Source organism: Streptomyces sp. LaPpAH-108 (genome assembly GCF_000373625.1).
Lineage (GTDB): Bacteria > Actinomycetota > Actinomycetes > Streptomycetales > Streptomycetaceae > Streptomyces.
Genome location: NZ_KB891999.1, coordinates 170,464 through 225,377 on the forward strand (window position 1 = coordinate 170,464; position 54,914 = coordinate 225,377).

Here is a 54,914-nt window from a genome sequence, read left to right on the forward strand (position 1 = left end):
CTTGCCCTCCATCGCGCCGCCTGCCGCCTGGAGCGCCGGGCCGTGGTGGGCGAACTCGGTCCACATCATCAAAGCGGTGAAGCCGAGCCAGATGGCGCCCATGGTGGCGAGGATCGCGTACCCCTGCCGCACCGAGCCGACCAGCACGCCGAAGGTACGGGTCAGCGAGAACGGGATCACCAGGATCAGGAAGATCTCGAAGAGATTGGTGAAGGGCGTCGGATTCTCGAAGGGGTGGGCGGAGTTGGCGTTGAAGTAGCCGCCGCCGTTGGTGCCCAGCTCCTTGATGGCCTCCTGCGAGGCGACCGCGCCGCCGTTCCACTGCTGGGTGGTGCCGCCCATGAACTGGCCGACCTCATGGATGCCGGAGAAGTTCTGGAGGGCGCCGCAGGCGACCAGGACCACCGCGGCCACGACGGCGACCGGCACCAGGATCCGCACCGTCCCGCGGACCAGGTCGGCCCAGAAGTTGCCGAGTTCACCGGTACGGGAGCGGGCGAAGCCGCGTACGAGGGCGATGGCGACGGCCATGCCCACGGCGGCGGAGACGAAGTTCTGCACGGCCAGACCGGCGGTCTGCACGACGTGCCCCATGGTCTGCTCGCCGTAGTACGACTGCCAGTTCGTGTTCGTCACGAAGGAGACGGCCGTGTTGAACGACTGCGCCGGGCCGACCGAGGAGAAGCCGAGCGAGCCGGGCAGGATGCCCTGGAGCCGCTGCAGCAGGTAGAGGAAGAGGACACCGGCGACCGAGAAGGCGAGGACCGCGCGCAGATAGGCGGGCCAGCGCATCTCGGTGCCGGGGTCGGCGCCGATGCCCTTGTAGATCCACTTCTCGACGCGCCAGTGCTTGTCGGCGGCGTAGACCTTGGCCATGTAGGTGCCGAAGGGGACGTATGCGAGCGCCAGCGCGCCTATGAGGGCGACGAGCTGGAGCACGGCGGCGGTTACGGAACCCATGGGTGTCTCAGAACCTCTCCGGGAAGATCAGGGCGAGGACGAGATAACCCAGCAGGGCGACGGCCACGACGAGGCCGACGATGTTCTCGGCGGTCACAGCTTGGTCACCCCCTTGGCGACAAGGGCCACCAGTGCGAAACCCGCGAGCACGGTGACGACGAAGGCCAGATCGGCCATCGCGAACTCCTGGAGTGAGGTTCGAGTGAAACGGACGCTTCGAGGAAAGCGTCTTTCTGACCGGTTTCAGCCCCCGTTGACGCCTCTCTTACGGCGGCCCGCGCGCCCTTGACGGGACTCTTACGGATCTGCCCCGCACCGGTGAGCAGGCCACGGTCACCGGCGGTGGTCCGGTTCACAACCGGAAACGCAGTCGGCAGATCACCGCGTCCGACTCACGCCGCACGGCATGCGCGACCACGGCTCCCCGCTGGTTCCGCAGCAGCCGCTGCCACAGCCGCTCCGGCTCGGCCTCCGGGATCAGCACGGTCACCCGGGTGGCCGGCTCAGCCGCGGCCACCTCGCGGACGTACGCGGCGATGGGACGCCCGAGCGTGCGCCGCTCGCACACCAGCCGGACCAGGGGCACCCCGGGATCCCACTCGGCCCAGGCGCGCTCCAGCGCGTGCAGGGCGGCGCGGTCCTCCCCGTCCGGGTGGCACACGGTCACCGCGCGGACGCCGTCGCCGAGGGAAGCGGCCACTGTGAGCGCCTCCGCCGTCAGCCGGGACAGGGACGAGACGGGGACGATCACCAGGGAGCGCTCGCGGTGCGGTCTCGCGGGTATGCGGCCCAGACCGAGCCGCTCGCCGATACGGCCGTAGGCGCGGTGCACGGCCTCGAAGGCGATCACCAGCAGCGGCAAGGCGATCACGATCAGCCAGGCGCCCTCCTCGAACCTGCTCACCGTGACGACGACGGCCGCCACACCGGTGAGCAGTGCGCCGAAACCGTTGAGCAGGGCCTTGCCGCGCCGACCGGGGCCCCGCTCCTGCCGCCAGTGCCGGACCATGCCGACCTGCGCGACGGTGAAGCCGACGAAGACGCCGATCGCGAACATCGGCACGAGGGTGTTGGTGTCGCCGCCGGAGAAGACCAGCAGCGCGGCCGAGACGACCGCCAGCGCCAGCACACCGTGCCGGTGCACCTGGCGGTCCGCCTTCAGGGCGAAGACGTGCGGGACGTAGTGGTCCCGGGCGAGCAGCTTCAGCAGCACCGGCAGCCCGCCGAAGGACGTGTTCGCGGACAGGGCGAGCAGGATCATCGTCGCGAACTGGATCGCGTAGAAGGCCCAGTTGTGGCCGAGCGAGGCGTCCGCGAGCTGGGCGAGGACGGTGACGCCTTCGACCGGCTGGAGGTGAAAGCGGCCGATCAGCACCGACAGGCCGATCAGCATGACACCGAGGACGGCACCCAGGGCGACCTCCGCGCGCTGGGCCCGCTCGACGCGCGGCACCCGGAAGGAGGGCACGGCGTTCGCGATGGCCTCGACACCGGTCAGCGCGGCGCATCCGGAGGCGAATGCCTTCAGCAGGAGCAGGGCGCCCACGGAGGTGGCGTTGTCGGCGAGCACGGAGGCGTGACCGGCCGCGGCTGCCGTGCTCACCGGGTGGGAGCGGAACAGGCCGACGGCGATGAGCACGAGGACCGAGCCGACGAACACGGCCGTCGGCACGATGAACGCCTTCGCCGACTCCACGATCCCCCGCAGATTGACGCCGGTGACCAGGGCGAGCACCGCCAGGCACAGCCACAGCCGGTCGTCGTGGAGGGCGGGGAAGGCGGAGGTCAGGGCCGCCACACCGGCCGTGACGGCGACGGCGACGTTGAGCACGTAGTCCAGCACCAGGGAGGCCGCCGCCACCAGGCTGGTGCGCGCGCCGAGGTGGGTCCGCGCGACGGCGTAGGAGCCGCCGCCGTCCGGGAAGGCCGCGATGACCTGCCGGTACGAGGCGACGAGCACCGCCAGCAGCGCGGCGATCGCGAGGGTGACGGGCAGGGTGAAGCCGAGTCCGTGGGCTCCGGCGGCGGCCAGGACGAGGACGATCGCCTCGGGCCCGTAGGCCACCGACGCCATCGCGTCCAGGGACAGCGCGGCAAGGCCCGTGACGGCGGTCAGCCGGTGGCGCTCGCCGGTATCGGGCGGTTCCTCACCGGCGGGTACGGCATCCGGTTCTCTGGTCAGGACGGACATGGGCGCGTGCTCCTTCTTCCCTCGGCCGCGCACGAGGGCTGAAGTGCGCGCGGCTGCACCCAGGTTCTGTCCCTTTCTGAGCGTGTTCGACGGCTCCTTGCGGCATCTTCGCGCTGAAGTGACCGACCTTGACGGGGCCTTGACGGGCGGTGATCCGGTCGGAGCAGAGATCCGTCTGAGATCCGTCAGGACCGCATCAGGGGAGGTCGAACGGGGTCTTGCGGTCATTACCGTCGAGTCATGGACGGATCCGGTGAGGCGGCGGGTGAGGCGGCGAACGATGTCGAATGGCGGCGGGAGCTGCGTGTCTCCGTCCGCTGTGCCGCCGTACTGCTCGTTCTCCTGCTGCTGGTCGACTGGGGCTCCGGGCAGCTCGCTCCGTGGCGCTGCGCGCTGTGGCTCTTTCTGGCCGGGCTGCTCTTCGCCCTGCTGTATCCCGCCCGGGTGTCCGCGGGCGGGAACTGGCTGGCGTCGCGCGGACCGGTGCGCGAGCGCCGGGTGCGCACGGACCTGCTGGTGTCGGTCCGCTGTCTGGACGGCGTCTCCCAGCGGCTTCTGCTGCGGGACGCGCTGGGCGGTCGCGTCGAGATCGACCCCGATGTCCTGGTGCGCAACCCCTGCTTGTGGTCGTGCCTCGAGGAGGGCGCGCGGAAGGCCGAGGCCGACGGCTCGCTGCTGTGCGGTGCGACCGCTCTGCGGCGCATCGCGGTGCGGGTGGAGCGGGAGACCGCGCACGCCGTGTTCAGGGTCTCCGGCCTGGAGTGAGCGTCAGCCGTTCCTGACCGGTCCGGCGGTGTCCAGTGCCGACCCGGTCTGGTCGGCGAGCGTCACCGCCACGAGCCGGGCCTGGAGCGGGGGCACCGGGCCCGGGCCGGGGGTGAGCATGAAGCGGCCGAGGTAGTGGCCGTTGCCGTAGGCGCGCAGTTCGATCTCGCCCGCGGGCCAGCCCGCGGTGTCCAGGTTCCAGGAGCGTCTGCCCACCGTCACGCTGCCGTCGTCGTGCAGGCGGGGCGGCTGCCCCAGCAGGGTGCCGTACTCGAAGCGGCAGGCGCGCAGGCCGAGGAGACCGGTGAGTTCGCGCCGTACGTGGTCGACGACGTGTCCGCGGACCGGGCCGACTGCGCGGGGGCGGCCGTGGTGTGGATCCGCGCCAGGTGGGCCGCGTCCGTGACCGTGATGACCTTCAGCGTCCTTGCCCGGGCGGCCAGTTGGGACACGATGAGACCGACCGCGAGGAGCAGGAGCGCCACCTACGCCTCGCGGGGCACCCGGGTGCGGCCCGGCGACATCATCGGCAGCGGGACCGTCGGGACCGGGTGCATCCTCGAGCTGGGTCTGACCCATGGTGAGGCGGCCTTTCCCTGGCTCCGGCCCGGCGACGAGGTGACGCTCGAGATCGAACAGCTCGGCGCCATCCGCAGTCTGATCAAGAGTTCGACCGCGCCAGTTTCGCTGAGGTGAACTGACGTGCAATGGGAGCGAATTGAGCCGTTACTCCCGAACCGGGGCGCCACAGCGGGGCGGACGGTGGCGGGAGCACCGGCAGGTGATCGACGCCCTCGCGTTCAAGTACCGCACCGGCTGTCCGTGGACGGACCTGCCCGCCGGGTTCGGCTCACGGAAGGGCGGCCACAATCGGCTTCGCAGGTGGGCCCGGAAGAAGCGCCCTAGTCGAGCAGCGTGACCGAGTAGTCCAGCGTGGTCCCGGTGACGGAGTACGTCGCCGTCTGGCCGTTGTCGCAGTACGAGACGTACCGGTTGCCGTAGTTCTTGGTCCCGGCGACGGCGTCGACGTACGGGCGCAGGTCGGTGCCTTCCGGGAACGACGTGGTCGTCAGGTCGATGGTCCGGGTCTGATTCACGGGGTACGCGTCCGTCGACGGCGACTGCTCCCCGGTACGAGTGGTCGCGGCCCAGGAGAGCACGAACCCCGAGTTGTTCACCACCGCGACCTTCTGGACACAGGGCTCCGCCTGCGCGGGCGCGGCCTGCGCGGTCACCGCCGGAACGGCGGCGAGGGCGACGGCGCCCATCAGCGGCAGCGCGGTCCTGAAGAGCTTGCGGTTCATCGTTCGACTCCTTCTCGTATGACGTCAAGCCCCTTGCCGTGTACGGGACTTGGGATGCGGCGCGCGTACCCGGAGATGTCCCGCAACCACTCCCGCCCTTCGGTCGGCGCAGGGAATCGGCCATTCGTTCGGATCGGAGGAACGCGACTGGGCGCACCGGCCCGTGAGACACGCGTCAAGGCTGCTGACCGCCCGTGCGGTCACGCCCGCCGCCGGGGCCCACAAGGCGTCACCGGCTGGCTGTGTGATGCCGTCGCACGAGGCGCCGACGGATGCGGAATGGCCGAATCCGAAGGCGGTCAGGCCGGCCGACGAAGATCACGAACTTCGTGGCACAAACGAGGACAAGGCCGATGAAGAGCACCCCGACCGGCCAGGAGCACACCGCGAAGAACTGCCGAGCGCCCGGCCCACGGCCTCACCACGGGGCGTCCACCCGAACGTGTCCTGGAGGCCCCCGTTCAGATGGTCGCCGCGATGTCGGACGCCTCCGCGTAACGGCCCACCGCCGTGAGGCCGGTGATCGCCTCGACGTTCGGCCCGTCGGTGGGCCTGCGGACCGTAGGCACCGGAAGCGTCCGCAGGACAAGCGAGCGTCTACTCCCTCACTGCGGCCGACCTGTATACATGGTGCAGCTTTCGATTACTGTGAGTAGGTGCTGAGTGTCGGTGAGATCCGACAGGACGTGGTGCGCTCCGGCGGCTGCGAGCTCTTGGGGACTGGTGGTTCCGGAGGCCACCGCGATGACGCCGGCGCCTCCTTCCCGTCCTGTGCGGATGTCTTCGAGCGAGTCACCGATGATCACGGTCGTGTCGCGGGTGAAGTCGCAGTTGTAGCGGGTACCGGCCCGCTGCTGTGCCACGCGCACGAGAGCGGGGCGGTGGGCGTCGTCGGACGCGTATCCGCCGCTGGCGAGATCGAGATGCTTGTCCAGGCCCAGCGCCTTGAGCTTGATCTCGGCGCTGCCTTGCAAATTGCCGGTGACCACGGTCGGGACGGTCTCCGGGTTGCGGGCGACGGCAGCGAGCGCGGCGGGAGCACCGGGCATGACCTGGCCCGTGCGGACGATGTCGTCGCGGTGGCGGTCAAGCTGGGCCGGCATCCGCGCGACGATGCGCTGGGCGAACTCCTCGACTTGCCCGGGCTCCACCGCGTTGACACGCAGGAGCTCGCGCACCGCCAACGGCCTCGGTCGCCGCACAGCAACTGGCCTACATCTGAGCACGGGCACCACAAACACCAGGCAGCCGGGGAGGCCCCTAAACCGCCGTTACGCAATACCGGTCCAGCGCCATGGTCGCGGCCCGCCGCGACCGCGGAGGCAGTCAACGCGGTGCTGTGCTTCAGCTTTCCACTCCGGGTTACTCGCCGCGTGCTGGGCGGCATAAGTGGCCATGCGCAGCTCTCGGGCCTTGGCCAGAGTTTCGTAGCCCGCCCAGGTGGTCACGTCCAGGCCGTAGAGGTCGCAGAAGGCGTCGTACTCGGCTGCGGTGACGGCTCCAGTCGTCTTGGCGCGCACCGCGGTCGAGACGAGGTCCCATTCGGGCGGCCCTGCCGAGAACCGTGCGAGATCCATCAGCAGCCAGCCACCGTGGTCGAGTTGCACGACATTGCCGGGCCACGCGTCTCCGTGAACGGGCGCCGTAGCAAGGCCCGGGGGCAAGCCAGCGGTCCAGCGCTCCAGAAGCTCGTCGTACAAGCTCATGAGCCACTGCCGGTCGCCGACCGTCAGGGTCTGGGCGGCGCGCAGCCACTCAGGAAGGCACACAAAGGGGTCCAACCGTCCGATGTCGAAGTCGGGGAGTGGTAGCGCGTGCAGCTCCTTGAGAGCCAGCGCAACGTCCCGCGTCGATCCGTGACGGTGCGGCGGGAGTTCTTCCCAGAAGGTGAACACCAGGCCGCCGCGTTCTAGCGGTTGCTCGACGCGCAAGACCCACACGACCGGGACATCGCGTTCAGCAAGCCACCGGACCACGTTGATCTCACGGGTCGCGGACTGGAACCGGTCGGGAGGTGCTATGCGGGCGATGCCCCCTCGCCGCAGTCGCCAGGTCTGGTTCTCCGCGATGCGGATCGACTCCGCGTCCCGGGCGTCAAGGCCGATCTCCGCACAGGCGTCTCGCAGTGCGTCGAGAGCAGAGCTCGCCATGTCCGTCATGCTCGCGAAGTAGCGGCGATGGCTTCCCTGAGATCAGCTGCTGCCTGGAATCGTTGCCCGGCCTGTGCCGGGTCGTACTCCTCGACCCCGATGGCGAGATCCCAAAGCGCATGAGCGGTATCACCGTTGTGCTGAGCCTCGTCGTAGTAGGCCATCCACGGCGGCTCGTTTTCGGGGCGTCGCTGCGCGAAAGCGTCATCGGCGATGCCGACGGCGGCGATCGTCTCCTGGACATTGCACAGCTTCCCAAAGGCGCGGGCTCTGGCTGTGTGCAACATAGAGCGCTCGGAAGGCGTGAGCCGGTCCTGTCGGACCAGCTCCTTCTCCGCGTTGGTCAGACCGTCGTCCGCGTCGCCGCGCCAGATGGCCTGCCGAGCCAGGAAGGAGTGACCCTTCGCGCGAAGGTGCCAGTGCTGCCCCTCCTCCGCGCACTCTACGGCGCCCCTGAAGGCAACACGAGCGTCGTCGTGGCGATAGACGTCGAACTGGCAAGCGCCTGCCACGAGGCCCAGTTGGGCCACGGCTCCGAGGAATTCCGTACGCAGCGACGGAGGGCGGTCGGCCGACAAACCGATGGCGCGGCCGTCGGGCTGAGCAAGGCGGAGAGGTCTGGCTGTTGCGGGACATGACGTGGGTGGCACCGGTCGACGTCAGTGAAACCGGGGTGCCTCGGCAGGCGTCGGTCGGGTAGCGTGCGGGCCATGTCGAGTCCTGAGTCAGACAGGGTGGGGGCTTCCGGTCACGCCGTCAGCCCCCTGAACCACTGAGCTCCCAGCCTGTTGTCGTACCGCGTTCTGCGGTCGGACGAGTGCACCCTTGGGGGCCGGCCGCCGACCAGGACCGTGGCCGGGGCGCGGTCAGGGTTTGACGAGCACCCTCTCGGCGCCGGGAATTCCCTTGTCCCACCAGTGTCCATAGCGTCGGTAGACAGCCGGATCGCGGTCGGTGAGCAGCGCGGACAGCTTTTCCGCCTCATCGGTCAGCCCTTGCCACGCGGCCTTGTCGAGCCTGCGGAAGGCGGTCAGTTCAAGGCCGCCGTCGGCCGCGCGCCATACTCCGGCGACCTGCCCGTCGACCAGCAGACAGGGCAGCACATCGCCGTTGCGCCGGACGACCAGGGGCCGGTACTCCGGGGGCATGAGCCGCCCGGGAACGGCGTGAGCCAGCAGCGTGCTGTCCCACATCGGCAGCAGCCTCGGTGGCGCCGGGGTGTCATCGGCGGGGACGGCGGCGTCGGCCAGGTCGAACAGGGCCGCGCGGCCGGGGCCCGGTACCCGTACGACCTGGTCGCCGAGCTCATGCAGCGCTCTGGTCGTCACGGCGCGTGTCAGCAGGGTGAACCGGGCGAAATCCTGGGCCGACGCGGGCCCGAACGCCCGCAGGTAGTCGAGGAACAGGCGCTGGACCCCGGCGTCGGCCTCCTGCGGCGCGGGCGCGGGGGCCGCCGACGAGGCGCGGTAGGAGTTCGGCTGGGTGAACGACCACGGGCCGCCGTTCGGCGCGTGATGCAGTGGCGCGAACGTACGCAGCGCCCACCACACGCGGTGCGCGTGCGCGCCGTGCGGCCCCGTGACCTCGTCCTCCACCTGGACGCCGGTGCGGGGGTGCTTCAGGAACCCCGCCAGCTCCGGGAGCAGCGCGTCGGCGTCGTCGGGGGTCAGCCCGGTCGCGGTGAACCGGCGGTCGTAAAGGCGCGACGCCCGCAGCGTGCTCAGCATGGCGGCGCGGTAGGGCTCGTAGTCCTCGGCGTGGACGGCGTGCAGCGTGAGCCGCATGAGGGTCGCCTTCACGATCCGGCCGTCCGCGAACGCCGCGTCGAGGTCTGCGGGCGCGAAGTCCCGCACGCGATTCCACAGCGCGAGATACGGAGACGCCGGCGCCTGGGCCTGCAGAGCACAGACCTGGCGCACCGCCTCCGCCACGTCGAGGCTTTGGCGTTCGAGCAGGAGCTGACGGTCCAGCATGGCCAGTACGAGCTGTCGCACGGTGAGGCTCATGACCCGATCATGTCACTTACGCCTCTGGCGCGGCCTCGACACCGTTGACGAAGGCCACGAAGGCGGGGGCGGAGATGGTGAGGACGGGCCCCAAGTCGACGCCCTCCAGAACGACGCCGGCAGCTGTCCGAGCGCCGTTGTCCGGTACACCCCTGTCTCCTGGAGCCCGGGGCAGAGCCGCGCCGGCTCTCCGGCCGCCGTCAGGGCATGGGGCGCCGGGCATTCGCGCCTCCCAACCCCTTGGAAGGGAGGGGAGGTCAACGGGGGATCGCCGGTTGGCCGAACCGGCGATCACGCGGAGCATTGATGACCCACCGCCACCATCTGCCCGTACGACGGAAGGCGCGCCGCCGAGTCCAACACGACAACCACACACCGTCCACCCCGGCACACGTGGTCGACCTGCTTCGGGTCGACCTTCAGGTGGACCAGGAGCTTGCTGCGCTGCGGGCAGACGCACGCGAAGTTCCGCAACCTCTGAAAGGCCGTGTACTGCTTGCGCTCGACGCGGGCCACCCCGTCCCCGAGGTCGAGCAACGCATCGCGGACGCCAGCCGCCGACCGCGGTGCTGTCTGACGGCGCGCCCCACGGGCGGTCTGGGGGGCGCCGTTCACGGACGCCACAGTCCCAAGCCCGAACAAGTCACCGGCGATACAGATCAGGCGCGGCGCATTCCACCGCGCCTCGGAGGCGTCCGTGGCCCCGAGGCGATCACGGACCAGGTGCTCGAACTCGGCACGGATTTCTCCGAAACCGGCCCTCACCTGCGACTGTCTCCAGTCGGGACGACAGGATTTGAACCTGCGACCCCTTGACCCCCAGTGAACGAAACACAGTCCAGGGGGTCCGTGAGATCCAGGGAGAGCGGAAACGTCCACGTCAGCGCCACAAATTCCAGGTCAGTCCGTGCAGTTCGTGAGACCTGTGTGAGACGACCGTGAGACGACGAAGCCCCGGCTCGGTGGAGTTTACCGGCCGGGGCTTCACCGCACCCTGGGGCCGTCACGTCTTCTAGTCGTCCTCCAGCTCTCTGTCGACAGGGGCGGGTTCGGGGTCAGTGGGGGTGTGGTTGACCCGAAGGACCCCGTCGTGGCCGAACATCTCCATCAACTGGGACAAGTGGGCTCGGGCCACGCTGGGGCCGGGGCCCGGGGTTTCGTCGTCGCTAGGCTGCCGATAGGAGGCGCTGATCTCTGCCACCGTGGCGCTAGCGGCCGATTCGGGTTCAGCGGGGGAAGTGTTGACCCGCAAGACCCCGTCGTGGCCGAACCTCTTGATCAACTCGGACAGGTGGGCTCGTTCCGGGCTGGGACCGGGGCTGGGGGTCTCGTCGCTCACCGTCGTCCCTCCAGCTCCGCCCACACGGCCTTGCCCTGGCCCCGCTTCTTCGAGCCCCAATCAGCCGCCAGCTCCGCCACGAGGATCAGGCCACGCCCGCCCTCCTCGTCGTCCTTCGGCGTGCACAGCTCGGGCCGTGCGGGGGATAAGTCCGCCACGGTCACGCGGACCTTGTCCGGCTCGGGGCGCTCCACCCGCACGCGGATACGCCCCCGCTCGGCATGTTGCAGGGCGTTGGCCACCAGCTCGGAGACGATCAGGGCGCCGTTCTCAGCTGCGCTCTCCAGCCCCCACGCCGTGCAGGCGGCGCGCACCAGACGGCGGGCGGTCGCGGCGCTCTCGGGCTCACGGGGCAGGGTCTCGCTGTAGCCGGGATGCCCGGTCGGTCTGGGAGTGGTGGTCACGGTCATCAGGACCCCTCGTCGGTGAGCGGGTGGTGCGGCCCGCCCCCGACGGGGGACGCGGGGGCGGACCGCTCCAACCGGCCGCCGCTGTCCGTCCAGTGGCGGCCTGTCACTCAGTGAACGACGGACTGTGACGCTCCGTGAGGAAAAGTCCGGCCACCGTGCAACGCGGGCAACCGGAAATTTCGCGCTCACTCCGGCCCCCCGATCCTGCTACCTCGCTACCTTGAAACCGTGGAGGCGAACAGGCACCTGGCGGATGCGCTCACGGAAGCAGGGCTGACCCAGGCCGAGTTGGCGGAGGCAGTTAACGACTACCTCCGGTCCCTCGGCGGGGACGGAACGGTCAGTGACCGGACGGTGCGGCACTGGCTGACCGGAAAGACCCGCTGGCCCCACCCCCGGCAGCGCGAGGCCCTGGAGGCAGTATTCGGCCGTAGTGCCGGGGAACTCGGGTTCCGACCCCCAGCAGGCCGAAGAAGCACAACCAGGAAGGAGGACCCTGTGGACCGCAGGAACTTCCTCACCGCCGCCACCGGCGCGACCGCCGCCGCCGTGCCGCTGGTCGCTGCCCGGCCGCACGCAGTGGGCACCACGGACGTGATCCGGCTCCGCAGCGGCCTGGACGCCCTGACGGCCCTGGACGCCTCCAGGGGTGGTCACGAGGCCCTGGAGCGGGCCGCCCTGGCGGGCGCCACCGAAGCCCTGGACCTCCAGAAGCGTGCGGCCTCCCAGCGCATCCGGCAGCGCCTCTTCAGCGTGGCCGCGAATTACACCGCGTCGGCCGCCTGGTCGGCCGTGGACGCCCGCCAGAGCGACCGCGCGCTGACCCACCTGAACCGCGCGCTGTACCTGGCGGGCATGGCGAAGGACCCGGTGGCCGAGCTGCGCGTGTGGAACTCGCACGCCATGCTCGCGCTGCATCGCGGGGAGTTCTCGCAAGCCGTGGACGCGGGCCAGGCCGCGCAGGCGACCGCCATCACGCGCCGAGATCCGCTGTTCGCCTCCCTGGCGCACGCGCGCACGGCGGTGGGGCACTCCAACGTCGGGGACCGCCGGGGCGCCCTGCGGTCGCTGGGGCACGCGGAAGACGCTCTGGCGAAGGCGGGCGCGGACGAGCCCCGGCCGTCCTGGGTGGCCTTCTACGGGTCTGCGGAACTGCTGGCCATCACCGCCATCGTGCGGGACGAGATCGGGGACGCGGCGGGCGCGGAGGCGGCCTCTCACCGCGCCCTGGCCGCCACCCCGCAGCAGTTCCGCCGGAACAGGGCCCTGGCCACCCTCCAGCTCGCCACAGCCCAGCTCCACCAGCGCGACGTGGACCAGGCGTGCGGCACGGCGGACCAGGTGTTCGCGCTCATGGCCGGTGACCCCCTGCCGGGCCGGATGCGGTCCTACCTCGGGGACTTCTTCCGCGACTTGATCACCCTGGCGCCGGACTCCACGACTGCGCGAGAGTGGGAAGACCGTTACCGATCAGAATGGAGCCAGGCCCAATGACCCCAGCCCTGGAGCTGCGCCACTACGGCCACGACGACCTGTCGGAGATCCGGCAGACGTTGATCGACGTACACGCGGACGTGCACGCCGACCGCATGGCCGACGACGAGTTCCGGCAGAAGTTCCCCTGGTTCGTGGATCACTGGGGCGGGAACCCCGGCTTCTCGTGCATGATCGCCCGCGAGGGGGACGAGGTGGTGGGCTTCGCCTACGGTGCCCCCGGCGCGGAGGGCCGGGAGTGGTGGCGGGAGCACCTGGACCCGGCGCCGGAGAAGGCCCGCACGTTCCACTTCTCAGAGCTGATGGTGCGCGAGCAGTGGCGGAAGACCGGAGCGGCGGAGCGGCTGCACCGGGCCCTGATGGACGCTCGGGACGACGACCTGGCGGCGCTGCTCGTGGACGTGACGCACCCGAAGGTGGAGGCCCTGTACCAGTCGTGGGGGTACCGGAAGGTCGGAGAGGACCAGCCGTTCCCCGACTCCCCGGTGTACGCGGTGATGATCGTGGACTTGCCGCTTCGGTGATGTCGAAGTGTGGCAACAACCGCAGGATGACAGTCGCATAGCACTGACGTGTAGGGGGAGACATGAGCCTCAGCGAAATCGACTGGGGAGATGCGCCCGCGTGGGCTGCCACAGTATTCGCTGGTGCTGCGGCCTGGTTCGCATATCAGACGATCAAGAGCCAGAGACAGCAGATCCGCGAACAACAAGCTTTCATCGCGGAGCAGTCCACGAACCTCCGACTGGAACGCACTGCTTTGGAGGCAGCGCAACAGGAGCGACGGTCCGCTCAAGCAAGCCTGCTCGATCTACCTGTGGAGACGGTTGGGAGTGACCTTCTACCGCGCGACAGATACGGAAACCGAGTTGGCAGGGATACGTTCTGGGCCACCGTCCATAACCGCAGTCGAGAGCCAGTTCATCAGGTGACGATCAGATTCGGTACCACGCAGCGGGCGGTCAAATATTGCGTGCGGGAGGTGGAGGGTTGGCTGACAACTAATTGGGAGGAGGCTGCCACACTGCCCGTGCTGGGCGGCGGACGGAAAGTGACCTTTGCTTCACCTCCCTTGAGCGAAGGCGCACTGAACACGGAACGGCCAGTGGCGTTCTTCACTGACCAGGGTGGCGTTCGCTGGCGCCTGAATGAGCACGGTGATCTTCGCGAAGCTACACCCGAGGATGAATCCGGATCGCAGTAGCGCTGCTCCCGCCGACCCGACCACCTACCACTGACTCACATGAACACGGCAGGAGGCCGCAGCTCGTATGAGCTGCGGCTCCCTTGCGTTCAGGCAGCGGGCAGTTCCGGCCGCCCCTCCACAGCCATGCCCCGCAGGAGACCGGCCATCACCTCCGGGACGCGGGCGCGCTGCGCGGCCGTCAGCTCCAGGGCGCCCAGCGCCCGGTTCATCGCCTCGAACATGATCTTCGTCTGGACCTCGGCCAGCACCACCAGACGCTCTTCCACACCCATGCGGGCCGCGAGATCGCACATCTTCAGCAGCCGGTCCCGTTCTTCCCCGTACAGCCGCACCCATCCGTTCACGGCCGCGCTGTACGTGGTGTCCACGCCGGGGAACTCCCCACCCTGGCGCTCTACTTCCGAAGTCATGCCCCACACCAGGGCTTCGGCCTCGGTCTCCTGCACCCGTTCCAACAGCCACGCCACGTGGCCGGACGCCTGCCGGATGAGCCGCGAGACGACGACCGCCGGGTCTTCCTGCGGGCCGTCCACGTCCCCGTAGGTGCGCAGGAACTCGGCAGTGGCCTCACGGCGCTGTGCGGCGGCCCGCACCTGTGGTGCTGCGCCACCGTGCATCCGGCACACGGTTGCCCCGGTGACCGCCATGCCACGGCACCGGCCGCCGGACCGCGTACGGGCCGTACAGCGGCCGTCCTCGGGCGTCTCCGGGCCGTTTCCGCCGCCGGTGGCCGACTGGACGCGCGCACGGGGTCCGCGCCCTCCGGGCGCGCGCATGGGGTCGTTCGCGCTCATGCTGCCTCGGCTCCCTTCCGGGCGCCCTGCACGCCCGCCTGACGGCCGTTCACGCCCCGGACCGGGCGGGTGCCCGCCGGGCGCTCCAGCGGCACCACGGTGGCGTCCTGGCCGTCCTCCGGCTGCGCCTCGGGGCGCCCCGCCCGGTGGGTGCCGTGCCACCACACGCTGAACATCAGCACGCCGGTCGTGGCCGCGCTCCCGGCGCAGGCGCTCAGCATCATGGACAGGTTCATGATCTTGCTCCTCAACTGTTGTTGATCTTGCTGTGCGTTCCGCCCCCCTTTCAGGGGGGCGGAAACGTGCACCTCAGCCGCGTGCACCGCGTGCACCTGAGCGTGTAGCTGTGACCTGCGGCTTTGCCGGGACCGTGCACCCGGCGTGCCCCGCGTGCACCTGCACGCCGAAAACGCCGCGTGCACCTGTTCGTGCACCCCTGCACGGCCCCGTGCGGGAGTCAGAACAGGGCGCCGGAGGGTGCCCGGTAGACCGTGCCCGCGCCCGCCGGACCGGTCTTCGCCTCCAACTGCCCAGCCTCCACGAGCTTGGCCAGACGGCGCCGCGCCTTCTCCTTCTGTGCCGCGCTCGGCTTCTCCGTCTCGAAGATCGCCTTCGCTGCGTCCAAGGCGGAGATCCCGCCCCGGCTCGCACCGGCCAGCGCCACGAGATCCGCCGTGTGGTGCACGGTCGCGGTGCCGGTGGTGTGGTCGTGCAGCAGACGGAACGGGCCCACCTCCGCGAACGGCTGCTTCAGGTGACGCAGGCTCACGATCGGGTCGCCCGCCTCACCCCACAGCGAGATCACCGAGCCCGCGCCCGACGTGATCCACGTAGAGCCGTAGATGTCCGCGAGGGTGTTCGGCTCGGCGCCGTTCGCGCCGCGCAGGCGGCGGAGAAGCTGGCCGCCGGGGAAGCGTACGAGGACAGCGGGTACGTCCTCGTGGACGACCTCGGGCGGCCGTGGAAGACGGACAAGCTCCGGCGTGAGGCGCACAAGCTGATGGCCACCACGGGCGTACGGAAGGTAAGGCCGTACGACGCGCGGCACGCCTGCCTGTCGTGGATGGCGAACAACGGGGTGCCGGACACGATGGTCTCCGCGTGGGCCGGTCACTCGGACCTCGGGTTCACGAAGCGGACCTATGTGCACCCCGACCCGCAGTCGCTCAGGGCGGGTTCGGAGAAGCTGGCCGAACTGCTCGGCTGACCTTGATCAACAGCGTTTGTGAGAAATTGTGAGACGGCACCCCTGGAAACGATCAAGAGGGGCCCCGAAGGACCCCTCTGACCTTGTATTTCACCGTCGGGACGACAGGATTTGAACCTGCGACCCCTTGACCCCCAGTCAAGTGCGCTACCAAGCTGCGCCACGTCCCGTTGCGGTCCCAGGCGGAGTGGGTCCGCGTGATCTCGCAGGTCAAACCCTACCGTACCGGCGGGGATGCCTGGGGACGCGCTAATGGATGAGGGCGTTCGCGATGACCACGATGACGCCGAGGAGGGCGTCGCCCAGGCCGAGGAGGAGGGCGGCGGGCCAGGGGCGGCGGGAGCGGCGGGCGGTGATCAGTCCGAGGGTGAACAGGATCGCGATGTTGATGAGGAAGGCCGGGTATTCGACCGCGGTGGCCGGCCACCAGCCCCAGCCCGCGCCCGCCAGGACGAACACGGTCGGGAGGACGGCGGCGACCAGGGGCCATTCGTCGGCGAGGGCGCGCAGGGAGGTCCAGTGGCGGCGGGGGCCGCGTTCGGCGATGTAGTGGGCGTAGCCATGGGCGAGGGCGGAGGCGAAGGCGGTGACGAGGACCCAGAGGGCGTCGTAGCGGCGGCTGGCGGCGGAGCTGTGGCCGTGCTGGGTGAGGGCGGCGACCAGGGAGCTGGCGAGGACCGCGCCGTAGACCCCGCCGAACAGGACGGCCTCGTGCGTGTCGTGCCGCCGGTGCGGTACGCCGGGTGCCGCCTCCATGGTGCTGTCAGCCATGTCTCTCACGATCACCCGGGGGTACGGCGCCCGCCACCCTGGTGGGCTGTCGGGCGGCACGACGCACCCCGGCGGCCACCCCGGCCACTCCGGCAACAAGATCGGGAAAGGGCCGTACCGGACGGTTGACGCGTCAGCCATGTCCGTACAAAGGTGGCCGCGACAGGAGTGAGCCGGTCCGACGAGGGGCTGTCATGGTGGATGCGCTGGGGATCGCCGTCATCGGGTTCGGCTGGATGGGGCGGGTGCACACCCAGGCGTACAGCAGGGTCCGGCACCATTTTCCCCGACTCCCCCTGCGCCCCGAGCTGGTGACGGTGGCCGAGGAGGTGCCGGGGCGGGCCGAGGAGGCCGCCGAGCGGTACGGGTTCACCACCGCCACCCGCGACTGGCGGGAGATCGCCGCCGACCCGCGCGTACGCGCCGTCAGCATCACCGCGCCCAATTTCCTGCACCGCGAGATCGGCGTGGCCATGGCCGAGGCGGGCAAGCACGTCTGGGTCGAGAAGCCGGTCGGGCTGAGCGGCGAGGACGCCCGCGCGGTGGCCGACGCGGTCGCCAAGGCGGGCGTCCGGAGCGCGGTCGGCTTCAACTACCGCTGCGCCCCCGCCGTCGAGTCCGCCCGCGATCTGATCGCCGCCGGGGAACTGGGCGCGGTCACCCATGTGCGCGTCCGCCTGTTCAGCGACTACGCGGCGCACCCGGACGGCGCGCTGACCTGGCGCTACGAGCGGGCCCGGGGCGGCAGCGGGGTGCTCGGGGACCTCGCCTCGCACGGCACCGACCTGGCCCGCTTCCTGGTCGGCGACATCGCCTCCCTCGCCGCCGACACCGCCGTCTTCGTGCCCGAGCGGGCCCGCCCGGCCGGAGCCACCGCCGGTCACGCGCTGGCCTCCGGCGGCGCGCCGGGCCCGGTCGAGAACGAGGACTACGTGAACTGTCTGCTGCGTTTCGCCTCCGGCGCGCGCGGCGTCCTGGAGGCGTGCCGGGTCTCGGTCGGCGAGCAGAACAACTACGGCTTCGAGGTGCACGGCACCCGGGGCGCGGTGTTCTGGAACTTCCGCCGGATGAACGAGCTGCGCGTCAGCCGGGGCACCACCTACCAGGACCAGCCGGTCAGCACGGTGTACGTCGGTCCGGGCGACGGCGAGTTCGCCGCGTTCCAGCCCGGCGCGGCCAACGCCATGGGGTACGACGACTTGAAGGTCATCGAGGCGTACCGGTTCCTGCGCTCGATCGCGGAGGGCGAGCCGTACGGGGCGACGCTCACGGACGCGGTACGCGCCGCCGCCGCGCTGGACGCCATGGCGGAGTCGGCCGAGCGCCGGGGATGGGTCGACCTGCCGGCCACATAGGCGCGCCACACATCCCGCCGCCCACGCACCCGTCGCGCTCGCACATGTTCTACGCCCATACAGAGAAGGCCCACACAGAGAACAACCACACAGAGAACGACCGCACACAGCACCACCGCACACAGAAAAGGAGCAGCCCCGCACATGCGCATCGGAATTCTCGGCCTCGGCCGCATCGGCGCCTTCCACGCCGAGACCCTTTCCGCACTGGACGCCGTCGAGTCGCTGGTCGTCGCGGACCCGGTCGCGGACGCGGCCAAGGCCGCCGCCGAGCGGTACGGCGCGCAGGTGGCGGACTCGCCGGAGGCGCTGCTCGCCGCCGGGGTGGACGGGCTGGTGATCGCGGCGGCCACGGACGCGCACCCCGAGCTGATCCGCGCCGGAACAGCCGCGCGAGTGCCGGTCTTCTGCGAGAAGCCGGTCGCCCGCACCATGGCGGAGGGTGTCGGGGTGCTGCGGGACGTGCGGGAGAGCGGGGTACCGGTGCAGATCGGCTACCAGCGCCGGTTCGACGCGGGGTACGCCGCCGCACGGGACGCCGTACGCGCGGGCGAGCTGGGCGCGTTGCACACGGTCCGGTGCGTGGGCCTGGACCCGGCGCCGCCGCCCGCCGCGTACATCGCCGGTTCCGGGGGCATCTTCCGGGACTGCTCCGTGCACGACTTCGACATCCTGCGGTGGGTGACCGGCCGTGAGGTCGCCGAGGTCTACGCGGTCGGCGGCAACCGGGGCGCCGACTACATCCGGGAGGCGGGCGACGCCGACACCACGGGCGCGGTCCTCACGCTGGACGACGGCACGCTCGTGACGGTCTCCAACTCCCGCCACAACGCCCGCGGTTACGACGTGCGCATGGAGCTGCACGGCTTCGCGGACTCCCTCGCGGTCGGCCTGGACGACAAGCTGCCGATCCGCTCGGCCGAGCCGGGCGTCACCTTCCCCGAAGGCACCCCGCACGACTTCTTCATGGACCGCTTCGCCGCCGCCTACCGCGCCGAACTCACCGCTTTCACCGAGGTGGTGGCGGGCACCCGCCCCTCCCCCTGCACGGTCGAGGACGCGCTTGAGGCGGGCTGGATCGCCGAGGCGTGCACGCTCTCGCTGCGCGAGCACCGACCGGTGACGCTCGCGGAGGTCCGTACGACGACCTGACCATGACAGCACCGGCCCACCCGGCGCCGCACCGGCCCACCCGGCGCCGCACCGGCCCATCCGGCGCCGCCCCGGCCGAACGCCCGCCCTCAGGCCCGCAACCCGTCCACGATCAGCCCGAGAATCCGCTCCGCCCGCGCCTCCCCGTCCCGCGCCGGGTCGATCCGCCACAGCACGCTGAGCTGGAGCAGTACGTCCTCGGGATCGACCCCGGCCTTGAGGGTGCCGTCCGCCGCGCCCGCGTCCAGGAGTACGCCGATCGCCCCCAGGAAGGGGTCGTAGAACTCGTCCTCGCGGCCCGCGCCCGTCGCCGCGTGGATGACCTCGGCCACGCCGAACTTGAGGCGGCCGTACCGCGCGACCTCGTCGAACCACAGGCGCAGGGCGGTCAACGGGGCATGGGCGTCGCGGAGTTGGGGCGCGAGGTCGATGAGGTGCTGGAGGTCGTTGCGGTACAGCTCCATGATCAGCGCTTCCCGGGTCGGGAAGTGCCGGTAGAGCGTGCCGATGCCCACCCCCGCCTTCTTGGCGATGGCCGTCAGCGAGGCGGTGCTCGACGCGGCGATCTCCTCGCGGGCGACGGCGAGGATCCGCGCGCGGTTGTCGCGGGCGTCTTTCCGGGTGGGCTTGGCGGGCTGCGCGTTCACGGATGCGGTTTCCGTCCGGTCTCGGATTGCTAAGCGGAGGGGTCTCCGGTACGTTGGGAAACAGAGCCGGAGGGCCCTCCGTTTTCTGTCATTCTGGCACACCCCTCTCCCCCACACCCCCTTCCCGGACACCCCCTTCCTCCGTGAGGACAGTCATGCCCGAACTCGTCCTGGTCACCGGCGGCACCGGCTACATCGCCGGCTGGTGCGTCACCGAACTGCTCCGGCGCGGCCACTCCGTACGCGCCACGATCCGTACCCCCGGCCGCGAACAGGCCGTCGTCGACGCGGTCGCCCCCGAGGTCGGCCCCGGCGACACCGACCGGCTGAGCTTCGCCGTCGCCGATCTCACCGCCGACGCGGGCTGGGACGAGGCGATGGTCGGCGTCGACCGTGTCCTGCACGTTGCCTCGCCGCTCGGCGCCACGGAGTCGGGCGACCTCGTCACCCCGGCCCGCGACGGCACGCTGCGGGTGCTGCGCGCCGCGACCCGGGCCGGAGTCGCCCGCGTGGTGATGACGTCCGCCGCGAACGCCGCGAGCCCGTCCTCGTACGCCACCGACGGCGTCACCGACGAGACGCTGTGGACCGACCCCGACGATCCGTCGCTCATCCCCTACCGGCGGGCCAAGACCCTGGCCGAGCGGGCGGCCTGGGACTTCATGGCCGCGCACGACGGTCCGACCGAGCTGACCACCGTGCTGCCCGGCGCCGTATTCGGCCCCGTCCTCACCGCCGATACCCAGGGTTCCGTCGGCATCGTCGCCCGGATGCTCTCCGGCAAGATGCCCGGCGTCCCCCGGATCGGGCTGGAGATCGTGGACGTGCGCGACCTGGTGGACGTCCATCTGCGGGCCATGACGTCACCGGCCGCCGCAGGCCAACGCTTCCTCGCCACCGGTGAGTTCCTGTGGATGGCGGACATGGCGCGCGTGCTGCGGAACGGCCTCGGCAGCCCCTGGGCGGGGCGCGTGCCGACCCGTAGGCTGCCCGACTTCGCCGTACGGCTCGCGGCGCGGTTCGGCGACCCCACGCTGCGCGAGATCACGCCCGCACTCGGGCGCCGCAACCGGCACTCCACCGAGAAGGCCCACCGGCTGCTCGGCTGGCAGCCCCGGCCCGCCGCGCAGGCCGTGCTGGACTGCGCGGAGAGCCTGATCGCCCACGGTGCCGTACGGATCGAGGCGGCTCAGCCGCAGTAGCGCACCAGCCACTCGTCCGCGTGGTAGCGGTCGCGCGCCGGGTCCGGAGCGGTCGCGGGCCTGGTCTCGACCATGTCCTCGGGGCGTATCCGCTCGGGCAGCGCGCCGAAGCGGTCGTGGCGCTCCCTGTCCGTCGTCCCCTCGGTGTCACGGGGCGTGGGCCGGAGTCGCGTGGTGCGGTGCGTCATGCCGTCCTCCCGTCTTCCGCCCTCGCGGGCGGCCCCTGCCATCGGCCACAACGCTGTCAACGGTCATAACGCCCATCCACGCCCGGCGGTTCCCGGCCACGGCAGGCTGATTCCGACCGCGTCGGGCGATTCCGACCGCACCCCGCAACTCCCGGCCACGGCTGACTTCCTCCGGCCGCTCCCGAACACTTCCGGAAAACGTGATGCCGCTCGGGCGCACCCCCACGCGGGGCCACCCGAGCGGCATCACGATCAGACGCCCGCCCCCGAGGACCCTGCCGAGCCCGACGGCCCGGACGAGCTGGGCGACCCCGACGAGCTGACCGAGCCGGACACCCCCGACGCCCCGGCCGCCGCCGATCCCCCGTCCCCCGTGCCGTCCCCCGTGGGCAGCCCCTCCACATCAACCCCCCGCACCTGCGCCAGCTCATGCCGCAGCGCCGCGAGTTCCGCCCCGCCCGCCATGTGGTTCGTCAGCTGCTCCAGCGTGATGTCACCCCGCGCCGCGCTCAGTTCGAGCGTGCCGAGGCGCAGCACGCTGAAGTGGTCGCCGACCATATAGGCGTGGTGCGGATTGTGGGTGATGAAGATGACGCCGAGCCCCCGTTCGCGGGCGGCGGCGATGTACTTCAGCACCACACCGGACTGCTTGACACCGAGCGCGGCGGTCGGCTCGTCCAGGATGAGCACCCGCGCGCCGAAGTACACCGCGCGGGCGATGGCCACGCACTGGCGCTGGCCGCCGGAGAGCGTGCCGATGGGCTGTTCCAGGTCGTCCAGGGCGATGCCCATGGCGCGCAGTTCGCGGTCGGCGGTCTCCTTCATGCGGGCGATGTCCAGGCGACGGAACGGCCAGGGCCCCTTGGTGAGTTCGGAGCCGAGGAAGAAGTTCCGCCACACCGGCATGAGGGGGACGGTGGCGAGGTCCTGGTAGACGGCGGCGATGCCTTTGGCAAGGGCGTCGCGCGGGCTGTCGAAGCTCACCGGCTCGCCGTCCACGAGGAATTGGCCCTCGCTGTGCCGGTGCAGCCCCGAAATGATTTTGATGAGGGTGGACTTGCCCGCGCCGTTGTCGCCGAGCACGCAGGCGACCCGGCCCGCCTCGACCGTCAGGTCCACCCCGTGCAGGGCGCGTACATTGCCGTACGACTTGCCCGCGTCGCGCAACTCCACGAGGGGAGCGGTGTCTTGGTCGGTCATCGTCTTCACCTCCGCGTCGCCGTGCGCTGGACCCACAGATTGATCAGGACGGCGCCGAGCAGCATCACGCCGAGGAAAGCCTTGAACCAGTCGGGGTTCCAGCCCGCGAAGACGATGCCCTGGTTGACCATGCCGAACATGAACGCACCGAAGACGGGCCCGATCGCGGAGCCGGAGCCGCCGGTGAGCAGACAGCCGCCGATCACCGCCGCGGCGATGTAGATCAGCTCCTGGCCGACGCCCTCGCCGGACTGCACGGTGTTGAAGGAGAACAGGTTGTGCATCCCGGTGAACCAGGCGCCGAAGCCCACCAGCATGAACAGCGTGATCTTGGTGAAGTCGACCCGTACGCCCACCGCGCGGGCGCTCTCCTGGCTGCCGCCGACCGCGAAGATCCAGTTGCCGTACTTGGTGCGCAGCAGCACCCAGGTGGCCAGCGCGGCGAAGGCCAGCCAGTAGAAGACGGTGATCTTCACCTGGACCCCGCCGATGTCCACGGAGGACGCGAAGACCGCCTTGGCCTGCTCGAAGCCGTCCATGTCACTGACGTCGTCGGTCGCGACGTTCCCGGTGACCAGCTTCGTCACCGCCAGGTTGACGCCCTGGAGGATCAGGAACGTGCCGAGGGTGACGAGGAAGCTGGGCAGCTTGGTCCTGACCACCATCCAGCCGTTGAAGGCGCCGATGGCGAGGGAGAGGACGAGGGAGACGAGCACTCCGGTCCACACGTTCACGGTCAGCTGGTAGCTGATCATGCTCGCGGTGAGCGCGGAGGTGATCACCGCGACGCCCGAGGACAGGTCGAACTCCCCGCCGATCATGAGGAGGGCGACCGGGAGGGCCATGATGCCGATGGTCGAGCACTGGTAGAGCACCGTGGCCATCGAGTCGCCCTGGCGCAGCGAGGGCGCGGCGATCAGGAAGAAGACGAAGACGGCGGCGGCGCCGAGGAAGACACCCGTCTCGGGCCGGGCGAGCAGCCTGAGCGCCAGGGGGCGCCGGGCCGTACGGCCGTCCGCCCGGGCGGGACCAGGTGCCGGTGGCGCGGTCGCCGGACCGGCCTGCGACGCGGTGCTCATCACCGCGTCCCCTTCGCCGCGAACGCCGCGACCCGGTCCACGTTGGACTTGTCCACGAAGGCGGGCCCGGTCAGCACGGGCTGCTCGCCGCCGCCGCTGTAGTTGCCGTTGTTCTTGTACAGCCACAGGGAGTCGACGGCCAGATAGCCCTGGAGGTACGGCTGCTGGTCGACCGCGAACTGGATGGTGCCCTTCTTGATGGCGCCGGTCAGGTCCTTGTTGAGGTCGAAGGTGGCGACCTTGGCCTTGCTGCCCGCGTCGGCGACGGACTGCACGGCGGTCATCGCGAAGGGGGCGCCGAGGGTGACGACGTAGTCGAGGGACTTGTTCTGCTTGAGCTTGGCGGTGATGGTCGACTTCACGGACGGCATGTCGGTGCCGGTCACGTACAGCGTCTGGAGCTTGCCGGAGAAGGTCTTCTTCACGCCGTCGCAGCGCTGGGTGAGGCCGACGTTGCCCTGCTCGTGGATCACGCAGACGGCGTTCTTGGCGCCGACCTCGTCGAGCTTCTTGCCGAGGGCTTCGCCCGCTACCGACTCGTCCTGGCCGAAGAACTGGAGGAGGCCGAGCTTCTTCCAGTCGGCGAGGCCGGAGTTGAGGCCGACCACGGGGATCTTGGCCGCGTCGGCCTTGGCTATGACGTCCTTCATGGCGCCGGGCTTGGCCAGGGTGACCGCGATGCCGTCCACCTTGCGGTCGATCGCGTTCTGCACGAAGTTGGCCTGGTTGCCCGCGCTCGGGTCGGCGGAGTAGCTCAGCTCGATGTTGTCCTTGGCGGCGGCGGCCTCGGCGCCCTTGCGGACGATGTCCCAGAAGGTGTCGCCCGGCCCCTGGTGGGTGACGAGCGCGACCTTCATCCGGGGGGTGTCGGCCTTGCCCGCCGAGGTGCCCGTCCCTCCCCCTTCGGCCTTCTTCCCGCCCGAGCTGCTGGAGCAGCCGGCGAGGGTGAGGGCGGTCGCGGCGGCCACCGCGACGACCTGGGCCAGTCCGCGCGAACGCGAGCGAGAAGAGCGGTCCATCTTTCCTGCACCTCACTGTGCTACGGAGGGGAACTGCTGTTGCGTCGGCCGCGATACAAGTCCCTGCGCGGGCCACTGTCAATACTTTGTAAGGACATTTACGCGTTCGACACCGTCGACCCGGCGATCTCCGCGAGCAGCCGGGCCGCCGGTTCCGGACGGACCATCCACAGCAGATGGCTGCTGTCGAGGGTGCGTACGTCGAAGGGGTGGTCCGGGGTCAGCGCGTCGCCCTCGCGGATCAGCCGGTCCTGGAGGGCGAGCGGCAGACTCGCGTCCCCGGCGAGGCGGACGTACGTCCTCGGGATGCGGCCCCAGGTCGCGGCGCGCGCCCGGTCGTCCGGGCCGCCCCCGTCCAGGCTCTCGTCGGGCTGGAGCGTGGCGAGGAACGCCAGCAGTTCGTCGTCGGTGCCGTCCGCGAGGAAGGCGGCCCTGAGCCCGGCGAGCGCACGGTCGTCGGCGGTGCGGAAGTTGCCGCGGATCAGGCCCAGCTCGGCCGGGTTCCCGGCCAGGACGAGGCCGAGCATGTCGGGATCGACCGTGGCCATCTCGGGCTCGGCGTAGTAGGCGGCGACCTCCAGGTCGACCGGGCACCAGGCGGCGACGTAGACGAGCCGGTCGATCAGGTCGGGCCGGGTGTTGGCCACGGCGGTGGCGACGACGCCGCCCCGGCTGTGCGCCACGAGCACGACGGGACCGTTCGCCTTGGCCCGCTCCAGGACTGCGGTCAGATGGGCGACGTTGTCCGCGTGGGTCACGCCCTTGAGCGCGCCGGGCGTGGTGGCGAGCCCTTCGGGGTCCTGCGGGGCCTGGTAGGCATGCGGATACGTCGCGCCGAAGCCGTGTCCCGGCAGGTCGACGGCGACCGAGCGGTGCCCGAACAGGCCCAGCTCGGCCTGGAGCGGCGCGAAGGAGAAGGAGTTGGCGAAGGCCCCGTGGACCAGTACGACCGTCGGCTGCATCTGTCCGCCCGCTTTCCGCCCTCGTGGGGCCCCGTTGTCCGGAGTGCCACGCTACGCAGCGCATGATCACCGGCACTAGTGGTGGGAAGCGCTCCGCTTGTGCAGTTCGGCGGTACGACGGAGCCCGGCGGCCCCTTTCGGGGACCGCCGGGCTCTGCGCGTGTCCAGGTGCCGGTCCGGTGGTGTCAGGCTTCGGCCCGGCGCCGCCGCCCGGCCATCACGGCGTAGACGAGGATGCCGACGAAGAGGAACAGCACGCCCTGGTAGACCGCCGCGTAGCCCGCGCCCGCGACCAGCCAGATCGAGAATCCGGCGGCGACCGAGGCGATCACGGCGTCGCGGATCAGGCGGCGCTTGTCGACGGCCTCGCGGCGGCCGGAGGCGAGGTGGTAGAGCTGCGCGGCCGTGGCCAGCAGGTACGGCACGGTCGCCGTGAAGGTGGTGACCAGGACCAGGACCTCGAAGACGTGCGCCGAGCCCGCCATGAAGTTGTAGACGGTGAGCAGCGAGGACAGGACGACGGTCACGCCGACGCCGACGGTCGGCACGCCCCGGCGGCGCCGGGTGAAGGCGGCCGGGAAGAGCCCGTCGCGCGCGGCGGCGTACGGGGTCTGCGCGCTGAGCAGGGTCCAGCCGTTGAGGCAGCCGGTCATCGAGACCAGGGCCGCGAGGGCGACGGCCCAGCCGCCCCAGGTGCCGCCGAACATCGCGTTCACGGCGTCGGAGAACGGCGCGGTCGACTTCACCAGGTGGCTGTGGGAGACGGTGCCGAAGACCGACACGGTGCCGAGCAGGTAGACGAGCGCGGCGCCGACGGTGCCGATGACGGTGGCGCGGCCCACGTTGCGGCGGGCGTCGCGGACCTCGCCCGCGCTGACGGCGGCGGACTCCACGCCCAGGTAGGAGTAGAGCAGCAGGGCGGCGGAGGCGGAGACGGCGCCGATCGCGCTGCCGCCGCCCGCGTTGAACGAGCCGAGCTTGGCGGGGTCGAAGAAGAACAGTCCGCCGACCGCGACGAGCAGCAGCGGGAGGAACTTCAGCACGGTGGAGACCAGCTGCACGGCGCCCACCCAGCGGGTGCCCGCGAAGTTGGCGAGGGCCGGGAGCCACTGGATGACCAGGGCGGCCAGGCACGCGGTCCAGCGGTGGTGGCTGACCGGGATCAGTACGTCGAGGTAGCCGACGGCGGCGACGGCGAGCGCGGCGTTGGACACCCAGGTGGTGATCCAGTACGCCCAGGCCGCGAGGAAGCCCGCGAAGTCGCCGAACGCCTCGCGGGCGTAGACGTACGGGCCGCCGGTGCGCGGGTCGCGCTCGGCGAGGCGCCCGAAGACCAGGGCGAGTGCGATGGCGCCGACGGTCAGGACGCCGAGGGCGACGAGGCTGACCGTGCCGTAGGGGGCGACGGAGGCGGGGAGCAGGAAGATGCCTCCGCCGATGATGTTGCCCATGACCAGGGCGGTGGCGACGGGCAGCCCGAAGCGGCGGGCGTGCTTGCTCGCGCTGCCGCCCGGTTCCCCGGCCGGGGTGTCGGCAGAGGCTCCGGCAGGGTCGGCCGCCGGAGCCGGCGGCGGGACGGTCCCGGTGACGTGCATGGGTGGGTATTACCTCTCGGGGAACCGGCCGTGACCGGAGCGGGGACGGGTGGCGACCGGGCTCACGGAGCGGACCGGCGGACGGACGTCCTCGGAGCACGGGACCGAGCCCAATGGTCGGTGATGCCCCGAGTCGTCGCCAAATCGCCGCTTCTTGTCCCGCTCCGTCAGCGTGATCACGCAAAAACCACGCTTACGGGGCGTTGACACCGACAGATGTTCACCCACGCCGTCGGCCGCCCGTCCGGCGCCGGGTCGCTCCCTGGGCCGTGTACGACCCCTCCGACCTCGGCCGATCCACCTTTCCGGTGCCTTTTTCAGGTCGCCGTCGCCGCAGCCGCCGCGCGTCCCGCCTGGCGGCCGGAGAAGAGGCAGCCGCCGAGGAAGGTGCCCTCCAGGGAGCGGTAGCCGTGGACCCCGCCGCCGCCGAAGCCCGCGACCTCGCCCGCCGCGTACAGCCCGGGGACCGGCTCGCCGGAGGCGTTCAGCACCCGCCCGGACAGGTCGGTCTGGAGGCCGCCGAGGGTCTTGCGGGTGAGGATGTTGAGCCGTACGGCGATCAGCGGACCGGCGGAGGGATCGAGGATCTTGTGCGCGGAGGCGGTCCGGCTGAGCGAGTCGCCGATGTAGGTGAGGGCGTTGCGGATGCCCATGACCTGGGTGTCCTTGGTGTACGGATTGTCGATCTCGCGGTCGCGGGCCTCGATCTGCCGCTTCAGGTCCGCCAGGTCGATCAGGTTGTCGCCGGTGAGCTTGTTCATGCCCGCGACCAGCTCGGACAGGCTGGTGGCGACCACGAAGTCCGCGCCGTTCTTCTTGAACTTCTCGATCGGCTCCGGGGTCTGCCAGATCCGGGAGAGCAGCTGCCAGACGTTCTTGTTGGTGAGGTCCGGGTTCTGCTCGGAGCCGGAGAGCGCGAACTCCTTGGCGATGATCTTCTGTGTGGTGACGAACCACGAGTAGTCGTACCCGCTCGCGGTGATCGACCCGAGGGTGTGCAGGGTGTCGTAGCCGGGGATGTCGGGGGCGCCGAAGCGGCGGCCTGTGGCGTCGAACCACATGGAGGACGGCCCCGGCAGGATGCGGATGCCATGGCCGGGCCAGATGGGGGCGTAGTTGCGCAGCCCCTCGGTGTAGTGCCACATGCGGTCCGGGTTGACGATACGGCCGCCCGCGCGCTCGGTGATGGCGAGCATCCGCCCGTCCACATGTGCGGGCACACCAGTGACCATGGATTTCGGTGGGGTGCCGAGCCGTGTGGGCCAGTTCTGGCGCACGAGGTCGTGGTTGGCGCCGATGCCGCCGGAGGTGACGATCACCACTGGGGCGCGTAGCTCGAAGTCGCCGACGACGGTACGGGAGCTGGGCGTGCCCCGGGCCGCGCTGCTGGGCTCCAGCAAGGCGCCGCGCACTCCGGTGACCGCGCCGCCGGTCGTGACGATGCCGTCGACTCTGTGCCGGAACTTGAAGGTGACCTTCCCGGCCGCGACCGCCGCCCGGACCTTCTTCTCGAACGGCTCGACCACGGCCGGGCCGGTGCCCCAGGTGACATGGAAGCGGGGCACCGAGTTGCCGTGGCCGTCCGCGAGTCCGCCGCCGCGCTCGGCCCAGCCGACGATCGGGAACCACTGCACGCCGAGCCCGGACAGCCACGACCGCTTCTCGCCGGACGCGAAGTCCACATACGCCTGGGCCCACTTGTAGGCCCAGTGGTCCTGGCCCTTCGGGTCGTCCACGTCCCGGTCGAAGCCCGCGGTGCCGAGCCAGTCCTGCCAGGCCAGGTCATGGGTGTCCTTGACGCCCATGAGCCTTTGTTCGTCGGAGTTCACGAAGAAGAGCCCGCCGAACGACCAGAACGCCTGGCCGCCGATGCTGGCCTCCGGTTCCTGGTCGAGCAGCAGCACCTTGCGTCCTGCGGCGGCGAGTTCGGCCGTCGCGACGAGTCCGGCGAGCCCGTGGCCGACGACGATCGCGTCGGCGTCCTGCGACTCGGCGGCGAAGGCGGGGAACGCGTGCGCGGCCAGCGCGGCGCCCGCGAGCACGCCACCGGTGACGGTGAGGGCGCGGCGACGGGTGATGCCCGTGGGGATATCTGCGGGGATGCCCGTGGGAGGGGTGGGAGCGGTGGGGTGGTCCATGGCTGCCTTTCGTCAGGGGGGTGCTGACGGTGCGGGAGGGCATGGGGGTGCGACAGAGCAGGGTGGGGCGCTGTGGGCGCGGCCTGGGGAGTCCGGCGAGCGCCGCCGACAGGTGTTACCGACGGTAGCTCACGGGGTTTCCGTCGAACAGGGTGTTGCACGGGGGTTCCGGTACGGCGCGCGCGGAGTTCCGTCCGGGGGCCCGCCGGAAATTGCGGTGCCGCGCGGCGCACGGGCGGCTAGGGTCACGGACATGCATCTTCCGATCTACGGCTGAGCACCCCGGGGCGATGCCCCGGCCCTCCTCCGGCAGCCCCGTGCGCCCCCTCGCAGAGGCCCGCGCACCGGCTCGCCGTGTCCTCATCCCCGTAGAAATGAGTGAGCTTCCGTGCATCCCACGCCTTCCGCGTCCCGTCGCCGTGCCCACATCGCGATGGTCGGCATCCCCGCCGTCAGCCACATCCTGCCGAGCCTGGAGATCGTCCGCGAGCTGGTCGAGCGCGGCCACCGGGTGACCTACGCCAACGACCCCGCCGTGACCGACCTGGTCACCTCCACCGGTGCCGAACTGGTGCCCTGCCCCTCGGTGCTGCCGGTCGCCGACCACCAGTGGCCCGAGGACGCCATCGGCGCGATGAGCCTCTTCCTGGACGACGCGATCCAGGCACTCCCCCGCCTCCGCGCCGTCTACGACGCGGACCCGGCCGACCTCTATCTGTACGACATCGGCGCCTACGCGGCGCGCGCCCTCGCGGAGTCGCAGGGCAGGCCGCTGGTCCAGCTCTCCCCCACCTATGTCGCCTGGGACGGCTACGAGGAGGAAGTCGGCTCGCAGATCCGGCAGTTGCCGGGCGCCGACGCCTACCAGGCGCGGTTCGCGCGGTGGCTCGCCGACTGCGGGGCGTCCACGACCGATGTGGACAGCTTCTCCGGCCGCCCCGAGCGCGCCCTCGCGCTGATCTCCCGGGCGATGCAGCCGCACGCCGAGCGGGTCGACACCGGTGCCGTGACGTTCGTCGGTCCCTGCTTCGACCTGAGCGCGGACGCGGACCGCTGGACCCGCCCCGCCGACGCCGAGAACGTGCTGCTGGTCTCGCTCGGCTCGGCCTTCACCCGGCAGCCCGAGTTCTACCGTCAATGCCTCGCCGCCTACGGCGAGTTGCCCGGCTGGCACGTCGTCCTCCAGATCGGCAAGTACACCGACCCGGCCGAGCTCGGCACCATCCCCTCCCACGTCGAGGTGCACTCCTGGGTGCCGCAGCGGGCGATCCTGGAGCAGGCGGACGCCTTCGTCACCCACGCGGGCATGGGCGGCTGCGGCGAGGGGCTGATGGCGGGCGTCCCGATGATCGCCGTCCCGCAGGGCGCCGAGCAGTTCATGAACGCCGACCGGCTCGTGGAGCTGGGCGTCGCGCGCCGTATCGACACCGCCGAGGCCACCGGCGAGCGGCTGCGGGCGGCCCTGCTCGAACTGGTCACCGATCCGGAAGTCGCCCGTCGTTCAGCGAAGTTGCGGGCCGAGGCGCGGGCGGAGGGCGGCACCCGGCGGGCGGCCGACCTCATCGAGGCCATGCTGCCCTGAGTCCGTGTTCCTCGCCTCCCGGCCCGTATCCGGCGCTATGCTTCTACAAGCTTGTAGAAAAAACGGTGGTCACCGCCGTTTCGCGGGTGACTCGCACGTAAAGGAGTGAACGCCGGATGGTGTTCAAGAAGCTGCTCGGTTCGCTCGGTGTGGGAGGGCCCACCGTCGACACGGTGCTCGACCCCGGCCCCGCGCTGCCCGGCGGCACGCTCTCGGGGCAGGTCCATCTCCGGGGCGGGAAGGCCGACTTCGACATCGACCACATCACCCTCGAACTCGTGGCCCGCGTCGAGGCCGAGCACGAGCACGGGGAGAGCGAGGGCGCGGTCGTCTTCGACCGGTTCACGGTGGGCGGCGGCTTCCGGCTGCGCGAGGGCGAGAGCCGGAGCGTCCCGTTCAGCGTGACCCTGCCCTGGGAGACGCCGGTCACCGAGCTGTACGGCCAGCCGCTCGGCATCGTGCTCGGCGTGCGCACCGAACTGGCCGTCGCCGGGGCCAAGGACAAGGGCGACCTCGACCCGCTCACGGTGGGTCCGCTGCCCGTCCAGGAAGCGGTGCTGGAGGCGCTGGGGCAGCTGGGCTTCGGATTCCGGTCGGCCGACCTGGAGTTGGGGCGCATCGCCGGTAGCGGCCAGCAACTCCCCTTCTACCAGGAGATCGAGCTGACCCCGGCGCCGCAGTACGCCGACCAGGTGCGGGAGTTCGAGCTGACCTTCCTCGCCGGTCCCGGTGGCGCGGAGGTCGTCCTGGAGGCCGACAAGCGTGGCGGCTTCCTCTCCGCCGGGCACGACGCGCTCGCCCGGTTCACCGTCTCCCACGACGACGCGTCCCGGCCGGACTGGAACACGGTGGTCGACGGCTGGTTCCGCCAGCTCGCCGAGCGGCGCGCCTCGTACGGGGCTCCCGGACCGTACGGCCACGACGCGTCGTACGGGCACGGCCCGTCGTACGGCCACGAGCACGCGCACGGTCACGACGGCGACCGCCACCGCTCCGGTCCCGGGATGGGTACCGCCATCGCGGCGGGCGCGGCGGGTCTGGCCGTCGGTGTCGTGGGCGGCATGGTCGCGGCCGAAGTCGTGGACGAGGTGGGCGACTTCTTCGAGGGTGACGAAGAGGACTGAGCAAGCGTCTTACGACGGGGGACACTTGGGAGCCGGGCACGGCACGGCTCCTTAACCTTAGAGATCTGGAGTACTCATGGCCCTGTGGGACCGCATCAAGGAATCCGCCGCCACCATGCAGACGCAGCTGGTGGCGAAGAAGAACGACCTGAAGAGCGGCGCCTTCCGTGACGCCTCGATGGCGATGTGCGCGCTGGTGGCCGCCGCCGACGGCACGGTGGACCCGTCCGAGCGGCGCCGGGTGGCGCAACTCATCGCCGGGAACGAGGTGTTGCAGAACTTCGACGCGATGGACCTGCAGCGCCGGTTCGAGGCCAACCTCGACAAGCTGACCGCCGACTTCGACTTCGGCAAGGTCAGCGTGCTCCAGGAGGTCGCCAAGGCGAAGAAGAAGCCCGCCGAGGCGCGTGCCGTCGTCCAGATCGGCATCGTGATCGGCGGTGCGGACGGCAACTTCGACAAGGACGAGCAGGCCGTCGTGCGCGAGGCCTGTTACGCGCTCGACCTGCCGCCGCACGAGTTCGACCTCTGATCCGACCTCTGACCGGCGCGAGGCGCCACGGGCGGCCACCCCTACAGCGGGGTGGCCGCCTTCAGTACGAGGAACAGCGTCACCGCCGAATTGGCCGAGGACAGCGCGGAGACGGCCGTCCCGGCCGCGGCCGTCCACACCGCGACGCCGACGGCCGTGAACAGCGACGGCCAGGCGTGCGCGGTGGGCGCCGGGTGCAGCAGCGCCGCCACCCGGCGCGGGACGGGGCCCGGGGCCGCGAACCCGGCCAGCGCGGCGCCAGGACCGGCGCCCGGACCGACCCCCGGTGCGGCACCCGAGATCAGCGCGGCCCTGCCGATGGCCCGTGCCACCGTCCGGCGGCTGCGCACCACTCCGGCCGCCTCCTCGTCCGCCCACCGCTCCACGGTGTAGGACACCGCCGTGCGCAGCGGGCGCAGGAACGGGTTGGCGCGGGCGGCGAGTTGGACAAGCAGCAGGAACCGGTGGTGACGTGCCGTCAGATGGGCCCGCTCGTGGGCGAACAGCGCCCGCCGCTCCCCGGAGGTCAGCCGGGACAGCATCCCGGTCGACACCACCACCCGGCCGCGCCCGCGTCCCTGTCCACGCCCCTGTCCACGACCCCGTCCGCGCTCCGGCAGGGCGTACGCGTAGGGCGTGGCGTCGGGCAGCACCGCGACCGTCCGCCGGGGCAGCCCCGCAAGGCTCCGCTCGGCCCGTCGCCGTACCCGGCGATGGCGCCACAGCAGGCGCCCGCAGCCGGAGACCACCGCGAGCAGGGCGGGGATGGCGGCCTGGCCCGCGATCTCGTCGTACGGCACCGCCTCGCGGACCTCGTCGTCGGACCAGCCGTCCGGCAGCGGGTTGCCCGGAAGTTGAGCGGTGCCGACCACCATGAGCAGGGCGAGGCACACCGTGCTGCACAGGCCGAGCACCGCGGCCGTCACGGTCAACAGCCAGCTGGCGGTGCGCGGATGGAGCCGCTGCTCGGCCAGTCGCGCCACCGGCCACGCCGTCAGCGGCAGCACCAGCGGCAGGAGGACGAACACTCCCATGGGGACTCAGTCTTCTCCCTCCGGGCCCAGGCGGCCCAGCAGTTGGCGCAGCACGCGTTCGTCGTCGGGCTCCAGGGAGGTGACGAAGCGGGACAGTACGGCCTCCCGGTCGCTCTCGCCGTCCAGCACCTTGCGCATCCGGTGCGCGGCGAGGCCCGCCTGGTCCGAGACCGGCGTCCAGACGAAGGAGCGGCCCCCGCGTTCGCGGGTGACCGCGCCCTTGGCGAGCAGCCGAGTCAGGATGGTGATCACGGTCGTATAGGCGAGGTCGTCGCCCAGCCGGCCTTGGACCCAGCCCGCCGACGCGGGTGCGCGCGCCTCGCGCAGGGCCGACAGCACCAGCCCCTCCAGCTCGCCCTGTCCCCGCCGCCGGGGACGCCGTTCGTCGCTCACGTCCGCTCCCTTCCGCCCCTGCCGGGCCGCCGTCCGGCACCGCCGGGCCACCGTCCGGCCGCCGGGCACGACGCACTCCGACCCGCGCCGCCGGGCCCCGAGCATGCCAGAGGCCCGGGGCGGCGGGCGGTCAGGGCCGTGGCCCGTCGCCGCGCCCGACGATCTTGCCCTCGACGGCGTTCCCGTCGAACGGCTCCGGCGCGGCGTCCTGCGTCTTGAGGGCCCGGGCCTCGCTCTTGAAGATCCGGGCCGCCTTCCCTGCGGCACGGGTCAGCTCCGGCAGCTTCCTGATGCCGAGGACCACGGCGAACACGAGGAGAACCAGGGCCAGTTCACTCAGGCCGAACATCGCTTCCACTCCCTTCGGGCGGGTGGCGGACACCCGGCTCACCCTTCATCTCTACATTGCTGTAGAAGTCTTGCGTAGAGCATGATCGCTCAACAAGGCCGCCCTCCGCTCCGGATCGCCGGAACGGGGGCGGAGAAGTACCGCGCAGCACGGAGGAACAGAGCAGGATGACCGACGCCACCCCCTCGATCCGGCCGGTCCCCGCCCGGGTGTCCACCGCGTCATGGTGTCGCGGCGTTACCGAGGCACGCTGGTTCGCGGTCGCCGTGGTCGGGCTGATCCTGACCAACGCGGCGCTGCTCGGCGCGGAGACCTATCCGGGCCTCGCCGCCGAGTGGCACACCGCGTTACGCCTGGCCGAGCGCGCGTGCGTGGCCGGGTTCACGGTGGAGATCCTGCTGCGCCTGGGTGCCCACGCCGACCGGCCCCGCGGCTTCTTCCGCGACCCCTGGAACCTCTTCGACCTGGCCGTCGTGCTGAGCGCGTTCCTGCCGGTCGTCCGCGAGAACACCACCGTGCTGCGGCTGCTGCGCCTGGCCCGCGTGCTGCGCACCGCCCGTTTCCTGCCCCAGCTGCGCATCGTCCTGGTCGCGGTCGCCCGCAGCCTGCCCGGCACGGTGAGCTTCCTGCTGGTCGGCGCGCTGCTGCTGTACGTCTACGCGATGGTCGGCTGGGTCTTCTTCGCCCGCGCCGACCCCGAGCACTACGGCTCGATCGGCCGCGCCGTCCTCACCCTGTTCCTCCTGATGACCCTGGACGGCATCGGCGACGCCGTCCACGCGGGCCTGCAGATCTCCCGCTGGAGCCTCCTCTACTACGCCTCCTACGTCCTACTCGCCTCGTTCGTCCTGGTCAACGTACTGATCGGCGTCGTCCTGACCTCCCTGGAGGAGGCCCGCGAGATGGAGCGGGGCCGCCCCGAACCAGAACACACGGCACCTCCCTCCACACCCGCCCCCACCGACCTGCTCACCCACATCGCGACGGCCCGTCAGGCCCTGGACGACCTGGAGGCGACCCTGTCCGCCACGACGGCACGAACAACCACCGGAGAACCGGAACACCCCCCGAACTGACGCCCCCACCACCCCTCGCCCCCTGCGGGGAGAGTTTCGCGGTCTCCCGGCTCGACCTCTGTCTGGAGCGGCTGCGCGGCGCGGAGTTCGCGGAGCACGTGTGGACCGACCGGCTCACCGTTCCCGAGGTCGCCGAGCACATCGGTGCGAGGGTCGGTCTGCGGCTCGGGCCGGGCCGGGGCGGACCGCTGCGGCGGGTCTGGACGGGGGTCAGGCACATCCGGGTTCGAGTGAGATCTCCGAGGCCAGAGGGGCTGTGGACTGTCGCGGGCGCGGGATGTGTGGTAGTTTTATGGCGTTGCAGTTGTGGTACCCATGAACCTATGTGCGCCTGACGGGAATGTATCCTTCGGGCGCATTAGTTGTTTTACCGGTCATCTCCGGATGGGGCCTCTGCCTACCAGAAGGAGAAAATCATGGCTCAGGGAACCGTGAAGTGGTTCAACTCTGAGAAGGGCTTCGGCTTCATCGAGCAGGACGGTGGCGGCCCCGACGTCTTCGCCCACTACTCGAACATCGCGGCGCAGGGCTTCCGTGAGCTGCAGGAGGGCCAGCGCGTGTCCTTCGACGTCACGCAGGGCCAGAAGGGCCCGCAGGCGGAGAACATCGTCCCCGCCTGATCGCCGGACGCGTCATCGCTCGCCGGGGTTCGCACCATCGCGGTGCGAACCCCGGTTTGCTGTTCCCAGGAAGGCACACACACCGCATGTCCCGCAGGCCGCAGAAGCCGACCCGCCGCTCCGCCCCCTCCTCCCCCGTGTCTCCGCCCCAGGAATTCCGGCTCCCGGAGACCAGGACGCCCGCGCTTCCGCCCGTCGAGGAATTCGCCGGTATGGAGCTGCCGCCCGCACTGCTGAAGTGCCTGGCCGCACAGGGCGTGACCACCCCGTTCCCCATCCAGGCCGCCACGCTGCCCAACGGACTGGCCGGCCGTGACCTGCTGGGACGGGGCCGTACCGGTTCCGGAAAGACCCTCGCGTTCGGACTCGCGGTGCTGGCCCGTACGGCCGGACTGCGGGCGCAGCCTAAGGCTCCCCTCGCGCTCGTCCTGGTGCCCACCCGTGAGCTGGCCCAGCAGGTGACCGACGCGCTGACCCCGTACGCGACGGCGGTCAACCTGCGGATGACGACCGTCGTCGGCGGTCTGTCCATCACCAAGCAGGCGGCCACGCTCCGCCGGGGCGTCGAGGTCCTGGTGGCCTGCCCGGGCCGGCTGAACGACCTCGTGGAGCGTGGTGACTGCCTCCTGGAGGACATACGGATCACGGTGCTGGACGAGGCCGACCAGATGACCGACATGGGCTTCCTGCCGCAGATCACCAAGGTGATCCAGCGGGTGCGCCCGGGCGGTCAGCACATGCTCTTCTCGGCCACCCTGGACCGGAACATCGACCGGCTGGTGCAGCGCTTCCTGGACGACCCGGTCGTGCACTCGGTGGACCCGTCCGCCGGAGCCGTCTCGACCATGGAGCACCATGTGCTCCACCTCCAGGACGAGACCGACAAGAAGGCGGTCACGACGCGTATCGCGGCCCGTGACGGCCGGGTCATCCTGTTCCTGGACACCAAGCGGTCGGCCGACCGGCTCGCCAAGCGGCTGCTGTCCGTCGGCGTGCGCGCGGCGGCCCTGCACGGCGGGCGCAGCCAGCCGCAGCGCAACCGCGCCCTGGAGCAGTTCAAGGACGGCCGGATCACCGCGCTGGTGGCGACGAACGTGGCCGCACGCGGCATCCACGTCGACGACCTCGACCTCGTCGTCAACGTCGATCCCCCCACCGACCACAAGGACTACCTGCACCGGGGCGGCCGTACCGCCCGCGCGGGCGGCTCCGGTAGCGTGGTCACCCTGGTCCTGCCCGAGCAGAAGCGCGACGTCAACCAGCTCATGTCGGCGGCGGGCATCCGCCCCCGCACCACCCGGGTCACCTCCAGCGCCCCGGAGCTGACCACCATCACCGGCGCGCGCGAGCCGTCCGGTGTGGCCGTCGTCCTGGAACCCGTACAGCCGCCCCAGCCCGCGGCGAAGACGGCGAAGTCGGGCGGACGGCCCCGCCGGTCCCGTTCCGGAGGCGGCGGCACCGCCGGTGGCGCCACCGGCGGCCGGGCGCCCCGGACCGGCGCACAGTCCCCGGCCAAGGCCACCTCACGGCCGTCCCGCCGGGCGGGGGCCGAGGGCGGTACCGGCGCCGGAGCCAAGACCGGCAGCCGGACGGGCGCGAAGCCCGCGGCGAAGACCGCCGGGCCCGCCGGACGGACCGGTGCGAAGCCTGCCGCGAAGACCGGACGCCCTGCGGCCGGACGACGCCGCAGCGGTAGCAGGACCGGCGGCGAGCAGGGCTGACCCCGGCCCGAAGCCGACGCGCAGTGCCCGGGCCCTCCCCGAGAGCGACATCTCTCGGGGAGGGCCCGCACGCGTCTGCGGTGGTACGGCCGACCGCGCCCGGATCAGCTCCCCTCCGCCACGGGGCCGTCCAGTACCCCCCTCAACTGATGCAGGCGCACGGCGAGATGGACCCGCAGTCCCGCGTCCCCGCAGCGCCAGTCCTCCCCCAGCACCGCCCCGATGCGGTCAAGCCGTTTCAGCAGGGTGTTGGTGTGGACGTGGAGGGCGCGGGCGGTGCGGCTGAGGTTGCCGGTGTGGGTGAACCAGGCGGCGACGGTGGCCACGAGGTCGGTGGAGCGGCGCTGGTCGTAGGCGAGGAGGGGGCCGAGGGTGTCGGTGATGAAGTCCTTGAGTTCATGGGCGCGTCGGGGGTCGAAGACGAGGGCGTACATCGCGTAGCGGCGGGTGGTGGAGCCGCGGTCGGTGTCGCCGAGGCAGCGCATGACGTCCAGGCAGCGCTGGGCCAGGGTGAAGGAGCGGGCGCGGTCGTGGCCGGTGACCCGGTCGGCGACCACGAGGGCCGGGGCGCCGAGGCGGCGGCGCAGCCGGTGGTGCAGGGCCTCGGCCACCGCCTCCGGGTCGTCCGTGCGCAGCAGCATCGTCGCCCGGCCCAGATACTCGCCCGCGAGCCCGGACCACTCCGGTGAGGCGGCGTGCAGTTCGCGGACGATGTCGGCGGCGGGCCTGCCGGGGCAGTCGGCCGCGACTAGGACGTCCAGGCGGTCGACGTCGACCCCCCGGGCGAGCGCGCGGTCGCGCAGGGCCGGGTGGACCGGGTGGAGCGGCGGGTGGGACAGCAGCTCCGTGAGCAGTTCGCCGCGTACCCGCTCCTCCGCCTCGACCCGGGCGTCGCGCATGAGCACGAGCAGGCCGGTGATCTGCGCGGAGCGCTCCAGCATCCGGACGTCCGCCGACTCGGTGGCGGCCCGCCGCCGCAGGGACAGCGAGCCGAGGTGGCTGTCACCGGCCTGGACGGCCACCACGCTGAGGACCGTACCGTCGTCGCCGCGGCCGTGGACGCACCGGCCGGTCCGACGCGCCTCCTCCAGCAACTCCCGTTCCAGGGACGGGTCGACGCCCGGTGTCACCGCTGCGGGGGAGCGTGTCGCGACGACCTTGTCGTCCCGGTCCCGGATCGTGACCGCCCCCTCCAGATGGTCCACCAGCGACTGCGCGATGTCGCCGGGCCCGCCGCCCGTCAGCACCACGTGGGTCAGCGCCTCGTGCACCGACGCGGCCAGTTCCATCGTGGCGACCTGGTCCTCGATGACGCGGTACGCGTCCCGCAGCCGCCGCAGCGCCACCCGGCTCTCCTCGTAGAGCCGCGCGTTGTGCAGGGCGATGGCGGCGTGGTCGGCGAAGGCGCTGAGGAGGGCCACCTCGTCCTTCTCGAAAGGGCGCTCGGTGCGGTCGGCGGCGAAGAGGACGCCGATCACCCGGTCGCCGACCAGGAGGGGCACGCCGAGCAGCGCGACGAGTCCTTCGCTGGAGACGAGGAGGTCGAAGGCGGAGTTGTGGTCGAGGCCGTCGGCCGCGCGGTAGTCGCTGACCCAGTAGGGCGCCCGGGTCTCGATCACCCGCCCGCCCAGACCGGCCCCCGGAGGCATCCGCGCGGACGAGAACTCCGGGGAGATGGTGCCCGCCGTCGCCCTGAGCATGAGGTTGCCGTCGGCATCCAGGAGCGAGAGATAGGCGAAATCGCTGCCGATCAGCTCGTGCGCCTCTCTGACGATCGACGGCAGCACCACGTCGACCTCTCCGAGCACGGCCAGCGAACGGGCGGTGGCGTAGAGGCTGCTCAACTCGCGCTCGCGGCGCAGGCGGTAGGCGGCGAGTTCGCCGTGGTCGCTGTGATCGCTGTGATCGCTGTGATCGCTGTGATCGCGAGCGCCCTGCGCTGCGGAGTCGGTGCGTGGCATCGGTCGCCCTCCACGAGAAGCGAGCGGCGGAGGTGGTGATTTCCTCCACCGTCAAAGCGCCAGGAGTGTATCCCCGTCCCATCCTGCAAAGCGCTTGCTCAGCTCTACTCTCACCGCACGACACAGAGCTGTGACGCAGGTCGCAGCCCTACCCAGAACCGAGGGGATGCCTCCCATGGCCTCATCCGCGCAGGCCCCCATCCAGGGCAACGGCTCCGGCCCCGCCACCGCACCCGAGCGCCGCACCGGCTGGAGGCTGCTCGCGGCCGGGCTGATCGGCAGCTCGATCGAGTGGTACGACTTCTTCCTGTACGGCACGGCGGCGGCCCTGGTCTTCCCGCACGTCTTCTTCCCGCACTCCTCCGCCTTCATGGGCACGCTGCTGTCCTTCAGCACCTTCTGGGCGGGCTTCGTGGCCCGGCCGCTCGGCGGGCTCCTCGCCGGTCACTTCGGCGACAAGTACGGCCGCAAGCCCACGGTCGTCGCGTGTCTGATCGGCATGGCCGCCGCGACGTTCCTCATCGGCTGTCTGCCCAGCGCCGCGAGCGTCGGCGTGCTCGCCCCGACCCTGCTGGTGCTGCTGCGGTTCGTGCAGGGCGCGGCGGCGGGCGGCCAGTGGGGCGGCATCGCGCTCCTGCTGACGGAGTCGGCCCACCCCAAACGCCGTGGTTTCGCGGGCACGTTCGGCCAGACGAGCGTCCCGGTCGCGGTCATCATCGTGAACCTGATCTTCACCACGACCGGCAGCGTCGTATCGGACGACACGTTCCTGAGCTGGGGCTGGCGCGTCCCGTTCCTGCTCAGCGCGGTCATGTTCCCCGTCGTGCTGCACATCCAGCGCAAGGTCGAAGACACCCCGGACTTCCGCGAGTTGCAGAAGGCGGCGACCAGGAATCCGGAGGCGCGCGTGGTCCGGGCCCCGCTCACCGAGGCCGTACGCCGCAACTGGCGCACGATCCTGCTCGGTTGCGGCACCCTGTCCGCCACCAACAGCCTCTTCTACGTCAGCATCACCGGCCTGCTCAGCTACGGCACGACGACGCTGCACATGGAGCGCGACTCCCTGCTGACCGTCACCCTGATCAGCTCGGCCCTGATGGCGGGCATCCTCCCCTACGCGGGCCATCTGTCGGACCGGTTCGGGCGGCGCAACCTCATCCTGGTCGGCGGACTCGGCGTGGCCGCCTGGGCGTTCCCCTACTTCGCGCTGGTGGACACGGCGTCGGCGCCCCTGGTCTTCGTCGCGATCACCGTCGGCTTCCTCTTCCAGGGGCTGACCTACGGCCCGATGGCCGCCTTCCTCGGTGAGCTGTTCGCCCCCAACGTCCGCTATTCCGGGGCCTCTTTGGCCTACCAGCTGTCCGCCATCGTCGTCAGCGGCGGCACGCCGATCCTGATGACCACCCTCATCGCCAAGACCGGGACGACCACGCTGGTCACGGCCTACATCGCGCTCATGGGTCTGATCACCTTCGTCAGCGCGTGGTTCCTGCCCGAGACGAACCCGGCGGAGGTACGGGCCGATCCGGAGACGCTGCCCGGCACGCAGCTGTACGCCTGAGCGGTCGGCGCCGCCGGACTTCCTGAACTTCCCGAACGACGAGGAGAGATCGCCATGTTCACCCCTGAACCGGGGTTCCCGCTCGGTGACATCCCCCGGGCGCACGCGGCCGAGCATCCCGACGCCGTCGCGGTCCGCTGCGGCGACGAGCTGCTGACCTGGGCGGAGTTGGACCGGGCGAGCGGTGACGTCGCGCGCGGGCTGCGCCTGTCGGGCGTCTCACGCGGGCGCATCGTCCCGCTCATGCTGCCGAACGGCGTGGACGTCGTGGTCGCGGCCTTCGCCTGCCTCCGACTCGGCGCCGTACCGCAGCCGTTGTCGACGCGGCTCGCGCCGCCCGAGGAGGAGGCGATCCTCGCGCTGGCCGAACCGGCGGTGGTCGTAGGTCTCGAGGAGGGTGCGCCGGTGGGCGACGGCCGGTTCCGGTCGACGACGGTCGCCGAACTCCGGCGACGCGCGGGCGAGTTCGAGGAAGACCTCGTGACGGAGGTCGGCCCCTCGTGGAAGGCGCCGACCTCGGGCGGCTCGACCGGCAGGCCGAAGATCATCCTGTCGGGGGCGGCGGGGGCGTTCAACCCCTTCGACATGGAGGCATGGGGGCTCAGGCCCGGCGAGCAGTCGCTCGTGACCGCGCCGGTCCACCACAACGCGCCCTTCTCCACGGCCATGACGACGCTGTTCAACGGCGGCACGGTCACGCTCCTGGAGCGGTTCGACGCCGAGCGGGTCCTTGCCGACATCGAGCGGCACGCGATCACGTGGGTGTATCTGGTGCCGACCATGATGCGGCGCATCCTGGCCCTGCCCGAGGAGACCCGCGAGCGCTACGACCTGTCCTCGCTGGTCTCGGTGTGGCACTGCGCGGAACCGTGCCCGCCCGCGACCAAGCAGGCGTGGATCGACTGGCTCGGCCCGGAGAAGATCTGGGAGCTGTACGCCGGGACCGAGGCCCAGGCCGGGTGCACGATCTCGGGCACCGAGTGGCTGGCGCACCGGGGTGCGGTGGGCCGTACCACCTGGGGCGAGATCAAGATCGTGGCGCTCGACGGCAGCCCGGTCACCGAACCGGGGGTGCCCGGCGAGATCTTCATGCGCGTCTCGGAGGGCAAGCCGCCCGCGTTCCGCTACATCGGCGCCGAGACCGAGGAGGAGGACGGCTGGTCGACCCTCGGGGACATCGGCGAGTTCGACGCGGACGGTTACCTCTATCTCCACGACCGCCGCTCGGACATGCTGCTGGTCGGCGGGGTCAACGTCTACCCCGCCGAGATCGAGGCCGCCCTCACCGAGCACCCGCACGTCCTGTCCGGCGCGGTCATCGGGCTGCCGGACCCGGACCGCGGCAACCGTGTCCACGCCATCGTCCAGGTCGAGGAGGGGCGCCCGACCACCGCCGAGGAGATCGACGCCTTCCTGGCGACCCGGCTGTCACCCCACAAACGCCCCCGGTCCATCGAGCTGGTCACGACTCCGCTGCGCAGCGCGGCGGGCAAGCTGCGGCGCTCCGCGCTGCGGGCGGAGCGCCTGGCGGACGGTGCGCGTCGGCCGACGCCCTGAGGCGGGCGTGCTACGCCTCGACCCGCTCCGGCGTAGCGGTCAGCACCGCGTGGACCGCCGCCCGGACCTGCTCGGCCACCGCCTCGGGCGCGGACGAGTCCAGCTTGCCGTCCAGGTGGAGGAAGGCCAGGCCGTGCACGAGGGCCCACACCGCCGTCGACAGGGCGTCCTGATCGGCGTCGGGGAAGACATCGTGGACGATGCCACGGACGTACTGCGAGATGGCAATGGTCGCCTCAAGGCGTTCCTCGCTCGCCGGATCGCAGGGTTCCGCGAACATCACCCGGAACAGCGCGGGGTGATCGAGAGCGAAGCGCACATACGCGACGGCGATCTCGGCGAGGTCGTCGGCGGTGACGGGAGCGGGATGCGCCGCGGCCAGATGCGCCCCCAGCTCCCGGTACCCCTCGGCCCCGACCGCGGTGAGCAGCGCCTCCCGGTCCGCAAAGTGCCGATAGGGCGCCGTCGCGGACACCCCCGCCCGCCGCGCCACCGCCCGCAACGACAGCCCCGCGCTCCCGTCCTCCTCCAACAACTCCCGCGCGGCCCGCAGACAGGCGGCGCGCAGATCGCCGTGATGGTAGGAGCGGCTTGCCTGGGACATGAGAGACCTCCGTGAGGTGGACACCGCGCACATCGCCTCACACTGCCTCGCGGATGTGAACGATGCATACACCGTAATCGAGGAGAGCGCCGCGCGCATGGCCGGAGCGTTGGTCCCGCCATTGTCGTCGGAGACGCGCTCAGCAGACAGTTCCCCAGGCTGGACCCACGCCCTCACAGGACCGCCAGCAGCACCCCGCCCAGCAGTCCCGCCAGCACCACCAGGACCGTCGTGGCCGTCGTCAACCGCCACCCGAGCGTCCTGCCGACCATGGCCATGCTCGGCAGGCTGATGGCGGGCAGGGTGATCAGGAGGGCGCCGAGGACGCCCGCCGGGAGGCCGAGGACCGCCAGGCCCTGCACGATCGGGATCTCGCCGGCGGTGGGGATCACGAAGAGTGTGCCGAGGATCGCGGCGATCACGGTGGCGGCCACCACCGTCGGCATGCCGTGTCCGACGGCGTCCTGGGTCAGCGGCAGCATCCAGCCCCGGAAGGCGCCGATCAGCAGGACCACCAGCAGATACTCGGGGACGAGGACGAGCGTCATCCGGGTCAGCGTCCGCAGGAAGCGCAGCGCCACGTCCTTGGGCCCGGCGGGTTCGCCGGGCGCGGACGCCACGGGCACGCCGACAGCACGGCTCTGCCCGGAGGCCGCGGGCCCGGCCGACGCCCTACGACGCCGATCCGCGAGGTGGCTCACCAGCACCGCCCCGGCGACGACCGTGACCACGCCGATCACCACCCGCACCACGGTCCACTGCCAGGGCGCGACGAGCAGCAGGAACACCACGACGGCGGGGTTGAGCAGCGGGTTGCCCAGCCAGTACGCCACCGTCGCGGCCGTGGAGGCGCCGCTGCGCCGCAGACTGACCGCCACCGGGGCCGTACAGCAGGTGCACATCATCGACGGCGTGCTCAGCAGTCCGCCCGCGACCGCGCCGGACCACCGCCCGCGCCGGTCGAGTACCCGCACCAGCCAGTCCCGGGGGATCAGCGCCTGGAGCGCCGCGCTGATCAGCAACGCGGCGACGAGTGCCTTCCAGACCGCGACGAGGTACGCCACCAGGAACGAGACCGCCGCGTGCCGGCTCGGTGCCTCCCCCGGCTGGACGCCGCCGACGCCGAGAATGCTCGACCCCGACCACGTGTGGCTCTCGTTGAGGCCGACGGCCTTCGCGGTGTACGGCAGCCACTTCGCCCAGAGCAGTACGACGACGAAGACGACGACCGCGACGAGGAACCCGGTGAGAAGCGGGGCCCGGCCAGGACCCGGCGTGGCCTGGTGTGTGCGTGAGGGCGCGGTCACACGTCGACGGTAGTGAGGCGGACCGAAGACCGCCAGTGGGCGGACACCCGCCCAAGTCCGCCGATACCGTGCCCGCATGAGGGTGGGAACCGAAGAGACACGGCTGATCGTCCTGCGGGGGAACAGCGCCTCCGGGAAGTCCTCGGTCGCGGCCGGACTGCGCGAACGCTTCGGCCGCAACCTGGCCCTGGTCGGCCAGGACAACCTGCGCCGGGTCGTCCTGCGCGAGCGGGACCGGCCCGGCGGCGCCAACATCGGCCTGATCGGCATGACGGCCCGCTACGCGCTGGACGCCGGGTTCCACACGGTCGTGGAAGGCATCCTGTACGCCGACCGGTACGCCACGATGCTGGAAGACCTCGTACGCGACCACCGAGGCGTCACCCGCTGCTACTACCTCGACGTCCCCCTCCAGGAGACCCTGCTCCGCCACGCCACGAAGCCCGACCCCGCGCTCCAGGCCGCGGTCACCCACGCGCACCTGCACGACTGGTACCGCGAACGCGACCTGCTCCCCGGCGGCACCGAGACCGTCGTCCCCGCCGACAGCACCCTGGAGGACACGGTGACGCGCGTCCTGCGCGAGACGGGGCTGGACGGCGTGGCGCCCGTCGACCGCTGAGGACGACGCCGACTGCCTAGTTGGTCCCGGCCGTCAGCTCCCCGAACAACCGGCTCGCCGCCTCCGACGTGAACTGGCGCCGGAGTTCGGCCCGGGCGACCCGCTTGCGGAACTCCCCTTCGTGGGTGGTGTCCCCGGCGTTGTGCATGAGGTCGGTGATCCAGGTCGCGAAGGCCTGGTAGTTCCAGATGTGGGGCAGGCAGGTGTCCGAGTAGCTGTCGAGCAGGCTCGCATCGCCGTGCTCGGCGTGGTGGATGACGGCGCGGGCGAAGACCTCGGCGTCGTGGAGGGCGAGATGGATGCCCTTCGCGCTCATCGGGGGCACGATGTGGGCGGCGTCGCCGAGGAGGAAGAGCCTGCCGTGGCTCATCGGCTCGAAGACGACACCGCGCAGCGGGACGATCTGCCGGGTGACGATCTCGCCGCTCGGCACCGGGACGCCGAACCGGGCCTCCAGCTCGCTCCAGACCCGCGCGTGCGGCCACTGCTCGGTGGTGTCCCCGGCGGCGCACTGGAGGTAGATGCGGCTGGCCCGCTCCCCGCGCGGGATCATCCCGGCGAGGCCGCGCGCGTGGATCGCCATGCCGGCCGGGTTCGCCGGTACGGCAGCCAGGACGCTGAGCCAGGAGTAGCCGTACTGGTGAGAGTACTCGGTCAGCGCGTCGGCCGGAACGGAGCGGCGGCTGACGCCGTGGAAGCCGTCGCACCCGGCGATGTAGTCGCAGTCGAGCACCCGCGGTGTGCCGTCGGCGTCCCGGTAACGGACGTACGGACCCCGGCCGTCGGCGCCCTCCAGGTTCTCCAGTGTCACGTCGGCCGCCTCGTACCGCAGCTCACCGCCGTCGCGCAGGAAGACGTCGGTGAGGTTGCGCACGAGGACCTGCTGCGGGCAGTACAGGCTCTCGTTGTCGTCGTCCATCTCGATCGGCATCGACTCCCCGTCGAGGTAGAAGCCGCCCTCGCTCTCCGGGACGGAGTCGCCCTCCAGCACCTCTTCGAGGCCCCACTCGCGGAACATGCGCACCCCGAAACCGTCGATGGTCCCGGCGCGTTGGCGCTGCTCGACGTAGGTACGGCTGTGCTTCTCCAGGACGACGCAGCCGATGCCGTTGCGCAGCAGGAAGGCGCCGAGCGCCAGCCCGGCGACACCGGCTCCGACGATGGCGACGGTGGTGTGTTCGCGTGTCTCGGTCATGTGGGTACGAGCCTCCGTGCTCAGAGCGGTCGGTCTGCCACCACTCTGGAGTCCGCCCGTGACCGTGAACCACCGGTGACGGGACAGCGGATACCGAAAAGCCGCCAACTCTCCCGAGCGGGCGACGGCTACGGCGCAGCGCCCCGCAGCTCCGCCTGATAGCGCCCCGGCGTCTGCCCGACCACCTCCGTGAACGCGTCGATGAAGCTGGACGGGTTGGACCAGCCGCACACCATCGCCGTGTCGGTGACCGACAGGCCGTCGGTGAGGTGGGCCAGGGCGTGGTGGATGCGCAGGGTCGTACGCCAGCGGTGGAAGCTCATCCCCAGCTCGGCGTGGAACAGGCGGCTCAGGGTGCGCTCGCTGGCCCCGGCCCTGCGGCCCAGCTCGGTGAGGGTGGCGGCCCGGGCGGGGTCGGCATGCAGGAGGTCGGTGACGGCGCGGAGCCGGTCGTCGCGGGGTTCGGGCAGGTGGAGGGAGTGTTCGGGGGTGTCGGACAGTTCGTCCACGACGACGCCGAGCAGCCGGGCGTGGGCGCCGGGGCGGCTCTCGGGACGGTCGCCGGTCAGCGCGAGGACCGCCTCGCGCAGCAGCGGGCTGACCGCGAACACGCTGGGCCGGTCGGTGAGTTCGCCGCACAGTGCGAGCGGGACGGTGAGCAGACGGACGTCGGTGCGGCCGTAGAAGCGGTGGGAGTGGGCGAAGCCCGGGGGCGTCCAGGTCACCCGGTGGGCCGGGGCGACCCATGTGCCGCGCTCGGTCGTGGTGGCCAGCGTGCCGGCGGCGGCGTAGACGAGCTGACCGTGGTCGTGCGCGTGCGGGCCGAGGTGGAAGCCGTGCGGCAGCCATCCGGCCCCTTGCGGGGGCATGCGCACGGGCTCCGCGGACGCGGGGAACTCCACGGGCTCCGAGGGCTGGCGTTCTTTCGGCATCGGACGGCACTTTACCGGCGACCGGGGACACCCGATCCCGTCCCGCACGAGCCGTCGAATACCACAAACGGAATACCTCTCAACGGCGGAACACGAGAGACCGACCCGTTCAGCCGATGGGAAATATCTTCTCCCGTCCCTACCCTGTGAGCGGATCGACGGGAAATGGAAAACGGGGTGAAATTCCCCTCTCTCACTCCAGGAGTTCACGCGTGAAGGAACAGAGGAATGCGATCGAGCTGCCCCGGCGTCAATTCGTCGCACTCTCGGGCACCCTCGGTGCCACCGCACTCCTGACGGGCGCGGCGGCGACGGTGGGCACGCCCGCGGCGGCGAATGCGGCGCCCGGCGGCGGCCCCTCGCCCCACCCGTCGTGCTCCACCGCTCCTCCCGGAGGGGGCGTGACCTGCCCGCCTGTCTCGCTCCAGGCCCTCTGCGGCAGTCCCACCGACGACGACCCGCTGTGGCACGACGTGCAGTACTGCACGCAGGGCATCGTCCCTCCGCCGCCGCAGCTCAAGCCCGACTGCCTGGCGATGACCCCGAATTACATCATTGTGCACGGCGCGCCCAGGAACACGCACAACTATCTGACGCTGCCCACCTGCCGGATCACCGGTATCGAATGCCCGTTCCTCCACACCGACGCGGCGCCGAACTACTGGCACGAGGCGTGGGAGAACGCGCGGAGCGGAGGAAACGTCCCCGTGCAGTCCCCGTACCTCGGGCTGGGGATCAATTCACAGGGCGCCCGCCGTCTCCAGCAGCTGCACATTCACATGGCCGCCGTCCGCGAGAGCACCCAGCGGCGGCTGCAGCAGCTCGAAGCGGACGGCCGCATGGCCACCCAGCCCTCGGCGTGGGCCGACCCGGCCAACCAGGCCCCCGTCTCGGGCCCTCCGGGCCAGGGCGATCGCGTGTACCGCATCCTGCGGCTCCCCAACCTGCGCGACAACCTCTTCACCCTCCTCTACCAGAACGTGGTCCGGCCGAACGCGCTGAACATGGCGGACCAGACCCTGATCGTGGTCCCGAAGATCACGTCCACCGGCTTCGCCGGCACCTTCTACGTCCTCAACAGCGACACATCGATCCACGACGGCACGAGCACCTGCGACTACCTGCTCGTCTACCGGTGACGCAGCCGCGACCCGCGTACCCGCCGGTGTCCGGCCGGGGCCCGGACGCCAGCGGATGCAGGCCGCCGGTTTCTGGGTGACCGTGGTCGGAGTGCGTCGTCGCCCCGCCGGAAAGTCATGAGCGGCCCCGGCGGGCGACGGGGCACACCGTGACGGGCACACGATGTCGACGCCGAGGAGGAACTGTGGGCATGTCCAAGGATCCGAACGAGCACGAAGGCCCTGCGGACGGCGGCGCGGCGGGCGAGCCGGGCGTGCACGACGGGGGCGCGGACGGCAGCGCCGAAGGTCCCGCCGACGGCGGTGCGGCGGGCGTGCCCGGCGTGCACGACGGCGGTGCCGACGGCAGCGCGGACAGCGGCGCCGAGGGACCTGCGGACGGCGGCGCGGCCGGGGTGCCCGGCGTCCATGACGGCGGTGCCGACGGCAGCGCGGACAGCGGCGCCGAGGGGCCCGCGGACGGTGGCGCGGCCGGGGTGCCCGGGGTGCACGACGGCGGCGCGGACGGTGGCGCCGAAGGGCCTGCCGACGGCGGTGCGGCGGGTGAGCCCGGGGTGCACGACGGCGGCGCCGACGGCAGTGCGGACGGCGGCTCTTGACCGACTCCCGCACCGGCTCCGGGGACGGCTCCCGGACCGGCTCCCCGAATCCCGGCACCCCCGTGGGCGCCGGGATTCTGGAGCGCCGTCTGACCGGCCTCGGTCTCGCGGACTTCGCGCGGGACGTGTGGTCGCGGACCGCGCTGCTCACCCGGGGTGCGAGCGACTTCTCGGACGTGTTCGACGCCGGTGCCGTGGACGAACTCGTCTCGCGCCGGGGGCTGCGCACCCCGTTCCTGCGCGTCGCCAAGGACGGCGCGGTGGTGCCCGAGTCGTCCTTCACGTCGCCCGGCGGGGTCGGTGCCACCATCGCCGACCAGCTCGACGACACGGCGCTGTGGCGGCTGTTCGCGGACGGCGCCACGCTCGTCCTCCAGGCGCTGCACCGCACGTGGGAGCCCGTGGGAGAGCTGTGCGCCGCGCTGAGCGCGGAGCTGGGTCATCCGGTGCAGGCCAACGCCTATGTCACGCCCCCGCAGAACCAGGGCTTCGACGACCATTACGACGTCCATGACGTGTTCGTCGTCCAGATCCAGGGCAGCAAGCGCTGGCTCGTCCACGAGCCCGTCCATCCGGACCCGCTGCGCGAGCAGCCCTGGACCGAACACCGGGCCGCCGTGGCCGAGGCCGCGAAGGGGCCCGCGTACATCGACACGGTGCTGGAGCCCGGCGACGTGCTCTATCTCCCGCGCGGCTGGCTGCACGCCGCCCGCGCGAAGGGCGAGGTCTCGGTCCATCTGACGCTGGGCGTCCATGTGTGGACGCGTTACGCGCTGGCCGAGCAGCTCGCCGAGGCCGCGTTGACGGCGCTGCGCGAGGACCCGGGGATGCGCGCCTCGCTGCCGCTGGGCACCGACGGAGCGGCGGAGGCGGTCGACGCCGCCCGCGCGCGCCTGGCCGCCGCCGTCGCCGGGGCGGACTCGGCGCCGCTGTTCCACCGGAGCAGGCGGAGCCAGGGGCGTCCGGCGCCGCTCGGGCCGCTGGCGCAGCTCGCCGCCGTGGACGGTCTCGATGCCGACGCGCCCCTGCGGCTGCGCGCGGCGCTGGAGGCCCGGCTGGAGGGGGCACGTCTGCGGACCCGGGTCGGCTGGCTCGACTTCCCGGCGGCCGACCTGCCCGCGGTGTCCCGTCTGCTCGACGGCGAGGTCCGTACGGCCGGTGAACTCGGTCTCGCGCTGGCCGAGCGGCTGCTGCGCGCGGGCGTCCTGGTGCCCGCCGGACCGTAGCCGCTCCGGTGACCAGCACGGACCGCTTCTTCTGCGCGGACGCCGCCCGGATACGGGGCGACTCGCTCGCGGGCACGGCGCCGCGCGGTGCCGTCTGGGTGCTCATCGAGTACCGGGGCGGCTGGCCGTCCAACGGCTTCGACGGCCTGGACCTCACCCCGGAGGTCAAGGCCCACGTCTGGTCCGCCGCCCACGCCGTCCGGGCCCGCATCCTGCTGATCAGGCGCAGCGCCCGTCCCCGACCCGACGGCCCCGGGCGGTGGGCCGTCCTGCACTACGAGCGCTCCGGCGCGTACCGCCAGCGCTGGGGCACCTGGACCCGCGACGAGGACCTGACCGAGATCGCCGACGCGCTCCAGAACCCCGGTCAGCTGGACCACCCGCCGGTCGTCCTGGTCTGCGTCCACGGCCAGCACGACATCTGCTGCGCCGTACGCGGACGGCCCGTGGCCCGTGCGCTCAGCGAGCGCTGGCCGAACCTGGTGTGGGAGTCCACCCACGTCGGCGGCGACCGGTTCGCCGCCAACGTCGTCCTCCTGCCCGACGGCGTGTACTACGGCCGCCTCGACGCCGAGTCGGCCGTCGAGGTGGTCGGGGAACATCTGGCGGGCCGCGTCCAGGCGGACCACCTGCGGGGCTACACGGATCTCACTCCCCCGCAGCAGGTCGCCGTCGCGGCCCTCCTCGAACGCTTCGGCCCGGCCGCCCGGCACGCCTACACCGTCACCGACACGATCCGCGACGGCGACGCCTGGCGCATCCGCGTCGAACTCCACGCCCCCCACCCGACGGCCTTCGACGTCCACCTGCACGCCCGGCGCACGCCGCCCTACCGCCTCACCTGCCGGGGCCCCCTGCCGCACCCCTCGATCGCCTACGAGGTGACGTCGATCCAGTCGGTCTGACCAGCCGCCCGAGACCCTGTCCTAGGCGTCGGCCATGTGCCTGCCCGCGGGGACGCGCTGGTCGCCGATGGCGGAGGCCAGGTCCTCCAGTGAGCGGATCACGGTGTCGAAGACGGCGCGGTCGGACTGCCCGAGGGGATCGGTGTCCGGGGACTTCGGGGTGAGGGGGGCGCGCAGCCGTACCGCGAGTCCGGTCTCCGGCCGGGCACCCGTCCGGGCGGCCGTGGCCAGCTCGGACATCACCTGGTGCAGGGGCTCGGCACAGAGCGCGGCGGCGGGCACACCCGGCGACTTCGGGTCCGGCAGGAGGACGGTCAGCAGGGCGGAGCTCCTGGCGACCTCGTGGACCGAGCGGGACAGCGACCGCAGCTCGGGGCCGCTCCACCGGGCGAGGTGGTGGACCGGCTCGGCCGTGGCGTGCGTGGCGGCCTCGTCGAACTCGCGCCGTGCGACGCGGGCCTCGTGGCCCAGCCGGTCCAGGGCGACCGGGTCGGCGGTGACGGGGTCCGGTCCACCAGCAGGCCGGGCAGGCGCTTGGTGTGCCAGATGGGCCACAGCACGCAGACGGCCATGGCGATGGCGGAGCCGACGACCGTGTCGGCGGTACGGGTCCACGCGCTGGTGCCTCCCGCGCCGAGGTAGGACACCCAGGCGGTGATCCACAGGATCATCAGCGGCTGACCCGTACTGCGGAAGGCCAGGTAGAGGAGGAGAAGCACGGCCAGGACGGCGTAGTGCAGCGCGCGGTCGTCGGGCAGCAGGGTCAGGGCCAGCCCGAGCAGGCCACCGGCGACGGCGCCCACGCTGCGGCTGATGCCACGGCTGAAGGTGTGCTCGAACGTGGGGAACAGGACGACCGCGGCGGTCAGGAACAGCCAGAAGGCGTGCCCCCGCTCGCCGAGACCTCCCCAGTCGCCGGTGGCGTGTCCGACGGCCTCGGCGGCGGTGGCCGCGACGGCGAGCCGCAGCGCGTGCTGGAGTACCGGCGAGTCCCAGGTGAACTCCGCGCGCAGCCTGCGCAGTCCGCGGACGAGGAAGCCGGGCTCGGCGTACGGCACCACCGACGCGACGTGCTGTCCGGCGGCTCCGGAGCCCATGTCCGCGAGCCGTTCGGCCTCGGTGAGCGCCGCGACGAGGCCACGCAGCGGGCGCACGTCGGGCCGGGCGGCTTCCGCCTCGGACAGTGCCAGGACAGAGCGGTCCGCCACGGACGTGACCGGACGGCCCCGCCGCACGGCCGAGGCGATGTCGGACAGGACCTGGGCCGCCACGGCGGCACGCTCCGCGTCGGCGTCCGGCTTCTAGCCGGGCCAAGCCCCCAGGGCACGCAGGTGCTGGGCGATCCGCTGCGCCTCGCCCACCAGGCCGAACAGCGGAGAGGCCGCGAGGCGGGAGAACTGCGGCAGGACGGAGAGCGCCTGGCGCGCGGCCAGCAGCGGCCCGGGCCAGGGGTGGGTCGAGGAGCCGCCGTCCACGGAGGCCCGGACCTCGGCGGCGAGTGCGTCGTAGAGCGCCGCCACGGCCTTGCGCTGGTGGGCGAAGCGGGGGTCGTAGGGCGGCAGCAGCTGGCAGACCCAGCCGACGGCGCAGCCCAGGGCGAGCCACTTGACCATGGTCAGTCCGGTGGACACATCGGGCGAGAGGTGATCTCCGTGCTCACGTACGACACGGACGTCGAGGCGCTGGCGCTGGCCAACGACTCCAAGTACGGGCTCAGCGGCTCCGTCTTCTCGGCCGACCCGGTCCGCGCCACCCGGTTCGCCACGCGCATGGAGACCGGAATGGTCGAGGTCAACGGCTCCCCCGCCGGTCTCGCCGCGCCGTTCGGCGGAGTCAAGGACTCGGGCCTCGGCCATGAGCTGGGCCACGAGGCATTCGACGAGTTCGTCAAGATCAACAGCATCGGCGTCCCGCGCGATCTGGACTGGCCCGCGCGCTGAGCCCGCCCGCGCACCGAACCATCGGCGGCACACGCCGCCGGACCGACGAAAGAAGCCCGAGGAAAGCAATGAAGGCAGCGGTACTGCTCGAAGTGGGCAAGCCCTTCGAGATCCGCGAGGTGCGGCTCGATGCGCCCCAGCCCCACGAGGTCGTCGTGAAGGTCAGGGCCAGCGGTCTGTGCCACAGCGACCTGCACACGATGAAGACCGACTTCGGCTGGCCGATGCCGGCCGTGCTCGGCCACGAGTTCGCCGGAGTCGTCGAATCGATCGGCGGCGAGGTCACGGCCGTGAAGGTCGGCGACCATGTGGTCGGCAACCTGATCAGCGCTTGCGGCGACTGCCCCGACTGCCGCAGCGGCCGTCCCACCCGGTGCACCGACCCCGGAGCCATCCGCCGCGCCCCGGGCGACGCGCCCCGGCTGACGATGGACGGTCAGGCCGTCACCCAGATCGGCGACCTGGGCGGCTTCGCGGAGAAGACCCTGGTGCACGAGCGCAACCTCGTCGTCGTCGACGACGACATCGCGCTCGACCGCGCGGCCCTCCTCGGCTGCGCGGCCCTCCTCGGCTGCGCCGTCATCACCGGCGCCGGAGCCGCGAAGAACGCCGCGAAGGTACGGTTCGGCGACACGGTCGCGGTGATCGGCTGCGGCGGCGTCGGCCTCAACGTCGTCCAGGGAGCCGCGCTCGCGGGCGCCCGGCGGGTCATCGCGCTGGACCTCCAGCCCGCCAAGCTGGAGTTGGCGCGCACGTTCGGCGCCACGGACGTCATCAACTCCGGTGAGGAGAAGGACGTCGTCGGACGCGTCCGCGAGATCGTGGGCAAGGGCGGCGTCGACCACGTCTTCGAGGTCATCGGTCTGCCGCAGACCGTCCGTCAGGCGATCGACCTGACCGATGTCGGGGGCGCCGCCTATGTCATCGGGAAGATGAAGCCCGGCACCTGAGCGGAGCTGACGTCCGCCGAACTGCTGCGCGGTCAGAAGAGCCTGCACGGCGTGTTCATGGGCTCCACGATCGCCGACGTGGACATCCCGCTGTACGCCGACCTGTACCGGCAGGGGCGGCTGAACCTGGACGACCTGGTCGCCGAGACCATATCCCTGGAGCAGATCAACGAGGGGTACGCGAGGCTCGAAAAGGGTGACGTCACCGCGAAGCGGCGGCCGGGGCCTCGGCCCGGAGGGTGGCGCGGAAGAACTCGGTCAGCTTCGCCACGGCGGGGTCGAGGAACCGCTCCCGGTCGCCGTAGAGGTCCACGTGGCTGGCCCCCTCGATCCAGAACAGCTCCTTGGGGTCGTCCGCCTTCTCGATCGCCCGTACCGAGTGGGCCCGGCTGTCCGCCTCCGTGCCGACGATCATGAGCAGCGGGCGCGGCGCGATCATCTTGATGAAGGACCACGCGTCGAACTCGATGCACTGATCGAGGCTGTACGTGACGATCCGGTTGGGCGCGTTCGGGTTCATGCAGCGAGGGGTGCGGTAGAAGTCCCACGCCTCGCGCATCATGCTGCGCGGCGGGGCCTTCATCGCCTCTTCCGCGGTCATCGGGATGAGCGGCATGGTCACGGCTGCCTTCCTCTCGCCCTCCGTACGGGCCCGGTTGGACTCGGTGATCAGATGATCGAGGACGCCGGGGGCCTGTCCGGTCAGGTCCACGCCGTCCCGGAACATGTCGCCGATGTTGACCGCGCTCACCGTCGCCACCGCCTTCATCCGGCGGTCGGTCGACGCGGCGAAGGGCACATAGCCTCCGGAGCCGCAGATGCCGAGCACGCCGACCCGCTCCCCGTCGAC

General features: G+C 71.5%; 60 protein-coding genes and 1 tRNA gene (2 of these 61 only partly in view). 25 read left to right on the forward strand and 36 right to left on the reverse strand.

Features of this window, described 5'->3' with window-relative positions; translation table 11 throughout:
- The 3 genes from kdpA to B079_RS0129550 form a co-directional block, all read right to left on the reverse strand.
- On the reverse strand, positions 1-960 hold the 5' portion of the coding sequence (kdpA, locus tag B079_RS0129535) for a potassium-transporting ATPase subunit KdpA (RefSeq protein ID WP_018549465.1). The gene continues 708 nt to the left of window position 1, outside the view; only the first 960 of its 1,668 coding nucleotides appear in the window; the start codon lies at positions 958-960; its stop codon lies off the left edge, out of view.
- 7 nt (positions 961-967) lie between these two features.
- Positions 968-1,057, reverse strand: coding sequence for a K(+)-transporting ATPase subunit F (kdpF, locus tag B079_RS34445; protein ID WP_016434100.1), 90 nt, complete (start codon positions 1,055-1,057; stop codon positions 968-970).
- Between the two features lie 255 nt (positions 1,058-1,312).
- Positions 1,313-3,151, reverse strand: a complete 1,839-nt coding sequence (locus B079_RS0129550) for an APC family permease (protein WP_018549467.1) — start codon at positions 3,149-3,151, stop codon at positions 1,313-1,315.
- A 240-nt stretch (positions 3,152-3,391) separates the two neighbouring features.
- Here B079_RS0129550 and B079_RS0129555 point away from each other — a divergent pair, with 240 nt between their 5' ends.
- The gene (locus B079_RS0129555; RefSeq protein WP_018549468.1) at positions 3,392-3,916 is read left to right on the forward strand and encodes a hypothetical protein; all 525 of its coding nucleotides are present in this window, start codon (positions 3,392-3,394) and stop codon (positions 3,914-3,916) included.
- Between the two features lie 3 nt (positions 3,917-3,919).
- Here the strand turns inward: B079_RS0129555 and B079_RS33415 are convergent, their stop codons facing one another.
- A complete protein-coding gene (locus tag B079_RS33415) occupies positions 3,920-4,138 on the reverse strand; it encodes a hypothetical protein (RefSeq protein ID WP_018549469.1) in 219 nt (72 codons plus the stop codon).
- A 12-nt stretch (positions 4,139-4,150) separates the two neighbouring features.
- Here B079_RS33415 and B079_RS36180 point away from each other — a divergent pair, with 12 nt between their 5' ends.
- Together B079_RS36180 and B079_RS36185 are read left to right on the forward strand one after the other, a co-directional pair.
- The gene (locus tag B079_RS36180; RefSeq protein WP_018549470.1) at positions 4,151-4,612 is read left to right on the forward strand and encodes a fumarylacetoacetate hydrolase family protein; all 462 of its coding nucleotides are present in this window, start codon (positions 4,151-4,153) and stop codon (positions 4,610-4,612) included.
- A gap of 22 nt (positions 4,613-4,634) precedes the next feature.
- Positions 4,635-4,835 carry a transposase gene (locus B079_RS36185; protein ID WP_420705802.1) on the forward strand — a complete coding sequence of 67 codons (201 nt, stop codon included), beginning with the start codon at positions 4,635-4,637 and terminating at the stop codon, positions 4,833-4,835.
- Here B079_RS36185 and B079_RS0129570 read toward each other — a convergent pair.
- The 7 genes from B079_RS0129570 to B079_RS0129610 form a co-directional block, all read right to left on the reverse strand.
- Positions 4,819-5,220, reverse strand: coding sequence for a hypothetical protein (locus B079_RS0129570; protein ID WP_018549471.1), 402 nt, complete (start codon positions 5,218-5,220; stop codon positions 4,819-4,821). The two genes, B079_RS36185 and B079_RS0129570, sit on opposite strands and share 17 nt — an antisense overlap.
- Positions 5,221-5,825: 605 nt before the next feature.
- Positions 5,826-6,398, reverse strand: a complete 573-nt coding sequence (locus B079_RS32975; RefSeq protein WP_018549473.1) for an HAD hydrolase-like protein — start codon at positions 6,396-6,398, stop codon at positions 5,826-5,828.
- 93 nt (positions 6,399-6,491) lie between these two features.
- Positions 6,492-7,370: an aminoglycoside phosphotransferase family protein gene (locus B079_RS32980; RefSeq protein WP_234016898.1), complete on the reverse strand. Its 879-nt coding sequence runs from the start codon at positions 7,368-7,370 to the stop codon at positions 6,492-6,494.
- A gap of 5 nt (positions 7,371-7,375) precedes the next feature.
- Positions 7,376-7,900, reverse strand: a complete 525-nt coding sequence (locus B079_RS32985) for a hypothetical protein (RefSeq protein ID WP_018549475.1) — start codon at positions 7,898-7,900, stop codon at positions 7,376-7,378.
- A 336-nt stretch (positions 7,901-8,236) separates the two neighbouring features.
- Complete coding sequence (locus tag B079_RS0129595; protein ID WP_018549476.1) at positions 8,237-9,376, reverse strand: winged helix DNA-binding domain-containing protein; 1,140 nt, start codon at positions 9,374-9,376, stop codon at positions 8,237-8,239.
- Positions 9,377-9,667: 291 nt separating this feature from the next.
- Positions 9,668-10,141, reverse strand: a complete 474-nt coding sequence (locus B079_RS32990; protein WP_018549477.1) for a hypothetical protein — start codon at positions 10,139-10,141, stop codon at positions 9,668-9,670.
- 570 nt (positions 10,142-10,711) lie between these two features.
- A complete protein-coding gene (locus B079_RS0129610) occupies positions 10,712-11,125 on the reverse strand; it encodes an ATP-binding protein (RefSeq protein WP_018549479.1) in 414 nt (137 codons plus the stop codon).
- 498 nt (positions 11,126-11,623) lie between these two features.
- Between B079_RS0129610 and B079_RS0129615 the strand changes: the two genes are divergently transcribed.
- From B079_RS0129615 to B079_RS35370, 3 genes are all read left to right on the forward strand, one after another.
- Complete coding sequence (locus tag B079_RS0129615; protein WP_018549480.1) at positions 11,624-12,619, forward strand: hypothetical protein; 996 nt, start codon at positions 11,624-11,626, stop codon at positions 12,617-12,619.
- The gene (locus B079_RS0129620) at positions 12,616-13,143 is read left to right on the forward strand and encodes a GNAT family N-acetyltransferase (protein ID WP_018549481.1); all 528 of its coding nucleotides are present in this window, start codon (positions 12,616-12,618) and stop codon (positions 13,141-13,143) included. Before B079_RS0129615 ends, B079_RS0129620 begins: the two co-directional genes overlap by 4 nt.
- Positions 13,144-13,205: 62 nt before the next feature.
- On the forward strand, positions 13,206-13,823 hold the full coding sequence (locus B079_RS35370) for a hypothetical protein (RefSeq protein ID WP_158685064.1): 618 nt from the start codon (positions 13,206-13,208) through the stop codon (positions 13,821-13,823).
- 89 nt (positions 13,824-13,912) lie between these two features.
- Here the strand turns inward: B079_RS35370 and B079_RS34755 are convergent, their stop codons facing one another.
- The 3 genes from B079_RS34755 to B079_RS36190 form a co-directional block, all read right to left on the reverse strand.
- Entirely contained in the window at positions 13,913-14,620 is a 708-nt protein-coding gene (locus tag B079_RS34755) for an HGGxSTG domain-containing protein (protein ID WP_158685065.1), read from the reverse strand.
- Entirely contained in the window at positions 14,617-14,856 is a 240-nt protein-coding gene (locus B079_RS34760; protein WP_018549483.1) for a hypothetical protein, read from the reverse strand. Before B079_RS34760 ends, B079_RS34755 begins: the two co-directional genes overlap by 4 nt.
- Positions 14,857-15,077: 221 nt before the next feature.
- Entirely contained in the window at positions 15,078-15,614 is a 537-nt protein-coding gene (locus B079_RS36190; protein ID WP_018549484.1) for a hypothetical protein, read from the reverse strand.
- Here B079_RS36190 and B079_RS36195 point away from each other — a divergent pair.
- Positions 15,561-15,827, forward strand: coding sequence for a tyrosine-type recombinase/integrase (locus B079_RS36195; RefSeq protein WP_234016899.1), 267 nt, complete (start codon positions 15,561-15,563; stop codon positions 15,825-15,827). The genes B079_RS36190 and B079_RS36195 overlap by 54 nt on opposite strands.
- Positions 15,828-15,923: 96 nt before the next feature.
- On the opposite strand, the gene B079_RS0129645 is transcribed toward B079_RS36195, so the two are convergent.
- Together B079_RS0129645 and B079_RS0129650 are read right to left on the reverse strand one after the other, a co-directional pair.
- Positions 15,924-15,997, reverse strand: a tRNA-Pro gene (locus B079_RS0129645).
- Positions 15,998-16,076: 79 nt separating this feature from the next.
- Positions 16,077-16,598: a hypothetical protein gene (locus B079_RS0129650; protein WP_018549486.1), complete on the reverse strand. Its 522-nt coding sequence runs from the start codon at positions 16,596-16,598 to the stop codon at positions 16,077-16,079.
- A gap of 194 nt (positions 16,599-16,792) precedes the next feature.
- Between B079_RS0129650 and B079_RS0129655 the strand changes: the two genes are divergently transcribed.
- Both B079_RS0129655 and B079_RS0129660 read left to right on the forward strand, forming a co-directional pair.
- Entirely contained in the window at positions 16,793-17,953 is a 1,161-nt protein-coding gene (locus tag B079_RS0129655; RefSeq protein WP_018549487.1) for a Gfo/Idh/MocA family protein, read from the forward strand.
- A gap of 144 nt (positions 17,954-18,097) precedes the next feature.
- Complete coding sequence (locus B079_RS0129660) at positions 18,098-19,105, forward strand: Gfo/Idh/MocA family oxidoreductase (protein WP_018549488.1); 1,008 nt, start codon at positions 18,098-18,100, stop codon at positions 19,103-19,105.
- Between the two features lie 89 nt (positions 19,106-19,194).
- On the opposite strand, the gene B079_RS0129665 is transcribed toward B079_RS0129660, so the two are convergent.
- On the reverse strand, positions 19,195-19,752 hold the full coding sequence (locus B079_RS0129665) for a TetR/AcrR family transcriptional regulator (RefSeq protein WP_018549489.1): 558 nt from the start codon (positions 19,750-19,752) through the stop codon (positions 19,195-19,197).
- Positions 19,753-19,907: 155 nt separating this feature from the next.
- On the opposite strand from B079_RS0129665, the gene B079_RS0129670 reads away from it, so the two are divergent.
- Positions 19,908-20,954, forward strand: coding sequence for an NAD-dependent epimerase/dehydratase family protein (locus tag B079_RS0129670; protein ID WP_018549490.1), 1,047 nt, complete (start codon positions 19,908-19,910; stop codon positions 20,952-20,954).
- Here B079_RS0129670 and B079_RS0129675 read toward each other — a convergent pair.
- From B079_RS0129675 to B079_RS0129705, 7 genes are all read right to left on the reverse strand, one after another.
- Positions 20,942-21,142, reverse strand: coding sequence for a hypothetical protein (locus B079_RS0129675; protein WP_018549491.1), 201 nt, complete (start codon positions 21,140-21,142; stop codon positions 20,942-20,944). The two genes, B079_RS0129670 and B079_RS0129675, sit on opposite strands and share 13 nt — an antisense overlap.
- A 252-nt stretch (positions 21,143-21,394) precedes the next feature.
- Complete coding sequence (locus B079_RS0129680; RefSeq protein ID WP_051095386.1) at positions 21,395-22,342, reverse strand: ATP-binding cassette domain-containing protein; 948 nt, start codon at positions 22,340-22,342, stop codon at positions 21,395-21,397.
- Between the two features lie 5 nt (positions 22,343-22,347).
- Entirely contained in the window at positions 22,348-23,421 is a 1,074-nt protein-coding gene (locus B079_RS0129685; RefSeq protein WP_018549493.1) for an ABC transporter permease, read from the reverse strand.
- The gene (locus B079_RS0129690; protein WP_018549494.1) at positions 23,421-24,440 is read right to left on the reverse strand and encodes a sugar ABC transporter substrate-binding protein; all 1,020 of its coding nucleotides are present in this window, start codon (positions 24,438-24,440) and stop codon (positions 23,421-23,423) included. The genes B079_RS0129685 and B079_RS0129690 overlap by 1 nt, the downstream gene beginning before the upstream one ends.
- A 98-nt stretch (positions 24,441-24,538) precedes the next feature.
- The gene (locus B079_RS0129695; protein WP_018549495.1) at positions 24,539-25,402 is read right to left on the reverse strand and encodes an alpha/beta hydrolase; all 864 of its coding nucleotides are present in this window, start codon (positions 25,400-25,402) and stop codon (positions 24,539-24,541) included.
- A 185-nt stretch (positions 25,403-25,587) separates the two neighbouring features.
- A complete protein-coding gene (locus B079_RS0129700; protein WP_018549496.1) occupies positions 25,588-26,997 on the reverse strand; it encodes an amino acid permease in 1,410 nt (469 codons plus the stop codon).
- Positions 26,998-27,314: 317 nt separating this feature from the next.
- Entirely contained in the window at positions 27,315-29,135 is a 1,821-nt protein-coding gene (locus tag B079_RS0129705) for an FAD-binding dehydrogenase (RefSeq protein WP_018549497.1), read from the reverse strand.
- 433 nt (positions 29,136-29,568) lie between these two features.
- Here B079_RS0129705 and B079_RS0129710 point away from each other — a divergent pair, with 433 nt between their 5' ends.
- From B079_RS0129710 to B079_RS0129720, 3 genes are all read left to right on the forward strand, one after another.
- Complete coding sequence (locus B079_RS0129710; protein ID WP_026249212.1) at positions 29,569-30,717, forward strand: macrolide family glycosyltransferase; 1,149 nt, start codon at positions 29,569-29,571, stop codon at positions 30,715-30,717.
- Positions 30,718-30,833: 116 nt separating this feature from the next.
- The gene (locus B079_RS0129715) at positions 30,834-31,841 is read left to right on the forward strand and encodes a sporulation protein (RefSeq protein WP_018549499.1); all 1,008 of its coding nucleotides are present in this window, start codon (positions 30,834-30,836) and stop codon (positions 31,839-31,841) included.
- Positions 31,842-31,917: 76 nt separating this feature from the next.
- On the forward strand, positions 31,918-32,373 hold the full coding sequence (locus B079_RS0129720) for a tellurite resistance TerB family protein (protein WP_018549500.1): 456 nt from the start codon (positions 31,918-31,920) through the stop codon (positions 32,371-32,373).
- A gap of 41 nt (positions 32,374-32,414) precedes the next feature.
- Here B079_RS0129720 and B079_RS0129725 read toward each other — a convergent pair whose 3' ends face one another.
- The 3 genes from B079_RS0129725 to B079_RS33010 form a co-directional block, all read right to left on the reverse strand.
- A complete protein-coding gene (locus tag B079_RS0129725) occupies positions 32,415-33,407 on the reverse strand; it encodes a M56 family metallopeptidase (RefSeq protein ID WP_018549501.1) in 993 nt (330 codons plus the stop codon).
- Between the two features lie 6 nt (positions 33,408-33,413).
- The gene (locus B079_RS0129730; protein WP_018549502.1) at positions 33,414-33,800 is read right to left on the reverse strand and encodes a BlaI/MecI/CopY family transcriptional regulator; all 387 of its coding nucleotides are present in this window, start codon (positions 33,798-33,800) and stop codon (positions 33,414-33,416) included.
- A gap of 130 nt (positions 33,801-33,930) precedes the next feature.
- Complete coding sequence (locus B079_RS33010) at positions 33,931-34,149, reverse strand: twin-arginine translocase TatA/TatE family subunit (RefSeq protein WP_018549503.1); 219 nt, start codon at positions 34,147-34,149, stop codon at positions 33,931-33,933.
- 167 nt (positions 34,150-34,316) lie between these two features.
- Here B079_RS33010 and B079_RS33015 point away from each other — a divergent pair, with 167 nt between their 5' ends.
- The 3 genes from B079_RS33015 (at position 34,317) to B079_RS0129750 (ending at position 37,566) form a co-directional block, all read left to right on the forward strand.
- A complete protein-coding gene (locus B079_RS33015) occupies positions 34,317-35,225 on the forward strand; it encodes an ion transporter (protein WP_018549504.1) in 909 nt (302 codons plus the stop codon).
- A gap of 416 nt (positions 35,226-35,641) precedes the next feature.
- Positions 35,642-35,845: a cold-shock protein gene (locus tag B079_RS0129745; protein WP_018549505.1), complete on the forward strand. Its 204-nt coding sequence runs from the start codon at positions 35,642-35,644 to the stop codon at positions 35,843-35,845.
- An 86-nt stretch (positions 35,846-35,931) separates the two neighbouring features.
- Positions 35,932-37,566: a DEAD/DEAH box helicase gene (locus B079_RS0129750; RefSeq protein ID WP_026249213.1), complete on the forward strand. Its 1,635-nt coding sequence runs from the start codon at positions 35,932-35,934 to the stop codon at positions 37,564-37,566.
- Between the two features lie 104 nt (positions 37,567-37,670).
- Here the strand turns inward: B079_RS0129750 and B079_RS0129755 are convergent, their stop codons facing one another.
- Positions 37,671-39,527 carry a helix-turn-helix domain-containing protein gene (locus B079_RS0129755; protein WP_018549507.1) on the reverse strand — a complete coding sequence of 619 codons (1,857 nt, stop codon included), beginning with the start codon at positions 39,525-39,527 and terminating at the stop codon, positions 37,671-37,673.
- Positions 39,528-39,702: 175 nt separating this feature from the next.
- Here B079_RS0129755 and B079_RS0129760 point away from each other — a divergent pair, with 175 nt between their 5' ends.
- Positions 39,703-41,088, forward strand: a complete 1,386-nt coding sequence (locus tag B079_RS0129760) for an MFS transporter (protein ID WP_018549508.1) — start codon at positions 39,703-39,705, stop codon at positions 41,086-41,088.
- Between the two features lie 54 nt (positions 41,089-41,142).
- Positions 41,143-42,645, forward strand: coding sequence for an AMP-binding protein (locus B079_RS0129765; protein WP_018549509.1), 1,503 nt, complete (start codon positions 41,143-41,145; stop codon positions 42,643-42,645).
- Between the two features lie 10 nt (positions 42,646-42,655).
- Here the strand turns inward: B079_RS0129765 and B079_RS0129770 are convergent, their stop codons facing one another.
- The gene (locus B079_RS0129770; protein WP_026249214.1) at positions 42,656-43,249 is read right to left on the reverse strand and encodes a TetR/AcrR family transcriptional regulator; all 594 of its coding nucleotides are present in this window, start codon (positions 43,247-43,249) and stop codon (positions 42,656-42,658) included.
- A 173-nt stretch (positions 43,250-43,422) separates the two neighbouring features.
- Positions 43,423-44,556, reverse strand: coding sequence for a permease (locus B079_RS0129775; RefSeq protein ID WP_018549511.1), 1,134 nt, complete (start codon positions 44,554-44,556; stop codon positions 43,423-43,425).
- A 76-nt stretch (positions 44,557-44,632) separates the two neighbouring features.
- On the opposite strand from B079_RS0129775, the gene B079_RS0129780 reads away from it, so the two are divergent.
- Complete coding sequence (locus B079_RS0129780) at positions 44,633-45,178, forward strand: AAA family ATPase (RefSeq protein WP_037802260.1); 546 nt, start codon at positions 44,633-44,635, stop codon at positions 45,176-45,178.
- Between the two features lie 16 nt (positions 45,179-45,194).
- Here B079_RS0129780 and B079_RS0129785 read toward each other — a convergent pair whose 3' ends face one another.
- Both B079_RS0129785 and B079_RS0129790 read right to left on the reverse strand, forming a co-directional pair.
- The gene (locus tag B079_RS0129785) at positions 45,195-46,373 is read right to left on the reverse strand and encodes a 4-hydroxybenzoate 3-monooxygenase (protein ID WP_018549513.1); all 1,179 of its coding nucleotides are present in this window, start codon (positions 46,371-46,373) and stop codon (positions 45,195-45,197) included.
- Positions 46,374-46,501: 128 nt separating this feature from the next.
- Complete coding sequence (locus tag B079_RS0129790; protein WP_234016900.1) at positions 46,502-47,242, reverse strand: helix-turn-helix transcriptional regulator; 741 nt, start codon at positions 47,240-47,242, stop codon at positions 46,502-46,504.
- A gap of 464 nt (positions 47,243-47,706) precedes the next feature.
- Between B079_RS0129790 and B079_RS0129795 the strand changes: the two genes are divergently transcribed.
- The 4 genes from B079_RS0129795 to B079_RS0129810 all read left to right on the forward strand — a co-directional run bounded on the left by B079_RS0129795 (position 47,707) and on the right by B079_RS0129810 (position 51,174).
- A complete protein-coding gene (locus B079_RS0129795; protein ID WP_018549515.1) occupies positions 47,707-48,444 on the forward strand; it encodes a CDP-diacylglycerol diphosphatase in 738 nt (245 codons plus the stop codon).
- A gap of 191 nt (positions 48,445-48,635) precedes the next feature.
- On the forward strand, positions 48,636-49,043 hold the full coding sequence (locus tag B079_RS0129800) for a hypothetical protein (protein ID WP_018549516.1): 408 nt from the start codon (positions 48,636-48,638) through the stop codon (positions 49,041-49,043).
- Positions 49,044-49,105: 62 nt separating this feature from the next.
- Positions 49,106-50,269: a cupin domain-containing protein gene (locus tag B079_RS0129805; protein ID WP_037802319.1), complete on the forward strand. Its 1,164-nt coding sequence runs from the start codon at positions 49,106-49,108 to the stop codon at positions 50,267-50,269.
- Positions 50,270-50,277: 8 nt separating this feature from the next.
- Positions 50,278-51,174 (forward strand): sucrase ferredoxin, encoded by an 897-nt coding sequence (locus B079_RS0129810; protein ID WP_018549518.1) that lies wholly within the window; start codon positions 50,278-50,280, stop codon positions 51,172-51,174.
- 21 nt (positions 51,175-51,195) lie between these two features.
- On the opposite strand, the gene B079_RS0129815 is transcribed toward B079_RS0129810, so the two are convergent.
- Genes B079_RS0129815 through B079_RS36210 form a run of 3 tightly spaced genes read right to left on the reverse strand, consistent with a single transcriptional unit; the run spans position 51,196 to position 52,805 of the window.
- Positions 51,196-51,456: a hypothetical protein gene (locus B079_RS0129815; protein ID WP_018549519.1), complete on the reverse strand. Its 261-nt coding sequence runs from the start codon at positions 51,454-51,456 to the stop codon at positions 51,196-51,198.
- A gap of 32 nt (positions 51,457-51,488) precedes the next feature.
- Positions 51,489-52,445 (reverse strand): FUSC family protein, encoded by a 957-nt coding sequence (locus B079_RS36205; protein ID WP_026249216.1) that lies wholly within the window; start codon positions 52,443-52,445, stop codon positions 51,489-51,491.
- Between the two features lie 30 nt (positions 52,446-52,475).
- The gene (locus B079_RS36210; RefSeq protein ID WP_018549520.1) at positions 52,476-52,805 is read right to left on the reverse strand and encodes a hypothetical protein; all 330 of its coding nucleotides are present in this window, start codon (positions 52,803-52,805) and stop codon (positions 52,476-52,478) included.
- Positions 52,806-52,826: 21 nt separating this feature from the next.
- On the opposite strand from B079_RS36210, the gene B079_RS36215 reads away from it, so the two are divergent.
- Entirely contained in the window at positions 52,827-53,114 is a 288-nt protein-coding gene (locus B079_RS36215; protein WP_158685066.1) for an aldehyde dehydrogenase family protein, read from the forward strand.
- A 68-nt stretch (positions 53,115-53,182) separates the two neighbouring features.
- Positions 53,183-54,064 (forward strand): alcohol dehydrogenase catalytic domain-containing protein, encoded by an 882-nt coding sequence (locus B079_RS33020; protein ID WP_018549522.1) that lies wholly within the window; start codon positions 53,183-53,185, stop codon positions 54,062-54,064.
- Between the two features lie 202 nt (positions 54,065-54,266).
- On the opposite strand, the gene B079_RS0129840 is transcribed toward B079_RS33020, so the two are convergent.
- Positions 54,267-54,914: the 3' portion of an alpha/beta hydrolase gene (locus tag B079_RS0129840; RefSeq protein ID WP_420705803.1), read on the reverse strand. Its footprint extends 312 nt past the window's final position; 648 of the gene's 960 nt are visible here — the last part of the coding sequence; its start codon lies off the right edge, out of view; the stop codon is at positions 54,267-54,269.

Bases quoted from the DNA above. Each gene is read 5' to 3' on its own strand.
- B079_RS0129765 (WP_018549509.1), top strand. From the start codon at position 41,143: ATGTTCACCCCTGAACCGGGGTTCCCGCTCGGTGACATCCCCCGGGCG.
- B079_RS0129650 (WP_018549486.1), bottom strand. From the start codon at position 16,598: ATGGCTGACAGCACCATGGAGGCGGCACCCGGCGTACCGCACCGGCGG.
- B079_RS34760 (WP_018549483.1), bottom strand. From the start codon at position 14,856: ATGAACCTGTCCATGATGCTGAGCGCCTGCGCCGGGAGCGCGGCCACG.
- B079_RS0129690 (WP_018549494.1), bottom strand. From the start codon at position 24,440: ATGGACCGCTCTTCTCGCTCGCGTTCGCGCGGACTGGCCCAGGTCGTC.
- B079_RS0129610 (WP_018549479.1), bottom strand. From the start codon at position 11,125: ATGACCGTGACCACCACTCCCAGACCGACCGGGCATCCCGGCTACAGC.
- B079_RS0129790 (WP_234016900.1), bottom strand. From the start codon at position 47,242: ATGCCCCCGCAAGGGGCCGGATGGCTGCCGCACGGCTTCCACCTCGGC.
- B079_RS0129750 (WP_026249213.1), top strand. From the start codon at position 35,932: ATGTCCCGCAGGCCGCAGAAGCCGACCCGCCGCTCCGCCCCCTCCTCC.
- B079_RS0129785 (WP_018549513.1), bottom strand. From the start codon at position 46,373: ATGACCGAGACACGCGAACACACCACCGTCGCCATCGTCGGAGCCGGT.
- B079_RS0129655 (WP_018549487.1), top strand. From the start codon at position 16,793: ATGGTGGATGCGCTGGGGATCGCCGTCATCGGGTTCGGCTGGATGGGG.
- B079_RS0129555 (WP_018549468.1), top strand. From the start codon at position 3,392: ATGGACGGATCCGGTGAGGCGGCGGGTGAGGCGGCGAACGATGTCGAA.
- B079_RS0129760 (WP_018549508.1), top strand. From the start codon at position 39,703: ATGGCCTCATCCGCGCAGGCCCCCATCCAGGGCAACGGCTCCGGCCCC.
- B079_RS0129685 (WP_018549493.1), bottom strand. From the start codon at position 23,421: ATGAGCACCGCGTCGCAGGCCGGTCCGGCGACCGCGCCACCGGCACCT.
- B079_RS0129700 (WP_018549496.1), bottom strand. From the start codon at position 26,997: ATGCACGTCACCGGGACCGTCCCGCCGCCGGCTCCGGCGGCCGACCCT.
- B079_RS0129550 (WP_018549467.1), bottom strand. From the start codon at position 3,151: ATGTCCGTCCTGACCAGAGAACCGGATGCCGTACCCGCCGGTGAGGAA.
- B079_RS33020 (WP_018549522.1), top strand. From the start codon at position 53,183: ATGAAGGCAGCGGTACTGCTCGAAGTGGGCAAGCCCTTCGAGATCCGC.
- B079_RS0129595 (WP_018549476.1), bottom strand. From the start codon at position 9,376: ATGAGCCTCACCGTGCGACAGCTCGTACTGGCCATGCTGGACCGTCAG.
- B079_RS0129715 (WP_018549499.1), top strand. From the start codon at position 30,834: ATGGTGTTCAAGAAGCTGCTCGGTTCGCTCGGTGTGGGAGGGCCCACC.
- B079_RS0129720 (WP_018549500.1), top strand. From the start codon at position 31,918: ATGGCCCTGTGGGACCGCATCAAGGAATCCGCCGCCACCATGCAGACG.
- B079_RS0129780 (WP_037802260.1), top strand. From the start codon at position 44,633: ATGAGGGTGGGAACCGAAGAGACACGGCTGATCGTCCTGCGGGGGAAC.
- B079_RS33010 (WP_018549503.1), bottom strand. From the start codon at position 34,149: ATGTTCGGCCTGAGTGAACTGGCCCTGGTTCTCCTCGTGTTCGCCGTG.
- B079_RS0129680 (WP_051095386.1), bottom strand. From the start codon at position 22,342: ATGACCGACCAAGACACCGCTCCCCTCGTGGAGTTGCGCGACGCGGGC.
- B079_RS0129755 (WP_018549507.1), bottom strand. From the start codon at position 39,527: ATGCCACGCACCGACTCCGCAGCGCAGGGCGCTCGCGATCACAGCGAT.
- B079_RS0129670 (WP_018549490.1), top strand. From the start codon at position 19,908: ATGCCCGAACTCGTCCTGGTCACCGGCGGCACCGGCTACATCGCCGGC.
- B079_RS0129800 (WP_018549516.1), top strand. From the start codon at position 48,636: ATGTCCAAGGATCCGAACGAGCACGAAGGCCCTGCGGACGGCGGCGCG.
- B079_RS34755 (WP_158685065.1), bottom strand. From the start codon at position 14,620: ATGAGCGCGAACGACCCCATGCGCGCGCCCGGAGGGCGCGGACCCCGT.
- B079_RS0129570 (WP_018549471.1), bottom strand. From the start codon at position 5,220: ATGAACCGCAAGCTCTTCAGGACCGCGCTGCCGCTGATGGGCGCCGTC.
- B079_RS0129745 (WP_018549505.1), top strand. From the start codon at position 35,642: ATGGCTCAGGGAACCGTGAAGTGGTTCAACTCTGAGAAGGGCTTCGGC.
- B079_RS32980 (WP_234016898.1), bottom strand. From the start codon at position 7,370: ATGGCGAGCTCTGCTCTCGACGCACTGCGAGACGCCTGTGCGGAGATC.
- B079_RS0129710 (WP_026249212.1), top strand. From the start codon at position 29,569: ATGGTCGGCATCCCCGCCGTCAGCCACATCCTGCCGAGCCTGGAGATC.
- B079_RS0129725 (WP_018549501.1), bottom strand. From the start codon at position 33,407: ATGGGAGTGTTCGTCCTCCTGCCGCTGGTGCTGCCGCTGACGGCGTGG.
- B079_RS0129705 (WP_018549497.1), bottom strand. From the start codon at position 29,135: ATGGACCACCCCACCGCTCCCACCCCTCCCACGGGCATCCCCGCAGAT.
- B079_RS0129620 (WP_018549481.1), top strand. From the start codon at position 12,616: ATGACCCCAGCCCTGGAGCTGCGCCACTACGGCCACGACGACCTGTCG.
- B079_RS35370 (WP_158685064.1), top strand. From the start codon at position 13,206: ATGAGCCTCAGCGAAATCGACTGGGGAGATGCGCCCGCGTGGGCTGCC.
- B079_RS0129675 (WP_018549491.1), bottom strand. From the start codon at position 21,142: ATGACGCACCGCACCACGCGACTCCGGCCCACGCCCCGTGACACCGAG.
- B079_RS0129770 (WP_026249214.1), bottom strand. From the start codon at position 43,249: ATGTCCCAGGCAAGCCGCTCCTACCATCACGGCGATCTGCGCGCCGCC.
- B079_RS0129660 (WP_018549488.1), top strand. From the start codon at position 18,098: ATGCGCATCGGAATTCTCGGCCTCGGCCGCATCGGCGCCTTCCACGCC.
- B079_RS33015 (WP_018549504.1), top strand. From the start codon at position 34,317: ATGACCGACGCCACCCCCTCGATCCGGCCGGTCCCCGCCCGGGTGTCC.
- B079_RS0129695 (WP_018549495.1), bottom strand. From the start codon at position 25,402: ATGCAGCCGACGGTCGTACTGGTCCACGGGGCCTTCGCCAACTCCTTC.